Source organism: Mycobacterium sp. 852002-51961_SCH5331710 (assembly GCF_001665535.1).
GTDB lineage: Bacteria > Actinomycetota > Actinomycetes > Mycobacteriales > Mycobacteriaceae > Mycobacterium.
In genome coordinates this window covers 1-56,843 of the sequence record NZ_LZSQ01000106.1, presented here as the reverse complement: position 1 = coordinate 56,843, position 56,843 = coordinate 1, and the positions used below count along the sequence as shown (strand labels likewise).

General features: G+C 68.2%; 54 protein-coding genes (1 of these 54 running past the window's edge). 19 read left to right on the top strand and 35 right to left on the bottom strand.

The features are described from left to right. On the bottom strand, positions 1-1,153 hold the 5' portion of the coding sequence (gene hisD / locus A5752_RS18200) for a histidinol dehydrogenase (protein ID WP_067088311.1). It extends 191 nt beyond the left edge of the window; the window shows 1,153 of its 1,344 coding nt (coding positions 1-1,153); its start codon is at positions 1,151-1,153; its stop codon lies off the left edge, out of view. Positions 1,154-1,189: 36 nt separating this feature from the next. Between hisD and A5752_RS18195 the strand changes: the two genes are divergently transcribed. After that, the gene (locus tag A5752_RS18195) at positions 1,190-1,600 is read left to right on the top strand and encodes a nitroreductase family deazaflavin-dependent oxidoreductase (RefSeq protein WP_067088309.1); all 411 of its coding nucleotides are present in this window, start codon (positions 1,190-1,192) and stop codon (positions 1,598-1,600) included. A 1-nt stretch (position 1,601) separates the two neighbouring features. Here A5752_RS18195 and A5752_RS18190 read toward each other — a convergent pair whose 3' ends face one another. Further along, entirely contained in the window at positions 1,602-2,627 is a 1,026-nt protein-coding gene (locus A5752_RS18190; RefSeq protein WP_067088307.1) for a zinc-dependent alcohol dehydrogenase, read from the bottom strand. A gap of 64 nt (positions 2,628-2,691) precedes the next feature. Between A5752_RS18190 and A5752_RS18185 the strand changes: the two genes are divergently transcribed. Then, on the top strand, positions 2,692-3,258 hold the full coding sequence (locus A5752_RS18185; RefSeq protein WP_067088305.1) for a TetR/AcrR family transcriptional regulator: 567 nt from the start codon (positions 2,692-2,694) through the stop codon (positions 3,256-3,258). A 1-nt stretch (position 3,259) separates the two neighbouring features. Here A5752_RS18185 and A5752_RS18180 read toward each other — a convergent pair whose 3' ends face one another. Genes A5752_RS18180 through nadA form a run of 4 tightly spaced genes read right to left on the bottom strand, consistent with a single transcriptional unit; the run spans position 3,260 to position 7,227 of the window. Next, positions 3,260-3,742, bottom strand: a complete 483-nt coding sequence (locus tag A5752_RS18180; RefSeq protein WP_067088303.1) for a hypothetical protein — start codon at positions 3,740-3,742, stop codon at positions 3,260-3,262. Positions 3,743-3,764: 22 nt separating this feature from the next. Beyond that, positions 3,765-4,622 carry a carboxylating nicotinate-nucleotide diphosphorylase gene (gene nadC, locus A5752_RS18175; RefSeq protein WP_067088423.1) on the bottom strand — a complete coding sequence of 286 codons (858 nt, stop codon included), beginning with the start codon at positions 4,620-4,622 and terminating at the stop codon, positions 3,765-3,767. Then, positions 4,622-6,187 (bottom strand): L-aspartate oxidase, encoded by a 1,566-nt coding sequence (locus A5752_RS18170; protein WP_067088301.1) that lies wholly within the window; start codon positions 6,185-6,187, stop codon positions 4,622-4,624. The genes nadC and A5752_RS18170 overlap by 1 nt, the downstream gene beginning before the upstream one ends. After that, the gene (nadA, locus tag A5752_RS18165; protein WP_067088299.1) at positions 6,184-7,227 is read right to left on the bottom strand and encodes a quinolinate synthase NadA; all 1,044 of its coding nucleotides are present in this window, start codon (positions 7,225-7,227) and stop codon (positions 6,184-6,186) included. Before nadA ends, A5752_RS18170 begins: the two co-directional genes overlap by 4 nt. A gap of 47 nt (positions 7,228-7,274) precedes the next feature. On the opposite strand from nadA, the gene A5752_RS18160 reads away from it, so the two are divergent. Both A5752_RS18160 and A5752_RS18155 read left to right on the top strand, forming a co-directional pair. Continuing rightward, entirely contained in the window at positions 7,275-7,988 is a 714-nt protein-coding gene (locus A5752_RS18160) for an NUDIX hydrolase (protein WP_067088297.1), read from the top strand. Positions 7,989-8,030: 42 nt separating this feature from the next. Further along, a complete protein-coding gene (locus A5752_RS18155) occupies positions 8,031-9,368 on the top strand; it encodes a lipase family protein (protein WP_067088295.1) in 1,338 nt (445 codons plus the stop codon). On the opposite strand, the gene A5752_RS18150 is transcribed toward A5752_RS18155, so the two are convergent. Genes A5752_RS18150 through bioB form a run of 3 tightly spaced genes read right to left on the bottom strand, consistent with a single transcriptional unit; the run spans position 9,325 to position 11,185 of the window. Further along, positions 9,325-9,978 carry a DUF2567 domain-containing protein gene (locus tag A5752_RS18150; RefSeq protein ID WP_067088294.1) on the bottom strand — a complete coding sequence of 218 codons (654 nt, stop codon included), beginning with the start codon at positions 9,976-9,978 and terminating at the stop codon, positions 9,325-9,327. The genes A5752_RS18155 and A5752_RS18150 overlap by 44 nt on opposite strands. Beyond that, positions 9,975-10,166, bottom strand: coding sequence for a biotin synthase auxiliary protein BsaP (gene bsaP / locus A5752_RS18145; RefSeq protein WP_064395549.1), 192 nt, complete (start codon positions 10,164-10,166; stop codon positions 9,975-9,977). Before bsaP ends, A5752_RS18150 begins: the two co-directional genes overlap by 4 nt. 23 nt (positions 10,167-10,189) lie before the next feature. Beyond that, positions 10,190-11,185: a biotin synthase BioB gene (gene bioB, locus A5752_RS18140; protein ID WP_067088291.1), complete on the bottom strand. Its 996-nt coding sequence runs from the start codon at positions 11,183-11,185 to the stop codon at positions 10,190-10,192. 46 nt (positions 11,186-11,231) lie between these two features. Here bioB and A5752_RS18135 point away from each other — a divergent pair, with 46 nt between their 5' ends. Both A5752_RS18135 and A5752_RS18130 read left to right on the top strand, forming a co-directional pair. Next, a complete protein-coding gene (locus A5752_RS18135; RefSeq protein ID WP_067088289.1) occupies positions 11,232-11,837 on the top strand; it encodes a TetR/AcrR family transcriptional regulator in 606 nt (201 codons plus the stop codon). Then, positions 11,834-12,199, top strand: coding sequence for an MmcQ/YjbR family DNA-binding protein (locus A5752_RS18130; RefSeq protein ID WP_197500666.1), 366 nt, complete (start codon positions 11,834-11,836; stop codon positions 12,197-12,199). Before A5752_RS18135 ends, A5752_RS18130 begins: the two co-directional genes overlap by 4 nt. Here A5752_RS18130 and A5752_RS18125 read toward each other — a convergent pair. From A5752_RS18125 to A5752_RS18110, 4 genes are read right to left on the bottom strand one after another with little or no spacing between them, the layout of a single operon-like run. Beyond that, positions 12,192-12,713, bottom strand: a complete 522-nt coding sequence (locus A5752_RS18125; RefSeq protein ID WP_067088288.1) for a 2'-5' RNA ligase family protein — start codon at positions 12,711-12,713, stop codon at positions 12,192-12,194. The two genes, A5752_RS18130 and A5752_RS18125, sit on opposite strands and share 8 nt — an antisense overlap. A gap of 2 nt (positions 12,714-12,715) precedes the next feature. Then, the gene (gene bioD / locus A5752_RS18120) at positions 12,716-13,381 is read right to left on the bottom strand and encodes a dethiobiotin synthase (RefSeq protein ID WP_067088287.1); all 666 of its coding nucleotides are present in this window, start codon (positions 13,379-13,381) and stop codon (positions 12,716-12,718) included. Next, positions 13,378-14,541, bottom strand: a complete 1,164-nt coding sequence (locus A5752_RS18115) for an 8-amino-7-oxononanoate synthase (protein ID WP_197500665.1) — start codon at positions 14,539-14,541, stop codon at positions 13,378-13,380. Before A5752_RS18115 ends, bioD begins: the two co-directional genes overlap by 4 nt. A 55-nt stretch (positions 14,542-14,596) precedes the next feature. After that, on the bottom strand, positions 14,597-15,880 hold the full coding sequence (locus A5752_RS18110; RefSeq protein ID WP_067088285.1) for an adenosylmethionine--8-amino-7-oxononanoate transaminase: 1,284 nt from the start codon (positions 15,878-15,880) through the stop codon (positions 14,597-14,599). Positions 15,881-15,912: 32 nt separating this feature from the next. Between A5752_RS18110 and sucT the strand changes: the two genes are divergently transcribed. Genes sucT through treZ form a run of 4 tightly spaced genes read left to right on the top strand, consistent with a single transcriptional unit; the run spans position 15,913 to position 24,260 of the window. Further along, a complete protein-coding gene (gene sucT, locus A5752_RS18105; RefSeq protein WP_067088284.1) occupies positions 15,913-18,090 on the top strand; it encodes an acetyltransferase SucT in 2,178 nt (725 codons plus the stop codon). After that, positions 18,090-20,240 carry a glycogen debranching protein GlgX gene (glgX, locus tag A5752_RS18100; RefSeq protein ID WP_067088419.1) on the top strand — a complete coding sequence of 717 codons (2,151 nt, stop codon included), beginning with the start codon at positions 18,090-18,092 and terminating at the stop codon, positions 20,238-20,240. Before sucT ends, glgX begins: the two co-directional genes overlap by 1 nt. 11 nt (positions 20,241-20,251) lie before the next feature. After that, the gene (treY, locus tag A5752_RS18095) at positions 20,252-22,543 is read left to right on the top strand and encodes a malto-oligosyltrehalose synthase (RefSeq protein ID WP_067088282.1); all 2,292 of its coding nucleotides are present in this window, start codon (positions 20,252-20,254) and stop codon (positions 22,541-22,543) included. After that, positions 22,536-24,260, top strand: a complete 1,725-nt coding sequence (treZ, locus tag A5752_RS18090) for a malto-oligosyltrehalose trehalohydrolase (protein ID WP_067088280.1) — start codon at positions 22,536-22,538, stop codon at positions 24,258-24,260. Before treY ends, treZ begins: the two co-directional genes overlap by 8 nt. Before the next feature lie 147 nt (positions 24,261-24,407). On the opposite strand, the gene ilvA is transcribed toward treZ, so the two are convergent. Both ilvA and A5752_RS18080 read right to left on the bottom strand, forming a co-directional pair. Further along, positions 24,408-25,688, bottom strand: a complete 1,281-nt coding sequence (gene ilvA, locus A5752_RS18085; RefSeq protein WP_067088278.1) for a threonine ammonia-lyase IlvA — start codon at positions 25,686-25,688, stop codon at positions 24,408-24,410. Between the two features lie 29 nt (positions 25,689-25,717). After that, on the bottom strand, positions 25,718-26,155 hold the full coding sequence (locus A5752_RS18080; RefSeq protein WP_067088276.1) for a nitroreductase family deazaflavin-dependent oxidoreductase: 438 nt from the start codon (positions 26,153-26,155) through the stop codon (positions 25,718-25,720). Positions 26,156-26,242: 87 nt separating this feature from the next. Between A5752_RS18080 and A5752_RS18075 the strand changes: the two genes are divergently transcribed. After that, a complete protein-coding gene (locus A5752_RS18075) occupies positions 26,243-26,473 on the top strand; it encodes a hypothetical protein (RefSeq protein ID WP_067088274.1) in 231 nt (76 codons plus the stop codon). Here A5752_RS18075 and A5752_RS18070 read toward each other — a convergent pair. Next, the gene (locus A5752_RS18070; protein WP_067088272.1) at positions 26,470-26,883 is read right to left on the bottom strand and encodes an SRPBCC family protein; all 414 of its coding nucleotides are present in this window, start codon (positions 26,881-26,883) and stop codon (positions 26,470-26,472) included. The genes A5752_RS18075 and A5752_RS18070 overlap by 4 nt on opposite strands. 30 nt (positions 26,884-26,913) lie before the next feature. Between A5752_RS18070 and A5752_RS18065 the strand changes: the two genes are divergently transcribed. Next, positions 26,914-27,597: a hypothetical protein gene (locus tag A5752_RS18065; RefSeq protein WP_156613976.1), complete on the top strand. Its 684-nt coding sequence runs from the start codon at positions 26,914-26,916 to the stop codon at positions 27,595-27,597. Positions 27,598-27,600: 3 nt separating this feature from the next. On the opposite strand, the gene dnaE is transcribed toward A5752_RS18065, so the two are convergent. The 5 genes from dnaE to lspA form a co-directional block, all read right to left on the bottom strand. Next, positions 27,601-31,146, bottom strand: a complete 3,546-nt coding sequence (gene dnaE, locus A5752_RS18060) for a DNA polymerase III subunit alpha (RefSeq protein ID WP_067088268.1) — start codon at positions 31,144-31,146, stop codon at positions 27,601-27,603. An 89-nt stretch (positions 31,147-31,235) separates the two neighbouring features. Further along, complete coding sequence (locus tag A5752_RS18055) at positions 31,236-31,895, bottom strand: TetR/AcrR family transcriptional regulator (RefSeq protein WP_067088266.1); 660 nt, start codon at positions 31,893-31,895, stop codon at positions 31,236-31,238. 31 nt (positions 31,896-31,926) lie between these two features. Beyond that, on the bottom strand, positions 31,927-32,826 hold the full coding sequence (gene rarD, locus A5752_RS18050) for an EamA family transporter RarD (protein WP_067088263.1): 900 nt from the start codon (positions 32,824-32,826) through the stop codon (positions 31,927-31,929). Further along, positions 32,823-33,752, bottom strand: coding sequence for an RluA family pseudouridine synthase (locus A5752_RS18045; RefSeq protein WP_067088261.1), 930 nt, complete (start codon positions 33,750-33,752; stop codon positions 32,823-32,825). Before A5752_RS18045 ends, rarD begins: the two co-directional genes overlap by 4 nt. Further along, positions 33,753-34,304: a signal peptidase II gene (gene lspA, locus A5752_RS18040; protein WP_156613972.1), complete on the bottom strand. Its 552-nt coding sequence runs from the start codon at positions 34,302-34,304 to the stop codon at positions 33,753-33,755. A gap of 169 nt (positions 34,305-34,473) precedes the next feature. Here lspA and A5752_RS18035 point away from each other — a divergent pair, with 169 nt between their 5' ends. Continuing rightward, a complete protein-coding gene (locus A5752_RS18035; RefSeq protein WP_067088415.1) occupies positions 34,474-34,941 on the top strand; it encodes a hypothetical protein in 468 nt (155 codons plus the stop codon). On the opposite strand, the gene A5752_RS18030 is transcribed toward A5752_RS18035, so the two are convergent. Then, positions 34,923-36,290 carry a DNA polymerase IV gene (locus A5752_RS18030; protein ID WP_082963953.1) on the bottom strand — a complete coding sequence of 456 codons (1,368 nt, stop codon included), beginning with the start codon at positions 36,288-36,290 and terminating at the stop codon, positions 34,923-34,925. The genes A5752_RS18035 and A5752_RS18030 overlap by 19 nt on opposite strands. A 33-nt stretch (positions 36,291-36,323) precedes the next feature. Between A5752_RS18030 and A5752_RS18025 the strand changes: the two genes are divergently transcribed. Together A5752_RS18025 and A5752_RS18020 are read left to right on the top strand one after the other, a co-directional pair. Further along, the gene (locus A5752_RS18025; RefSeq protein WP_067088259.1) at positions 36,324-36,557 is read left to right on the top strand and encodes an RNA-binding S4 domain-containing protein; all 234 of its coding nucleotides are present in this window, start codon (positions 36,324-36,326) and stop codon (positions 36,555-36,557) included. After that, complete coding sequence (locus A5752_RS18020; RefSeq protein WP_067088257.1) at positions 36,550-37,263, top strand: ferritin family protein; 714 nt, start codon at positions 36,550-36,552, stop codon at positions 37,261-37,263. Before A5752_RS18025 ends, A5752_RS18020 begins: the two co-directional genes overlap by 8 nt. 25 nt (positions 37,264-37,288) lie before the next feature. Here A5752_RS18020 and ileS read toward each other — a convergent pair whose 3' ends face one another. Further along, positions 37,289-40,420, bottom strand: a complete 3,132-nt coding sequence (gene ileS, locus A5752_RS18015) for an isoleucine--tRNA ligase (RefSeq protein WP_067088255.1) — start codon at positions 40,418-40,420, stop codon at positions 37,289-37,291. 284 nt (positions 40,421-40,704) lie between these two features. Continuing rightward, on the bottom strand, positions 40,705-41,349 hold the full coding sequence (locus tag A5752_RS18010; protein WP_067088253.1) for a hypothetical protein: 645 nt from the start codon (positions 41,347-41,349) through the stop codon (positions 40,705-40,707). 136 nt (positions 41,350-41,485) lie between these two features. Between A5752_RS18010 and A5752_RS18005 the strand changes: the two genes are divergently transcribed. Then, complete coding sequence (locus tag A5752_RS18005) at positions 41,486-41,857, top strand: DNA-binding protein (protein WP_067088251.1); 372 nt, start codon at positions 41,486-41,488, stop codon at positions 41,855-41,857. A gap of 44 nt (positions 41,858-41,901) precedes the next feature. After that, complete coding sequence (locus A5752_RS18000) at positions 41,902-42,639, top strand: hypothetical protein (RefSeq protein ID WP_067088249.1); 738 nt, start codon at positions 41,902-41,904, stop codon at positions 42,637-42,639. Between the two features lie 16 nt (positions 42,640-42,655). Here the strand turns inward: A5752_RS18000 and lipL are convergent, their stop codons facing one another. The 4 genes from lipL to mutA are packed head-to-tail and all read right to left on the bottom strand — an operon-like array spanning position 42,656 to position 49,057. After that, positions 42,656-43,930, bottom strand: coding sequence for an esterase/beta-lactamase LipL (gene lipL, locus A5752_RS17995; protein ID WP_067088247.1), 1,275 nt, complete (start codon positions 43,928-43,930; stop codon positions 42,656-42,658). Positions 43,931-43,977: 47 nt separating this feature from the next. Then, positions 43,978-44,970: a methylmalonyl Co-A mutase-associated GTPase MeaB gene (gene meaB, locus A5752_RS17990; protein ID WP_067088245.1), complete on the bottom strand. Its 993-nt coding sequence runs from the start codon at positions 44,968-44,970 to the stop codon at positions 43,978-43,980. Beyond that, positions 44,971-47,220, bottom strand: a complete 2,250-nt coding sequence (scpA, locus tag A5752_RS17985) for a methylmalonyl-CoA mutase (RefSeq protein ID WP_156613983.1) — start codon at positions 47,218-47,220, stop codon at positions 44,971-44,973. It lies immediately after the preceding gene. A gap of 19 nt (positions 47,221-47,239) precedes the next feature. Next, a complete protein-coding gene (mutA, locus tag A5752_RS17980) occupies positions 47,240-49,057 on the bottom strand; it encodes a methylmalonyl-CoA mutase small subunit (RefSeq protein ID WP_067088242.1) in 1,818 nt (605 codons plus the stop codon). Positions 49,058-49,156: 99 nt separating this feature from the next. On the opposite strand from mutA, the gene A5752_RS17975 reads away from it, so the two are divergent. Beyond that, a complete protein-coding gene (locus A5752_RS17975; RefSeq protein WP_067088240.1) occupies positions 49,157-49,903 on the top strand; it encodes a TVP38/TMEM64 family protein in 747 nt (248 codons plus the stop codon). Between the two features lie 17 nt (positions 49,904-49,920). Here A5752_RS17975 and A5752_RS17970 read toward each other — a convergent pair whose 3' ends face one another. Together A5752_RS17970 and A5752_RS17965 are read right to left on the bottom strand one after the other, a co-directional pair. Then, on the bottom strand, positions 49,921-51,129 hold the full coding sequence (locus tag A5752_RS17970) for an SPFH domain-containing protein (protein WP_067088237.1): 1,209 nt from the start codon (positions 51,127-51,129) through the stop codon (positions 49,921-49,923). Positions 51,130-51,159: 30 nt separating this feature from the next. After that, positions 51,160-51,591 (bottom strand): NfeD family protein, encoded by a 432-nt coding sequence (locus A5752_RS17965; protein WP_067088236.1) that lies wholly within the window; start codon positions 51,589-51,591, stop codon positions 51,160-51,162. A 60-nt stretch (positions 51,592-51,651) separates the two neighbouring features. Here A5752_RS17965 and A5752_RS17960 point away from each other — a divergent pair, with 60 nt between their 5' ends. Further along, entirely contained in the window at positions 51,652-52,503 is an 852-nt protein-coding gene (locus tag A5752_RS17960; RefSeq protein WP_067088234.1) for an Rv1486c family protein, read from the top strand. Here A5752_RS17960 and A5752_RS17955 read toward each other — a convergent pair. From A5752_RS17955 to A5752_RS17935, 5 genes are all read right to left on the bottom strand, one after another. Beyond that, positions 52,500-53,486, bottom strand: coding sequence for a ferrochelatase (locus tag A5752_RS17955; protein WP_067088232.1), 987 nt, complete (start codon positions 53,484-53,486; stop codon positions 52,500-52,502). The two genes, A5752_RS17960 and A5752_RS17955, sit on opposite strands and share 4 nt — an antisense overlap. A gap of 3 nt (positions 53,487-53,489) precedes the next feature. Then, a complete protein-coding gene (inhA, locus tag A5752_RS17950; protein ID WP_067088230.1) occupies positions 53,490-54,299 on the bottom strand; it encodes an NADH-dependent enoyl-ACP reductase InhA in 810 nt (269 codons plus the stop codon). 37 nt (positions 54,300-54,336) lie between these two features. After that, the gene (fabG1, locus tag A5752_RS17945) at positions 54,337-55,113 is read right to left on the bottom strand and encodes a 3-oxoacyl-ACP reductase FabG1 (RefSeq protein ID WP_067088228.1); all 777 of its coding nucleotides are present in this window, start codon (positions 55,111-55,113) and stop codon (positions 54,337-54,339) included. Positions 55,114-55,173: 60 nt separating this feature from the next. Continuing rightward, the gene (locus A5752_RS17940; RefSeq protein WP_067088226.1) at positions 55,174-56,184 is read right to left on the bottom strand and encodes a VWA domain-containing protein; all 1,011 of its coding nucleotides are present in this window, start codon (positions 56,182-56,184) and stop codon (positions 55,174-55,176) included. 23 nt (positions 56,185-56,207) lie between these two features. Beyond that, positions 56,208-56,843, bottom strand: a 636-nt coding sequence (locus A5752_RS17935; protein WP_231983452.1) for a vWA domain-containing protein, incomplete at its 5' end; no start/stop codon positions are given.

Genomic DNA, 56,843 nt, shown 5'->3' with positions numbered 1-56,843 from the left:
GGTTGGAGCCGGCGCAGTAGTCGCCGAGGCTCACGGGTGCATAGGGTCCGACGAAGATCGCTCCGGCGGAACGGATTCGACCGGCCACCTCGCGCGCGTCGAGGGTCTGGATCTCCAAGTGCTCGGCGGCGTAGGCGTTGACGGTCCGGATGCCGGCATCGAGGTCGTCGACGAGAACGGTCGCCGACTGCTTACCGCCGAGCGCGGCGGTCACCCGCTCGCGGTGCACCGTGGTCTGCAGTTGGTTGGCCAGTTCGCGGTCGGTCGCGTCGGCCAATTCGATGCTGGGGGTGACCAGCACGCTGGCGGCCATCTCGTCGTGTTCGGCCTGGCTGATCAGGTCGGCGGCGACGTGGACGGGGTCGGCGGTGTGGTCGGCCAGGATGGCGATCTCGGTGGGGCCGGCCTCGGCGTCGATGCCCACCTGCGATCGGCAGATGCGTTTGGCTGCGGTGACGTAGATGTTGCCGGGGCCGGTGATCATGTCGACGGGGGCCAGCTCTGCGCCATCGGTGTCGGTGCCGCCGTAGGCCAGTAGGGCGATCGACTGGGCTCCGCCGACGGCCCACACCTCGTCGACGCCCAGCAGTGCGGCGGCAGCCAGGATCGTCGGGTGCGGTAAGCCGCCGAACTGGGCCTGCGGCGGGCTGGCGATCACGAGCGAGTCGACCCCCGCGGTCTGTGCGGGCACGACGTTCATCACGACGCTGGACGGGTAGACGGCGTTGCCGCCGGGCACGTACAGGCCGACGCGCTCGACCGGCACCCAGCGCTCCGTGACGGTGGCGCCCGGGGCGAGCGTCGTCGTCGTGTCGGTACGACGCTGATCGGCGTGGACGGCCCGGGCGCGTTCGATGGCGACCTCGAGCGCGGTACGGACGTCGGACGGCAGCTCAGTGAGCGCCTTATTCAGCTCAGCTGCGGGGACGCGAACCTGTGCGGGTCGCACCCCGTCGAACGATTCGCCATACTCCAGCGCCGCCTCGGCGCCCCGCTCAGCGACCGCGTCGACGATCGGGCGGACCTTCGGAACCACGGCGTCCACGTCCACTCCGCCGCGCGGCAGGGCGGACCGCAGGCGCGCTGCGGACAGCCGCGCACCCCGCAAGTCGATGCGTGCGATCGGGGACGACGATAGATTCACGCTGTCCATTCTCCCAGAGCAGACCAAATCGGTTATGGAGGCGCCATGCGAGCCAGCGAGCACCCGAACAATGCACCCGGCGTGCCGATGGTGTTCCCGCCGTGGTTCGAAAATCTGCAGGTCAGATACCTGAACAAGTTGATCAAGCCGATTTCCCGGCTGATGCCCGGTATGACAAAGATCAAACACCGCGGCCGAAAGTCCGGAAAGCCGTACGAGACGATTGTCACTGTCTACCGCAAGGGCGATACCGCAGCGATCGCACTCGGCCACGGCAAGACCGACTGGGTGAAGAATGTGCTCGCCGCCGGCGAGGCCGACCTGCTCTACGGCTCGCGCACGGTCCACATCGTCAATCCGCGGATCGTGCCGGCGGGTGGCAACGCGGAAGGCCTGCCTTTCATGGCCCGCGTTCAGGCCAAGAAGATGGGCATTTTCGTCGCCGACATCGCCTGAGCTACACCCGGCTGAACACCGTCTTGCCTCGCATCGCCGCCCACGCTTCTGGCGCTTCCTCCCACGGCACGACACGCTCGACGACCGGCGAAAGGTCTTGTCCGGCAAACAGTTCCAGCACTTTCGGCATCACCGCCCGCGCGTTCACCCGCCCGGTGACGAACCGGACCCCGCGCGTGTACATCGGCAGCAGTGGCATCTCCACCGAGCCCTGGGCGTAGATGCCGGTGTCGGTGCACACCCCATCCGGCCACGTCGCCCGTAAAGCCGCCGCCAGCAGCCCCGGATCCGCTGACGTGTGCACCGTCACCGGATACGGATCGGCGCTCTTGTCGGGCCTCTCTCGGTCATGCACGACCGCACCCAACTTCTCAGCCACCGCGAGCCGCTGCGGGTCGGTGTCCACATAGTCGACGTGCATACCCGCCACGGCCGCCGTCGCCGCCGCGTACAGGCCGATCGACAGCCGACCAACGACCAGCACCCGTCGGTCGGCCGGCGCAAGCGCCACCAATTCGTCGACGTAAGGGCCGACGCCGCGCCAACCATCCGGAATGTTGTCCGACATCGAAGCAACGCCAACCGGATCCGCCCCCTCGGGCAACCGCGCCAGCATCGCGTCGGCGTATGGCACCAGCACGACATCGGCCATGAACCCGCCGCCGTCGAGTCCCGCGAGCGGCGCCATCCCATACATCGCCATCAACGGCAGCGCCGAGCAGGATCCGGTCGCACCCCGCAGGCAAGCGCTGCACTCTCCGCAGCTGATCTGGAACGGCACGATGACCCGGTCGCCGACCTTCACCCCACGCACGTCCTCACCGACCGCCACCACCTCGGCGACGCCCTCGTGCCCCACCGCGTGACCCGGCGGCATCGGCAACCTACCGGCCACCACGGCGACGTCGAGGTCGCAGCACGCCACGGCCAACGGTCGAACAAGAGCCTGGCCCGGACCCGTCAGCTGAATCTCGGGCGCCTCCCGCCACACGTATTTACCAGCCTCTTCGAACATCAGTTGCCGCATGCCGAATCCCTTCTGGAATGATCGCTCAACTATTCTTGAGCGATCTTTCTAGTAAAGTCAAGGGATGCCTCGTCCGGACCGCAGCCGCACCGCACTGATCGACACCGCGGCACAACTGTTCCGCAGGCAGGGCTACGCCGCCACCGGGGTCAACCAGATCCTCGAGACGGCCGACGTCAAGGCGGGCTCGCTCTACCACCACTTCCCCGAGGGCAAGCAGCAGTTGGCGGCCGCGGTTGTCCAGCGCGTCGGCGCCGATATCGAGCAGCGGCTTCGCGCACTGCTCGCCACACAATCGCCGGTGCCCGACCTGATCGACGGCTGGATCGACCTGATGGCCTCGGGGCTCACCGCCGATCCGCGCGACGGCTGCCCCATCGAACCGATCGCCACCGAATCGGTCGACGCCAGCGCGCTGGTCCGGCAAGCGTCGCGAGCCGCATTCACCGGTTGGCGGGACGCCGTCGCCGACCGGTTGCGTGCCGACGGCTGGACACAGGGCGAGGCCGAGCAGACCGCGCTGGCCTTGATCGCGCTCGTCGAGGGCGCGCTGCTGCTCTCCCGGATCGCCGGCGACACGACAGCGCTCGAGGCCTCGAAGGTCGCCGCAAGGACTCTGCTGGGTCGCTGAGCTACTTGCAGAGCTCGGTGATGCTCTTGTTCTCGGCGTCGGCGTCGGCGAGCCGCTTCGCCTGTGCCGGATCGTCGTTGGGCACCCCCGCCGTGGCGTTGGCGCCGATGTCCATCAGGTGGTCGGCGAATTGGCGGACCTTCTCGGTGAGCACCACCGGCGTAGCCGGATCGAGCCGGTCGAGCAGGTACTGACCGCCGTCGTACAACGAGATCCGCGCGTTGGCGGCCACCGCCTGCGCGCCGGTGACGTCCTGGGCGCCGCCTTCGGGCTGCATATTCGTGTTGAGCGTGACGCCTTTTCGGACGACGTCGGCCGCGCTGCAGATCTTGGCTTTCGCGTCGGCAACCTGGGTTGAGTCGTATTCGGGCTCGGATTCGCTCGTCTTGTACAACGTCCACCCCGCGAGTGCGAGCGCGGCGACGGCTATGACCAGGCTGATGCCGACCAACAACGTGAGCCGGCGCGACGCATCCTCATCCACGCGCTCGATGCTATCGGCCGATCTAGACATCGAGTCCGATATCGAGCACCCGCACCGAGTGCGTCAGCGCCCCGACCGCCAGATAGTCGACGCCGGTGCCCGCATACTCCGCGGCACTCTCCAGCGAGAGCCCGCCGGACGACTCCAGTTTCGTTGCAGGCGAGCGAGAGTCGCGGCGCTGCACGGCGATCTGTGTCTGCCACACCGGGAAGTTGTCGAGCAGCACGAGTTCGACATTCTCGGCCAACACCTCGTCGAGCTGCTCGAGCGAGTCGACCTCGACTTCGCATTCGAGTTCGGGCGCGGCCGCGCGCACGGCCCGCAGCGCCGCCACCACCGACCCGGCGGCCGCGACATGGTTGTCCTTGATCAGCGCCGCGTCGCCGAGGCCCATCCGGTGGTTGACGCCGCCACCGACGCGCACGGCGTACTTCTGCAGTGCACGCAAGCCCGGCAACGTCTTTCGCGTGTCGCGGATCTTGGCCCCCGTTCCGGAGACCGCATCGACCCATGCCGCCGTCGCGGTGGCGATCCCCGACAGGTGGCAGACCAGGTTCAGCGTGGTGCGTTCGGCGGTGAGCAGTCCTTGGGTCGGAGCCTCCACGGTGAGCACGACACCGCCCGATTCGAGCCGGGCACCGTCCTCGACGCGGTGCCTGACCAGGTAATTGTCGGTGCCGATTACCTCGTCAAAGGCCAGCAGCGCGATGTCCACACCCGCGATCACACCGGGCGCGCGGACCACCATCGACGCCGTCGTCCGGCCATCCGCGGGCACCGTTGCCAGCGTGGTGACGTCCGGGCCGTAACGCAGGTCCTCTTCGAGGGCGCGGGCGATCACCCTGCGAGCCTCGGTGAGCTCGTCGGCGCTCAGCTCCATCAGCAGCACACCCCCGCCGGGAGCTGGGAGCGTGCCTGTGCCGGGTCGGTGTCCGGGTAATCGCGGCGATGGTGGCACCCTCGAGACTCGGTACGGGTCAACGCTGCCGCAGCGACGGCCGCCGCGGCGGTGGTCAGCGCCGCGTCCTCGAAATCGGCGCGCGACGCGATGATCCGTGTCGGCGCGGTATCGAGTTCCTTGGCCAGGACGCACAAACCGTCGGCATCGCGGACCACGCCGGCGTTCTTCGTCATCGCCCGCTGCAGGTCGGCCCGCGGCAGCGCCCGCCGTACGACGGGCTCGGGCGGCCGCGCCGTCACGGGCCCGCTGACCAAAGCGTGTGCGGCGGCGACGTTTCCGGCCCGGCTTCCGATCACAAGGCCCTCGAGCAGGCTGTTCGACGCCAATCGGTTGGCGCCGTGCATGCCCGTGCGTGCAACCTCGCCCGCGGCGAACAGCCCCTCGAGTTCGGTGCGTCCGTAGACATCGGTGACCACGCCGCCACAGCTGTAATGGGCGCCGGGCAGCACGGGGATAGCCTCGAGCGTCGGGTCGATGCCGGCCGCACGACACGCCGCGGTCACCGTCGGAAATCGCTTCTCGAAATTGTCGATTCGCCGGGCGTCGAGGAACACGCACGGCGCTCCCGTCTGCTCCATGCGGGCGTTGATCGCACCGGCCACGACATCGCGCGGTGCCAGGTCACCCATCGGGTGCACACCTTCGGTGACGGACCGGCCCTCGGAGTCAACGAGTTTCGCCCCCTCGCCGCGGACGGCCTCGGTGATCAGCGGACGCCTGCCCGCAGTGTGCCCATCGAAGAGCATGGTGGGGTGAAACTGGACGAACTCGATGTCGCTGATCGGGACTCCGGCCCAACTGGCCAGCGCGACACCGTCACCCGTCGATCCTTCGGGGTTCGTCGTCGCCGAGTAGAGATGGCCCAATCCGCCGGTCGCGAGGATCACCGACGGCGCGTGCACCACCCCCGGACCGTCGTCGTTGAGCACCAGCACGCCGGTGACCGCACCCGCATCCTGCAAGATCTCGACCGCGACGTGGTTGTGGCGGATGTCGAGTGTGGCGGCCGCGCCGTTGAGGGCTCGCTGCACCTCCGCGCCCGTCGCATCACCGCCGGCATGGATGATCCGGCGCCACGAATGGCCACCCTCGCGGGTCAGCGACCACGATCCCCGTGTCGACTCGTCGAACCGCGCGCCGTGGTCGACCAGTTCCGCCACGGCGCGGTATCCGTCGGTCACGATCGAGCGCACGGCGTCGGGGTCGCAGAGTCCCGCGCCCGCGGTGAGCGTGTCGGCGATGTGCGACTCGATCGAGTCGCCGTCCTCACGCAGCGCGTCGGGCAGCACGACCGCGATACCACCCTGGGCGTAGAACGTCGCGGTGTCACCGGTCTTGCTGAGCACCATGACTTTTCGGCCAAGGCGGTGTGCGGCCAGCGCCGCCACCAGCCCGGCCACGCCGGTGCCGATGACGACGACGTCAGCGCGCTGCTGCCAGTGACCGGCCCACCTGCCGGCACCGCAGGCCGCCGGGCGGGTCATTCTCCGCCGCCGGGCTGGCCGATTTCGATCATGCGTTGCACGCTGGCCCGCGCCAACCGGGCGGTTTCGGGATCCACGTGCACCTCGTCCTTGCCCTCCACCAGACAGCGCAGCAGCGCGGCGGGGGTGATCATCTTCATGAACCTGCAGGAGGCGCGGTCGTTGACCGCCATGAAGTCGACTCCCGGTGCGGCGCGGCGCAACTGGTGCAGCATCCCGACCTCGGTCGCGACCAGCACCTGGCGGGCGCCGGTCTCGCGCGCGGCATCGAGCATCCCGCCGGTGGACAGGATCTTGACCCGCTCCTCCGGGAATGCGCCCTCCCCCGCGAGGTACAAAGCTGATGTCGCGCAACCACATTCGGGGTGCACGAACAGTTCGGCATCGGGGTGTGTGCGGGCCTGATCGGCGAGCTCGTCGCCGTTGATCCCGGCGTGCACGTGGCATTCACCCGCCCACACGTGCAGGTTTTCGCGACCGGTCACACGCCGGACGTGTGCGCCCAGAAACTGATCCGGGCAGAACAGCACCTCACGGTCCTCGGGAATCGATGCCACCACCTCGACCGCGTTCGACGACGTGCAGCAGATGTCGGTCTCGGCCTTCACCGCTGCGGTGGTGTTGACGTAGGACACCACGACCGCGCCGGGATGTTCGGCCTTCCACGCGCGCAGTTCGTCGGCGTTGATGGAGTCGGCGAGCGAACAACCCGCCCGCTGGTCCGGGATGAGCACCGTCTTGTCCGGCGACAGAATCTTGGCGGTCTCGGCCATGAAGTGCACGCCGCAGAACACGATGGTGTTCTCACTGACATCGGCGGCGATCCGCGACAGCGCCAAGGAATCACCGACGTGATCGGCGACGTCCTGGATCGCGGGCAGCTGATAGTTGTGCGCCAGCAGCGTCGCGCCCCGTAGATCGGCAAGGCGACGAACCTCGGCGGCCCATTCCTGGTCGCCCTCGACCCCGGAGAAGCCGGTGGGGCCGTCGACGATGCGGCTCGAGAGGTCGTCTGCGGGCATACGGTCCAAAACCGTCATGGCCGCCTCCTTCGTCCAAATCGGGTTTTCGACTTACAATCGAAAACATGGCACATATTAGCACCGCGCACGAGGTGCTCGCCGCCGTGTTCCAGGTTCGGGAGGTCCGAGAAGACACCGAGAAGCCAACCGACCGGAAACCAGCACTTCACGTGCTGTTGTGGCAGCGCGCACTCGATCCGCAGCGCGGCAGATGGTCGCTTCCCGGCGGGCGACTCGGCGACGACGAGGACATGACCAGCTCCGTCCGCCGCCAACTCGCCGAGAAGGTCGACCTGCGTGAGCTTGCCCACCTCGAGCAACTCGCCGTTTTCTCCGACCCACACCGGGTCCCCGGCGACCGGACCATCGCGTCGACGTTCCTCGGGCTGGTGCCCTCCCCTGCGACGCCGGAACTGCCCCCGGACACCCGGTGGCATCCGGTGAGCGAGCTACCGCCGATGGCGTTCGACCACGGCACGATGGTGGAACACGCCCGCACCCGCCTGGTCGCCAAACTGTCCTATACGAACATTGGATTTGCCTTGGCGCCAACCGAATTCGCGCTGTCTGCGCTGCGGGACATCTACAGCGCCGCACTCGGTCACCACGTCGACGCCACCAATCTGCAACGTGTGCTCGAACGTCGCAACGTCATCACCCGCACGGGCACCACGGCGCGGTCGGGCCGCAGCGGCGGCAGGCCGGCGGCGTTGTATCGCTTCACCGAAGCGCGTTACCGGGTGACCGACGAATTCGCCGCCCTGCGCCCGCCCGGGTGAGTCGACTGGATTCTTAAGGCTTCCTTAAGTAACAATGGCGAAATGTCTCTGGGCAACGCCGCGCCAGCCTCAGGTGCCGAGTGGATCGGGCACGTACCCCACGAAGACCTGTCGCGCGGCGCCCGTCCGCTGCTTCCGGCCGACGATCCGTTCTACGAACCGCCGAGCGGTTTCCAGCACGCCGAACCCGGCACCGTGCTGCGCAGTCGGGACGTTGAACTGGCCTTTTTCGGTCTGATCCCGCAGAAATTCACCGCAACGCAGCTGCTGTACCGCACCACCGACATGAACGGTGAACCGGAGGCCACCGTGACCACGGTGATCGTGCCGGCCGAACGGGCGAACCGCAGCGTCGTGCCCGTGATCTCCTACCAGTGCGCGATCGACGCCGTGTCCTCGCGCTGCTTCCCGTCGTACGCGCTGCGCCGCAAGGCGGTGGCCACCGGCGCCCTGGCCCAGCTGGAGTTCCTGCTGATCGCCGCGGCCCTCGCCGAGGGGTGGGCGGTCTCGGTGCCCGACCACGAGGGCGCCCACGGCATCTGGGGCACGCCGTACGAGCCCGGATACCGCATCCTCGACGGCCTGCGCGCCGCGGTGAACAGCGAGCGCCTCGGGCTGAGCGAATCGGCCCCCATCGGCCTCTGGGGCTACTCGGGCGGCGGGCTGGCGTCGGCGTGGGCGGCCGAGGTGCACGGCCAGTACGCGCCTGAGCTCAACATTGTCGGCGCGGTGCTCGGCTCCCCCGTCGGGGACCTCGGCCACGCCTACCGGCGGCTGAACGGCAGCCTGTACTCCGGGCTGCCGGCGATGGTGGTCGCGGCGCTGAGCCACGTCTATCCGGACCTCGACCGGGTCATCCAGGAACACGCCACCGAAACCGGCAAGGCGATGTTGTTGCGTATCCAGGACATGACCACCGCGCAGGCCGTGTTGCGGTTCGCGGGCATGGACATGGGCAAGCTGGTCGACCGGCCGCTCAACGAGATCCTGGACCTGCCCGAGGTCAAGCACGTCTTCGACAGCATCAAACTGGGCACCGCGGTGCCGACGCCGCCGGTGCTGATCGTGCAGGCCGTGCACGACCGGATCGTCGCGGTCGACGACATCGACGAGCTCACGGAGATCTACCGCAGCGGCGGCGCCTCGGTGACCTATCACCGGGACCTGTTCAGCGAGCACATGTTGCTGCACCCGATGTCGGCGCCGATGGCGCTCCGCTGGCTGATCGACCGGTTCGATGGCAAGCCGCTCTCGGAGCACCTGGTGCGCACGACCTGGCCGACGCTGCTGAACCCGATGACCTACGTCGGCATGACGCGGCTGGTCCGTATCGCGGTCAAGGTGATGACGGGCCGGCGGGTGGAGCGCTCTCCGCTGTAACCGCCGGGGCGGCCGGCGGAACGAATGCCGGCACCTCGACCGGCGGCCATGCGCCGAGATCGTCGCGCGCGGTCGACACGGCGGCCAGCGAGTACACGAGCGCCGCGACGGCTGCCGGAAACAGGACCGTCAGCACCGCCTGTATCGGCGAGTGCCCGAAGAACACCGGCGGCGCCTCGGTGACGTAGTGCACGCGATGTTCGGGCGTCACCGGCGCGGCGGCGACGTCGATGGTCCCGTACCGCAGATGCACGAGCAGCGCTCCCACACCGGCGGCCACGCCCGCCGCCAGCATGCATCCGGTCACCAGCGCGGCCGTCATCGCCGGGCCGCGGTGCACCCGCCACTGCCATACCGCCGTCGCCGCGACGACCGCCACCACGCAGAGCATGCCGACGAGCAGGAACGCCGCGACGAAGAAGTGGTCACCCTCGTTGCCCAGATGGGCGCGGACACGGTCGCCGTCACGCGCCAGCGCGACCACGCCGTGGATCGGCGGCGCCAGCCACGCCCACAGTGCGCCGGTCAGTGCGCCGACCGCCGCCAGCGACACCACCACCGTCAGCGTCGCGCGGATACGCGAGATCTTCGGCGCGGCAGTGTCATTCATCGCTGTTCCAGATCTTTCGAATCGGTCAGCCCGTGTCGCGAGCATTTCGCCGACCAGCCGTCGGGGCGCACCTGGACGATCATCCGCCGGCCGCACTCGGCGCAGAATCGGGGCGGCTCCAGACCGAGCTGGGCCGCGGTCGGCACCGCGGTGCCGTCGGGCTCACCCGTGTAGACGTTGAACGCCATACCCGTACGTTCTACCGGCCGCCTCAGAGGCTGGCATTGAGCGCCTTGATCGGCATCTGCAGATCCTCGAGCAGTTCGAGGTCCGACTCGGCCGGCCGGCCCAGCGTGGTCAGGTAGTTGCCGACGATGACGGCGTTGATGCCGCCGAGGATGCCCTTCTTGGCGCCCAGGTCGCCGAGGGTGATCTCGCGGCCACCCGCGAAACGCAGCATCGTGCGCGGCAGCGCCAGCCGGAAGGCCGCGACCGCGCGGAGCGCATCGGCGGCGGGCAGCACCTCGAGGTCCCCGAACGGGGTGCCCGGTCGGGGGTTGAGGAAGTTCAGCGGCACCTCGTGCGGATCGAGCTCGGCCAGGTTGGCGGCGAACTCCGCACGCTGCTCGAGGGATTCGCCCATACCGAGGATTCCGCCGCAGCACACCTCCATGCCCGCCTCGCGGACCATCTGCAGGGTGTCCCAGCGCTCCTCCCACGAGTGCGTGGTGACGACGTTGGTGAAGAACGACCGCGCGGTCTCCAGATTGTGGTTGTAGCGGTGCACGCCCATCTCGGACAGCTGGTCGACCTGGTCCTTGGTCAACATGCCCAGCGAGCACGCGATCTGGATGTCGACCTCGTTGCGGATCGCCTCGATGCCGGCGGCGACCTGCGCCAGGAGCCGCTCGTCGGGTCCGCGGACGGCGGCGACGATGCAGAACTCCGTCGCACCGGTTTTCGCGGTCTGCTTGGCCGCCTCTACCAGGCTCGGGACATCGAGCCACGCGCTGCGTACGGGCGACGCGAAAAGCCCTGACTGCGAACAGAAGTGGCAATCCTCGGGGCAGCCGCCGGTCTTGAGGCTGATGATGCCCTCGACCTCGACGTCGGGACCGCACCAGGCCATCCGCACCTCGTGCGCCAACGCGAGCAGGTCGTCGAGGCGATCATCCGGCAGCTGCAGGACCTGCAGCGTCTGGTCCTGGTTCAGGCCTTCGCCGCGCTCGAGCACCTGTTCACGGGCCACTGCCAGAATGTCGCTCACGGATCACCTCTCGTCACTTGAACGGTGTTCAGGTTAGGGTACGGCCGTGCAGCTTCACAAACGCGACGTGGTGCAGGCGGCGACCACGCTGCTGGACACGTACGGCCTGGCCGACCTGACCATGCGGCGGCTGGCGCGCGAGCTCGAGGTCTCCCCCGGCGCGCTGTACTGGCACTTCACCAGTAAGCAGCAGCTGCTGGGCGCGGTGGCCGACCGGATCCTCGAGCCCGTCGGGGACGCCGCAGGAAGCTGGCGCGAGCGGGTTTCGGCCCTCTGCGCGGCCCTGCGCGACGCCCTGTTGTCGCACACCGACGGCGCCGAGCTGGTGTCGGCCAGCTTCGCCGCCGGGCAGTCGTCGGCAATGAAGCGCATCCTCGAGCGGCTCACCGCGGCGGCGGTTGATGCCGGTGTGCCCGCGGCCCACGCCGAACTGGCCGCCCGCACGGTCGTGTACTACGTGCTCGGTTTCACCGTTGACGAGCAGTCACGCCTGCAGTGGGATGCGGCTGGCGCCGAACTCCCCGTCGACCAGTCGGTGCTGACCGAGGACGCGTCCGCGCGGTTCCGTTTCGGGGTCGGCCTGCTGCTGAACGGCGTCGGCGTAGCCGAACGTGAGCTTGTGTTCGAAGAATCGCCGATTTCTCGCGCATGAGCTCACGCTCGACGAGGATCGGCTACGTGATCACCGTCGACGACGTCCGGCGCATCACCGCGACGCTGCCGCGTTCATACGAGGCGATCGTCCGGGACCGGATCAGGTTCCGCGTCGGGCAGATCGTCTACGTCGCGTTCTCGCGTGACGAGACCGTGATGGGCGTCGCATTCCCCAAGGAGGAGCGGGCGGCGATGGTCGCCGCCGAACCCGACAAGTTCGCCCTGCCGCGCGAGTCGGAGATGCGGTTCAACTGGATGCTGGTCAAGCTCGACGCGATCGAGTACGAGGAACTGCGCGAGCTGGTGATCGACGGCTGGCGGATGTGCGTGCCGAAAAGCGTCAGCGCAACGGTCAACTGATCGGATATTCGATCCGGTTGTCGCCGTCCCAGTGACGCAGCCCGGTCAGCGTGCCCCGCACGTCGCGGCCGACCGATTTGACCGTCAGCGCGGCGGGCAGCTTGTCGGGAGCGACGCGGCGCGCCAGCGTCACGTGTGGCGTCCACTGCCCCGGATCGGCGTGCCCCAATACGCCTTTCGGCATGTGCGGCAGGCACAGTTCGTGCACCTGGCGATGCAAACCCAGCAGTCCGTCGGACGGCACCACCAGGCGAACCAGCGTGAACACCTTGCCGCCGAACAGCATCGGCGCCCCGACCGTGCAGGGCATCGGCAACCGCGCCAGCACCGGGCGCAGCGCGGTGTTGACCGCCTCGTCGATGTCCTCCGCGACGGTCACGGTGATGTGCGGGCGGTTGCTCGGCGACGTATTGCTCGCCTGACTACGGATCCCTGCCCGCGTCAGGTCGTCCCAGACGCGGCGGAGCTTCGCGTCCGTGTCCGGGTCGAACGTCAACTCGACCGAATGCACCATGTTCAGACCAGGCTCGTGAACCAGTCGGGATCGAACGCCGCCGCGCTCATCGCCTCGAACTCCTGGGCGGTCAACGCGCCGGCACCCGCGGGCAGGATCGCCCGGACTGGGGCAAGCTCGGCGAGGGCTGAACGGTTGCCCTGTTCGGCGATGTCAGGGTCGGGCGGCCACGCGCCGATCACCAACCCGGCACACGAAACACTTTCACGGGCAAGGGCTTCCAGCGTCAGCGCGGTGTGGTTGAGCGTACCGAGACCCGCAGCGACGACCACCAGCACCGGAGCGCCGAGGTCCACCGCGAGGTCACGCAGCGTCACTCCGGCGCCGATCTCGACGAGCAACCCGCCCGCCCCCTCGACGAGGGTCAGCGGCGCGTCGACGGCCCGCACCGACTCGACGAGCTCCGCGCGCATGGGCAGCGCCATGCCCGCACGGCCGGCGGCAGCGGCCGGCGCCAACGGCTCGGGATACCGCCACCCGCCGTGCAGCCGGGCGACGCCGGAAAGCCGCCCGACGTCGGCGAGGTCGTCGTCGCGGGGGCTGCCGGTCTGCACGGGTTTGCACACCGCGACGTCGATGCCGGACAGGCGGGCGTGGCATGCCAGCGCGGCGGTGGCGACGGTCTTGCCGACGCCGGTGTCGGTGCCCGTGATGAGGAGGGTGGTCACCGGCGCACGGTGGCCAGCACGTCGGCGAGAACCTCGCTCGCCGAACGCATCTCGTCGTCGGTCAGCGATGCGCGTGCGGTGAGCCGCAGCCTCGACGTGCCGGCGGGCACGGTCGGTGGCCGAAAACACCCCACCCGCACACCGCGATCCAGGCACGCCACCGCGGCGCCGAACGCCACGTCGGGGTCACCGAGTATCACCGACACCACGGCCGACTCCGGTCGCTCCGGCACCGAACAGATCGATGCGAGCGCCGCGGCGCGGTCGATGACGGCCTGCGCGCGCCACGGCTCGGCGTTCAGGATGTCGAGCGCCGCCCAGGCCGCACCCACCGCGGCCGGCGCGAGCCCGGTGTCGAAGATGAACGGTCGCGCGGCGTCGATCAGGTGGTCACGTACGGCCGTCGGACCCAGCACGATGCCGCCCTGGCTGCCGAGCGCCTTGGACAGCGTCGTCGTCATCACGATGTCGGGCGCACCGGCCAGGCCGACCTCGTGCAGCAACCCGCGTCCGCCCGCGCCGCGCACCCCGAGACCGTGGGCCTCGTCGACGAGCAGCAGCGCGCCGTGGCGGCGGCACACGTCGTGCAGTGCGCGCAGCGGGGCGAGGTCGCCGTCGGCGGAGAACACGGAGTCGGTCAGCACGACCGCGCGTTCCTCGTCGCGCGCCGCGAGCGCGACCTCCACCGCGGCGACGTCGCGGTGGGGCGTGACGACGACCCGCGCCCGCGACAGGCGGCACGCGTCGACCAGCGAGGCGTGGGTCAGGGCGTCGGAGATCAGCAGCGATCCGGCACCCGACAGCGCGACGACCGCGCCGAGGTTGGCCGTGTAGCCCGACGAGAACACCAGCGCCGACTCCGCACCCACGAAGTCGGCCAGCGCCCGCTCGAAGCCCTCGTGCAGCTCGGTATTGCCCGTGACGAGGCGCGATCCGGTGGAACCCGCACCCCAGGTCCGCAACGCGGCGACGCCGCCATCCATGACCGCGGGATGCTGCGACAGGCCCAGGTAGTCGTTGGATGCGAGGTCGAGTTCGGTACCGATCGGCGGTCTGGCCCTCAACGAACGCCGCAGACCCGCGGCACGCCGCTGTCTTTCGACATCGTCGAGCCACGCCAGCGGGGAGAGACCTGCGCGCGTCACCGTGCTCCTCAGCATCGGACTTGAACAGCGTTCAGGTTAGGCCACCCGCGCGCGGGCGCACAAACGCGTGTCAGCCCAGCGCGCGGGCGACCGCGACCATCCCCGAGGTGATCCGGTCGATCTCCTCGGCGGTACAGATATAGGGCGGCATCGCGTAGACCAGGTTGCGGAACGGGCGCAGCCAGAGCCCGTTCTCCAGCGCGGCGGGCGTGGCGACCTTCAGGTCGACGGGTCGGTCCATCTCGATCACGCCGATCGCGCCGAGCACCCGCACGTCGGCCACGCCGGGCAGCCCCGACGCCGCGGCCAGCCCCGAACGCAGTCCCGCTTCGATCTCGCGCACCCGCGACCGCCAGTCCTGACCGAGCAGCACCTCGACCGCGGCCACTGCGACCCGGCACGCCAGCGCGTTCGCCATGAACGTGGGTCCGTGCATCAGCGCGCCCGGCTCGTTCGAACTGATCGTGTGCGCGATACCTTTCGTGCACAGCGTCGCCGCGAGCGTGATGTAGCCCCCGGTCAGCGCCTTGCCGACGCACATGATGTCGGGACTCACGCCGGCGTGGTCGGCCGCGAAGAGTTCGCCGGTGCGGCCGAAGCCGGTCGCGATCTCGTCGAAGATCAGCAGCACCTCGTGCCGGGAACAGATCTCGCGCAGCGCGGCGAGGTAGCGCGGGTCGTGGAACCGCATGCCGCCGGCGCCCTGCACGACGGGCTCGACGATCACCGCGGCCAACTCGGCGGCGTGTTCGGCCAGTTGTTTCTCGAACGCCTCGACATATCCCGCGTCGTAGGCCTGCGGCACCGGCGGCGCGAACTCCTGCGCCATCAGCACGTCCGTCCACAGCGAGTGCATGCCGCCGTCCGGGTCGCACACGCTCATCGGGGTGAAAGTGTCGCCGTGGTATCCCCCGCGCCACGTCATCAGGCGGTGTTTGGCGCCGCGGCCGAGGCTGCGCCAGTACTGCAGCGCCATCTTCACGGCCACCTCGACCGACACCGAGCCCGAGTCGCTGAAGAAGACGGTGTCCAGGCCGTCGGGGGTGATCTCGACGAGTAACTGCGCGAGCCGGGCGGCCGGTTCGTGCGTGAGCCCGCCGAACATGACGTGGTTCATAGTGGCGAGCTGCTCGGTGATCGCGGCGTCGAGGACTGGGTGAGCGTGGCCGTGGATCGCGGTCCACCAGGACGCCATCGCGTCGAGAACCTGCAGCTCACGCCCGTTGTAGTGGAGGGTGAGCCAAGCCCCGCGAGCCCCCACCGCGACGACGGGGGCCAGCGCTTCCGCGCCGATCGTGCTGTAGGGATGCCAGACGTGGGCGGCGTCGACCGCACCGATCTCGGCAGGCGTCATGGCTGGCACCTTCGGTAGATTATCCGTCGACCATGATGACCCTCGCCCCTCCCCGGTCGGCGCCCATCACCGTTTCGGGACGACCGTCGCGCGCCGCGAAAGCCTCGAGCGCTACCCGTGACTCCGCGGCCTACCGGCTCGATCTCGACGGACTGCGGGGCATCGCGATCGCGCTCGTGGCCGTCTTCCACGTGTGGTTCGGCCGGGTCTCGGGCGGTGTCGACGTGTTCCTCGCGCTGTCCGGCTTCTTCTTCGGCGGACGGCTGCTGCGCGCGGCGATGACGCCGGGTGCGTCGTTGCGGCCGGGCCCAGAGGTGACGCGGCTGATCCGGCGGCTGCTGCCGGCGCTGATCGTCGTGCTCGCCGCGTCGGCAGTGCTGACCGTCGCGATCCAGCCGCAGACGCGCTGGGAGACGTTCGCCGACCAGAGTTTGGCCAGCCTCGGTTACTTCCAGAACTGGGAGCTGGCCAACTCCGCCTCGAACTACCTGCGCGCGGGTGAGGCGGTCAGCCCGCTGCAGCACATCTGGTCGATGTCGGTGCAGGGCCAGTTCTACATCGCGTTCCTGGCCCTGATCTTGTTGTCGGCCTCGCTGTTTCGGCGCATCTTCAAACGGCACATGCGTGCGGCGTTCGTCGTGCTGCTCACCGTGCTGACCATCGCCTCATTTGTCTACGCGATCTATGCCCACAACACCGATCAGGCCACCGCCTATTACAACAGCTTCGCCCGGGCGTGGGAACTACTGCTCGGCGCGCTCGTCGGCGCGGTCGTCACTCATCTGCGCATGCCGATGTGGTTGCGCACGATCGCGGCGGTCGTGGCGCTGGCGGCGATCCTGGCGTGCGGCGCGGTGATCGACGGGGTCAAGGAGTTCCCCGGCCCGTGGGCGCTGGTCCCGGTCGCCGCCACCATGCTGTTCATCCTCTCCGCGGCGAACCGGGTGGCCGACCCGCACACCGCGGGCCGGATGCCGCTGCCCAACCGCCTGCTGGCGACGGCGCCGTTCGTATCGCTCGGCGCGATGGCTTACTCGCTGTACCTGTGGCACTGGCCGCTGCTGATCTTCTGGCTGGCCTACAGCGGGCACCGACGCGCCTCGGTGATCGAGGGTGCGGTGGTGCTGCTGGTTTCCGGGGTGCTGGCGTGGCTGACCACCAAGTACGTCGAGAACCCGCTCCGGTATCGCACCGCCCCCTCCTCGCGCGCGGTCGCCCCGAAGAAGTCGCGGCGGCGCAGGCCGCCGGTGGTGTTGGGCTCGGTGGTCGTGCTTCTGGGGGTTGCGCTGACCGTCACGTCGTTCACCTGGCGTGAGCATGTGCTCGTTCAGCGTACGAACGGCGCGGAGCTGGTCGCGCTGTCGACGCACGACTATCCCGGCGCCGCGGCGTTGATGAGCAAGATCAGGGTGCCCAAGCTGCCGATGCGCCCGACCGTGCTCGAGGCCAAGAACGATCTGCCCGAGACCACCGAGGACGGCTGCATCAGCGACTTCGACAACGTCGACGTGATCAACTGCACCTACGGCGACAAGAACGCCAAGCGCACGATCGCGCTGGCCGGCGGCTCGCACGCCGAACACTGGATCACCGCGCTGGACCTGCTCGGCAAGCGGCACCACTTCAAGATCGTGACCTATCTGAAGATGGGCTGCCCCCTGACGACCGAACAAGTGCCGCTGGTGATGGGCGACAACCGCCCGTACCCGAAGTGCCACGAGTGGAACGAGCGGGCGATGGACAAGCTCATCGCCGATCGCCCCGACTACGTCTTCACCACCTCCACGCGGCCCTGGAACATCAGGCCGGGCGATGTGATGCCCGGGACCTACATCGGCATCTGGCAGGAACTGTCCGACAACAACATCCCGATACTGGCCATGCGTGACACGCCGTGGCTGGTGCGCAACGGGGAGCCCTTCTTCGCCGCCGACTGCCTCGCCGACGGCGGCGACGCTATCTCCTGTGGAACTCGCCGATCCGACGTACTCTCGGAACACAACCCGACACTCGACTTCGTCAAGCGGTTTCCAATGCTCAAACCGCTCGACATGAGTGATGCGGTGTGCCGCAAGGATATTTGCCGAGCCGTGGAGGGGAACGTCTTGCTCTACCACGACGCGCATCACATCTCGAAGACCTATATGCGCACCATGGCACCGGAACTCGGCCGCCAGATCGCCGCCGCCACCGGTTGGTGGGTTGGGTGATGCCCGGCGGTGAACCGGCGGCGGTGCCCACCGTCTGGCCGGGGGCGGCCTATCCCCTGGGCGCCACGTACGACGGCGCGGGGACGAACTTCTCGGTCTTCTCCGAGGTGGCCGATCGGGTCGAACTTTGCCTCATCGGCAAGGACGGCTGTGAGGAGCGGGTCAACCTCGACGAGGTGGACGGCTACGTCTGGCACTGCTATCTGCCGACGGTCACGCCGGGTCAGCGCTACGGCTTTCGCGTGCACGGCCCGTGGGACCCGTCGGCCGGGCACCGATGCGATTCGAGCAAGCTGCTGCTCGACCCGTACGGCAAGTCGTTCCACGGCGACTTCACGTTCTCGCAGGCGCTGTTCTCCTACGACCTGAACGCCGACGACCTCGCATCGGGTGGAACGCCGCCCCGCGTCGACTCCCTCGGTCACACGATGACCAGCGTCGTGATCAACCCGTATTTCGACTGGGCATCCGACCGCGCACCCCGCACCCCGTACCACGAGACGGTGATCTACGAGGCGCACGTCAAGGGCATGACGCAGCGGCACCCCGGTATCCCCGAGGAACTCCGCGGCACCTACGCCGGGCTGTGCCACCCGGTCATCATCGACCACCTCAAGTCGCTGAACGTGACGGCGATCGAGTTGATGCCGGTCCACCAGTTCCTGCACGACCATCGGCTGGTCGACCTCGGTCTGCGAAACTACTGGGGCTACAACACTTTCGGTTTCTTCGCACCGCACTACGAGTACGCGGCCAACAAACACGCCGGCGGCGCGGTTGCCGAGTTCAAGGGCATGGTGCGGTCCTTCCACGAGGCGGGGATCGAGGTCATCCTCGACGTGGTCTACAACCACACCGCCGAGGGCAACCACCTCGGCCCGACGCTGAACTTCCGGGGCATCGACAACGCCGCCTACTACCGCCTGCTGGACGGCGACCTACGGCTGTACAAGGACTTCACCGGTACCGGCAACAGCCTCAACGCCCGCCATCCGCACACGCTGCAGCTGATCATGGACTCGCTGCGCTACTGGGTGCTGGAGATGCACGTCGACGGATTCCGCTTCGACCTGGCCGCCACCCTGGCTCGCGAGTTCTACGACGTCGATCGACTGAGCGCGTTTTTCGACCTGGTGCAACAGGATCCGGTGGTGAGCCAGGTCAAGCTGATCGCCGAGCCGTGGGACGTCGGCGAAGGCGGCTATCAGGTCGGCAATTTTCCAGGTTTGTGGACCGAGTGGAACGGGAAGTATCGCGACACTGTGCGTGATTACTGGCGGGGAGAGCCCGCAACCCTCGGCGAGTTCGCATCGCGGCTGACCGGTTCGTCCGACCTCTACGAGGCGACCGGCCGGCGACCTGGCGCGAGCATCAACTTCGTCACCTGCCACGACGGCTTCACGTTGAACGACCTGGTGTCCTACAACGAGAAGCACAACGAGGCCAATGGCGAGGACAACCGCGACGGCGAAAGCCACAACCGGTCCTGGAACTGCGGCGTGGAGGGTCCGACCGACGACCCGGAGATCCTGGCGCTGCGCGGTAAGCAGATGCGCAACATCATGGGCACGCTGATGCTCTCGCAGGGCACGCCGATGATCTCGCACGGCGACGAGATCGGCCGCACCCAGAGCGGCAACAACAACGTCTACTGCCAGGACTCCGAGATCTCCTGGATGGACTGGTCATTGTGCGAGAAGAACGCCGACCTGCTCGCCTTCACACGCAAGGTCACCCGGCTGCGCAAGGAGCATCCGGTATTCCGCCGGCGGCGGTTCTTCGAGGGCAAGCCGATCCGCAGCGGCGAACAGGTCCGCGACATCGCGTGGCTGACGCCCGCCGGTGAGGAGATGACGCTCGAGGACTGGGGCGCCGGGCTCGGTAAATGCGTCGCGGTGTTCCTCAACGGCGATGCTATCTCTGCGCCGAACGAACGCGGAGAGCGAGTCGTCGACGACTCTTTCCTGTTGTGCTTCAACGCACATGACCATTCCCAGGACTTCGTCACCCCGACGGGCAGCTACGCCAAAGAGTGGACCGCGGCGCTGGACACCGCCGACGCCACCGGGTCCACCGAGTTGGTGGCCAAGGCCGGCGAGAAGATCTCGCTGCCTGCGCGCTCCCTTCTGGTGATGCGTAAGACGGCGTGATGGCGCCTGCAATGCCGGTCTCTTCGACCTACCGTCTCCAAATGCGCGGTGACGCCTTCACTTTCGCCGATGCCGAGAAACTTCTCGACTACTTCTCGACCCTCGGCGTGTCCCACCTGTACCTGTCGCCGATCCTCACCGCCGCCGAAGGCTCCACACACGGCTACGACGTCACCGACCCGACCACGGTGTCGGCCGAACTCGGCGGACCCGAGGGATTCGCTCGGCTGTCGCGCGCGGCGCGCGAGAAGGGCATCGGGCTGGTCGTCGACATCGTGCCCAACCACGTCGGCGTCGAGAAGCCACAGCAGAACGCATGGTGGTGGGACGTGCTCAAGCACGGGCGCTCATCGCAATACGCATCGTTCTTTGACATCGACTGGGATCTCGACGGCGGGCGCGTCGTGCTGCCGGTGCTCGGATCCGACGACGACGCAAACGATCTCGAGGTCGACACCAGCGGTGACGAACCCGTGCTGCGCCTCGGCGACCTCGTCTACCCGGTCGCTCCCGGCACCGAAAGCGGCACGGGCCCACAGGTGCACGACCGCCAGCACTATCACCTGATCGGCTGGAAGAACGGGATCTGCGGCTACCGGCGGTTCTTCTCGATCACCTCGCTGGCCGGGCTGCGCCAGGAGGACCGCGCCGTCTTCGACGCCACCCACGCCGAGGTCAAGCGCTGGTTCGACGAGGGCCTGGTCGACGGCATCCGCATCGACCACCCGGACGGCCTGTCCGATCCGGCGGGCTACCTGACCTGGCTGCGCGAACTGACCGGACCGGACGCGTGGATCGTCATCGAGAAGATTCTGGCCGCCGACGAGCCGCTGGAACCGACGTTGTCCGTCGCGGGCACCACCGGATACGACGCGATGCGCGAGATCGGCGGGGTGTTTATCGATCCGTCGGGCGCAGACGCACTGACCAACCTGTTCGACTCCACCGGGCTGGCCTACGGCGAGATGTCCGAGCTCGCCCGCACGCTCAAGGCGAACGCGGTGACCGAGACCCTGGGCAGCGAACTGGCCCGCTTGCGTCGCACCATCGTCGGCGCCACCGGTGCCGACGACGACGAGCTGTCGGCGGCGATCGCCGCTCTGCTCAGCCGCATCGACGTGTACCGCTCCGACTACCGCTCCCTGTCGGGCATCCTGCCGAGCGCACTCGCCGAGACAGCCTCCGCGGACCCGCATTTGGCGGCACCCCTGGCGCTGATCGCGAGGGCGCTGGCGGTCAATGAGGAGACCGAAGTCCGGTTGCAGCAGCTGTGCGGGGCGGCGACCGCGAAGTCGATGGAGGACTGCCTGTTCTATCGCGACGCCCGGTTGGTCTCGCTCAACGAGGTGGGTTCCGAACCGCATCACTTCGGGGTGAGCGTCGCCGAGTTCCACCAGCGGGCCGCGGTGCGCGCGCGGATGTGGCCGAGCGCGATGGTCGGCTTGACCACTCACGACACCAAGCGCGGCGAGGACGTGCGGGCGCGTATCGGGTTGCTGTCTCAGGTGCCGTCGTTGTGGGCGGAGCTGATCGGCAAGTGGACGTTGAGCACCCCTCCGCCGGATGCCCGCACGGGATTGTTCCTGTGGCAGAACGTGTTCGGAGTCTGGCCCGTCGACGGTGTGATCACCGACGAGCTGCGCCAGCGCGTGCACGCCTATGCCGACAAGGCGATCCGAGAGGCCGCCGAGCACACCACCTGGAACGATCCGGACACCGAATTCGAGGCCGCCGTGCACACCTGGCTGGATGCCGTGTTCGACGGTCCCGTGGCCACCGAGATGACCTCGTTGGTGGAGCGCCTCGACCTGCATGCCCGCAGCGACGCCCTGGGGCAGAAACTGCTGGCGCTCACCGTGCCCGGCGTCCCCGACATCTATCAGGGCACCGAGCTGTGGGAGGACAGCCTGGTCGATCCGGACAATCGCAGGCCGGTGGACTATCAGGCCCGTCGCGACGCGTTGGACGCGATGCGCCATCCGAAGCTGCGGGTGGTGAGCTCCGCGCTGGCGGTGCGGCGGGACCGGCCCACGACGTTCTCGGCGGGCGGCTACACACCGCTGCTGGCAGACGGACCGGCGGCACAACACCTAGTGGCGTTCGTGCGCGGTGAGGACGTGCTGACCGCCGTCACGCGGCATTCGGTGCGGCTGTCCGAAACCGGTTGGGGCGACACCTCACTGGAATTGCCGCCCGGTACGTGGTCCGACCGCATCGGCGGACGCCGACACAGCGGACGGGTGCTGGCCGCCGAGCTGTTCACCGAACTACCGGTCGTGCTGTTGGAGCGGGTCGATGGCTGAATTCCGCGTGTGGGCACCCCGACCGCAGCGGGTCCGCCTCGACGTCGACGGTGAACTGCACGAGATGAGCCGGGCCGGCGACGGTTGGTGGAGCGCCCATGTCGAAGCCGCACCCGACGCCCGCTACGGCTTTGTGCTCGACGACGACCCGAAGGTGCTCCCCGATCCCCGCTCCCCCCGCCAGCCCGACGGCGTGCACGAGAGATCGCAACTGTGGCAACCCGATCCGTCGGATTGGACGGATGGGGACTGGTCCGGCCGCTCGATCGAAGGTGCGGTGATCTACGAGCTGCACGTCGGCACCTTCACCCCTGAAGGCACCTTCGACGCCGTGATCGACAAGCTGGACTACCTCGTCGACCTCGGGATCGACTTCGTCGAACTGATGCCCGTCAACGCGTTCGGCGGTACCCACGGGTGGGGCTACGACGGTGTGCTCTGGTACGCGGTGCACGAACCGTACGGCGGACCCGACGCGCTGGTGCGCCTGATCAATGCCTGCCATGAACGCGGGCTCGGGGTGTTGATCGACGCCGTCTTCAATCACCTCGGTCCGTCGGGTAACTACCTGCCCATGTTCGGTCCGTACCTGTCCACCGGCAGCAACCCGTGGGGCGAGTCGATCAACATCGCCGACGCCGACGCCGACGAGGTCCGGCGATACATCATCGACTGTGCGCTGCGCTGGATGCGCGACTTCCACGCCGACGGCCTGCGCCTGGACGCGGTGCATGCGCTCGTCGACACCACGGCGATCCACATCCTCGAGGAGCTGTCGGCCGAAACCGATGCGCTCGCAGCGGAGTTGGGACGGCCGCTGTCGCTGATCGCCGAGAGCGACCTCAACGATCCGCGGCTGATCACCCCCCGCGACGGCGGCGGACTCGGGATGACCGCGCAGTGGGACGACGACATCCACCACGCGATCCACTCCGCGGTGTCCGGCGAACAGCAGGGCTACTACAACGACTTCGGAACGCTGGAGGTGCTGGCCACCACGCTGAAGAACGGCTACTACCACGCGGGTACGTATTCGTCGTTCCGACACCGCAGGCACGGGCGCCCGCTGGACACCGCCACGATTCCGGCCACCCGGCTACTGGCGTACACGCTGACCCACGACCAGGTGGGCAACCGGGCCGTCGGCGACCGTCCGTCGCAGAACCTGAGCTTCGGTCAACTCGCGGTCAAGGCCGCCCTGGCGCTCGGAAGTCCCTACACGGCAATGCTTTTCATGGGCGAGGAATGGGGCTCGTCGTCGCCGTTTCAGTTCTTCAGCTCGCACCCGGAGCCCGAACTGGCCCGCGCCACCGCGGAAGGCCGCAAGCGGGAGTTCGCCGAGCACGGCTGGGACGCCGACGCGATTCCCGATCCGCAAGATCCCGAGACGTTCCAGCGGTCGAAGCTGAAATGGGACGAGATCGACGACGGCGACCACGGCCGGCTACGGCGGGTGTACCGCGAGCTGATCGCGTTGCGGCACAACGAGCCCGACCTCGCCGACCCGTGGCTGGACAATCTCGAGGTCGACTACGACGAGGACCGGCGCTGGATCGTGATGCGCCGCGGGTCGCTGTCCATCGCCTGCAACCTCGGCGCCGACGCGGTCGAGGTCCCGGTCACCGGCGAGGTGGTGCTGGCGTGGGGCAAGCCCGAGGCCGGTCCGGAAAAGACCCGCCTCGACGGGCAGTCGTTCGCCGTCCTCCGCCGAAACTGAAGATCCGCACGGAATTCGGGCGAAAAGTCCGACACAACCTCAGTTTCGCGAAGCGATCTCCAGCAGGACTTCCGCGAGAGCACCAGGACGAAAGTCGTCACGCGAAAATGGTAGGAGGGACCGACCCGCCGCGGGCCGAAACGACCCTCAGAGCAGGTAGCGGTAGGCCGGTGAACCCGGCTCGAGCGCCTCGACATGGACGTCGGAGTCGCGCATCCGCTCGAGCAGGCCCTCGAAGTCGGTCGCCGAGCCCAGTTCGATTCCGACCAGTGCTTCGCCGGTTTCGCGGTTGTTGCGCTTGATGTACTCGAACAGGGTGATGTCGTCGTTTGGGCCGAGGACCTGATCGAGGAAGCGGCGCAGCGCGCCCGGCTCCTGCGGGAAGTCAACGAGAAAGTAGTGCTTGATGCCGAGGTGAACCAGCGAACGCTCCAGCACCTCGCCATATCGCGACACGTCGTTGTTGCCGCCCGAGATCACGCACACCACAGTCGATCCCGGTTCGATGTCGGTCTCCAGCAACGCCGCCACCGACAGCGCTCCCGCCGGCTCGGCGATGATGCCCTCGTTCTGGTAGAGGTCGAGCATCGCGGTGCACACGGCGCCCTCGTCCACGGTCGTCATCGACACCATGTCCCCCGCGGCGGCCAGCACCTCGTAGGGCAGTGTTCCTGCACGGTTCACCGCCGCGCCGTCGACGAACTGGTCGACGTCATCGATCGTCACGGGCTCACCCGCGGCCAGCGCCGCGATCATCGACGGCGCGCCCGCCGGTTCGACCCCCAGCACGGACGTTCCGCTCGTGCGTTCTGCCAGATAGGTCGTGATGCCGGCGACACAGCCACCGCCGCCGACCGGGACGATGACGAGGTTCGGTTCCCCGCCGAGTTGGTCGAGGACCTCGACGGCGATCGTGCCCTGCCCGGCCATCGTGCGCAGATCGTCGTAGGGCGGCACCAACGTCGCACCCGTGCGCGCGGTGTCCGCCAACGCGGCGGCCGCGGCGTCGTCGTAAGTTCGGCCGCCGACGATCAGCTCGATGAACTCGCGGCCGTGGTACCGGATGCGATCGCGCTTCTGCTTCGGCGTCTTGCCCGGCACGTACACGCGGCCGCGGACACCCATCGACCGGCATGCCATCGCGAAGCCCTGCGCGTGGTTTCCCGCCGACGAACACACCACGCCCGCGGCCAGCTCGTCGGCCGACAACTGCATCAGCAGGTTGTGTGCGCCCCGAAGCTTGTAGGACCGCACGGGTTGCAGATCCTCGCGCTTGAGGTACACCGTCGCGCCGGTCGCGTCCGACAGCCGCTCGCTGAGCTGGAGCGGGCTGCGCACCACGACCTCCGCAATTCGCTGAGCGGCCTCGTCGATATCGGCCGCGCGAAGCGGCGACGTCCTCGGGCTCTGGCTCAGTTCAGCGGACACTTGTCAATGGTGCCACCAACCAGCGGTTTTCAAGAAATCGGGGTCAGCACGAAAACCGGGATCTGGCGGTCGGTCTTCTTCTGGTACTCGGCGTAGTCCGGCCAGGCCGCGACGGCACGCTCCCACCACAGCGCCTTCTCCTCGCCGGTGACCTCGCGCGCCTCATACTCCCTGGTCACCGGGCCGTCCTGCAGTTCCACCCGCGGGTGGGCCTTGACGTTGTGGTACCACACCGGGTGCTTCGGCGCGCCGCCCAACGACGCCACGATCGCGTACTGACCGTCGTGCTCTACCCGCATCAGCGGGGTCTTACGGATCTTGCCCGTCTTGGCGCCGACCGTCGTCAGCAGGATGAGGGGCTTGCCCTTCAGGTCCACGCCCTCGGTGGTGCCGGATTCGGTGATCTGGTCGGCGTGTTCTCTCACCCAGTCCCACGGGCTGGGTGCATACTCTCCGGAAAGTGCCATCTCACCAGCTTAGACGCGCTAGACATCCGGTGACCTTATTTGGTGTTTCGGCTGGCCGAAAACTCAGTTACGAGCTATCGTGTTCCTATGACCACCGCAGGCAACTTCCGCACCGCAGCCGCACGGGTGACGTGTGATGTGCCGGTCGCCGGTGTGCCGTGGCCCGCGTACAAATTGATCGCCCTCGTGTTGGGCGTCGTGGTCGCGTTGGCGGTGGGGGTCGCGACCGCGACGGCCGCCACGGCGGTGCTCGCCGGCGCCGCGGTGGGAACCGTCACCTGGGTGGCGTTCAGCGCGCTCTGCTCGTCGCGCCTCTAGCCCTCGATCAGCCGTTTCAGCGTCGCCAGATCGGCGGCCACCGCCTCCGCGTCGGCATCGAACTCCTCGTCGGTCATTCCCTCTCGTCGGCGGACGCTGAAGACCACCTCGCAGCGCGGCGCGTCACCGTCGGTCGGCACGCTCCACGGCTGCACCCGCATCGGGTTGTAGACCGCTTCCCCGGTCGACAGGCGTACCACGTGGTCGAGCACGCCGAAGTCGTTGCGCGGCGAGAACTCGACAATCACCTCGCCCATCGGCGAGTCGGCCACCCACCCGCTCGTCGTCTGGCGCAGGCCGCCCTCCGCGAGCCCGGCGGCCCACCGCGGCCATGTCTGCGGGTCCGCGGCGAACTCGTAGACGGCCTCGGGCGGGGCCGCGATCTGAGCGCTGACGTGTCGTGACTCCATACGGCCATCCTGGCGCATCACACTGACGTAATGGAGTCACCGCCGGAACAGCATCACGTACCGCTCTGGCTGCGGCGCGGCGATCCCGAGAGCACCATCCCCGTGCTGATCGCCGTGCTGGCGGTCATGGCGTTGCAGCTGGCGATCCCGAAGGATTACACACTGGTTCCGCGGTGGCCGCTGCTGGTGTCGGAGGGGCTCCTGCTGCTGGCACTGTTGGCGATCAACCCTCGGGTGATGACGCGGCGAACGCGGTTCGGCCGGTACGCCACTTGGGTTTTGCTTGCGGTGATCACGCTCGACAACACGCTGTCGGCGGTCGTGCTGGCCGTTGGCATCGTGAGCGGCGGCGAGAGCAACGACGCGGCGGTGCTGCTCGGCAGCGGCGCGTCGATCATCGTCACCAACGTGATCGTGTTCGGCATCTGGTACTGGGAGCTGGACCGGGGCGGGCCGTTCGCCCGTCGCGCCGGAGAGCGGCCCTATCCCGACTTCCTGTTCCCACAGATGACGACTCCCCATGTGGCCAAACCGGATTGGCGCCCGACCTTCGTCGACTACCTCTACGTCAGTGTGACGAACGTGATGGCGTTCTCCCCCACCGACACCATGCCGCTCGCACGCTGGGCCAAGATGTTGATGACGGTTCAGGCGATCGTCGCGTTGGGCACCGCCGGGCTCGTCGTCGCACGGGCGGTCAATGTCCTGAACTGACCGTCAGCCGCCCAGGCAGCCGGGACCCAGCAGCGCCTTCAAATCGCCCATCAACGCCGACGACGGTGTCACCCGCAGCGACGTGTCGAGTTCGAGCGTGGTGATCCGCTCCCCGCTGATCAACCGCAGATGTACCTGCGATGTGCCGGGATGACGCGCCAGAACCTGCTTCAGCGCGGTCACCTTGTCCACCGTGCACTGCCGCGTCGGCAGGCTGACAGCGAGCGGGCGATCCAGTTGCGCGTTCGAGAAGTCCGGCACGACAAGGTCGTTGGCGATCAGCGAGATGCGGTCGTCGCGGATCGCCACCTTCGCGCCGACCAGCACGACGGCGTCGTCGGCGATCTCGGCGCCGAACGTCGAGTAGGTCTGCGGAAAGAACAGGACTTCGATGCCGCCGGTGAGGTCCTCGAGTTGCGCTGACGCCCAGGGCAACCCGTTTTTGTTGACCCGTCGGTTCACCGACGCGAGGATGCCGCCGACCCGGACCTGGGTGTCGTTGGTGACGTCGCCGTCGAGGATGGCCGGGATCGCGGTGTCGACCTGGGCGGCCAGCAGGTGGGCGATGCCGTTGAGTGGGTGACCGGAGACGTAGAGGCCGAGCATCTCGCGTTCGAGCGCGAGCTTGTGCTTGTCCTCCCACTCCTCGTCGGGCACCTTGATGGTGAACACCGCGTCGGTGGCCGTATCGGCGCCGCCGAACAAGTCGAACTGCCCCATCGCTTCGGCCTTCTTGGTGCCGAGCACGGAATCGACGGCATCGGTGTGGATCAGGAACAGTCCCTTGCGCGGGTGCCCCAGCGAGTCGAATGCGCCGGCCTTGATCAGCGACTCGGTGACCTTCTTGTTGCAGGGTCCGATCTCGATCTTGTTCAGGTAGTCGGAGAAGTCGATGAACTTCCCCTTCTCGGTGCGCGTATTGATCACCGAGGCAACGACATTGGCGCCGACGTTGCGCACCGCGCCCAGTCCGTAGCGGATGTCCTCGCCTACCGAGGCGAAGTTCAGGTGCGACTCGTTGACGTCGGGCGGAAGCACCGTGATGCCGAGCCTGCGGCAGTCGGCCAGGTACACCGCGGCCTTGTCCTTGTCGTCGCCCACCGAGGTGAGCAGCCCCGCCATGTATTCGGCCGGGTAGTTGGCCTTGAGGTAGGCCGTCCAGTACGAGACCAGGCCGTAGCCGGCGGCGTGCGACTTGTTGAAGGCGTAGTCGGCGAACGGCAGCACCGTGTCCCACAGCGCTTTGATGGCGGCGCCGGAGAAGCCGTTGGCCTTCATACCCTCGGAGAAGCCCTCGAACTCCTTCTCGAGGACTTCGCGCTTCTTCTTGCCCATGGCCTTGCGCAGAATGTCTGCTCGGGCCAGCGAGTAACCGGCCACCTTCTGCGCGATGCGCATGATCTGCTCTTGGTAGACGATCAGGCCGTAGGTCTCGGCGAGGATCTCGCGCAGGGGTTCCTCGAGTTCCGGGTGGATCGGCTTGATGGCCTGCCGGCCGTTCTTGCGGTCGGCGTAGTCGTTGTGGGCGTTCATGCCCATCGGGCCGGGCCGGTACAGCGCGATCACCGCGACGACGTCCTCGAAGCCGGTGGGCTGCATGCGCCGCAGCAGGTCGCGCATCGGCCCGCCGTCGAGCTGGAACACGCCGAGCGTGTCGCCGCGGCCCAGCAGCTCGTAGGTCGGTTTGTCGTCGAGCGGAACGGATTCCAGGTCGAGCTCGATACCGCGGTTGGCCCGGATGTTCTCCAGCGCGTCACCGATGATCGTCAGGTTGCGCAGCCCGAGGAAGTCCATCTTCAACAGGCCGATGGCCTCGCACGACGGGTAGTCCCAGCCGGTGATCACCGCGCCGTCCTGAGGACGTTTCCACAGCGGAATCGCGTCGATCAGCGGCTCGGAGCTCATGATCACCGCACAGGCGTGCACGCCGGCGTTGCGCACCAGCCCCTCGAGCCCGCGCGCGGTCTCGTAGATGGTGCGCACATCGGGATCGGTGTCGATCAAGCCGCGGACCTCGGCGGCCTCCTTGTACCGCTCATGGTTGGGATCGGTGATCCCCGACAGCGGGATGTCCTTCGCCATGATCGGCGGAGGCAGCGCCTTGGTGATCCGGTCGGCGATGGCAAAGCCCGGCTGGCCGTAGTGCACACGCGCCGAATCCTTCAGCGCCGCCTTGGTTTTGATGGTACCGAAGGTGATCACCTGGGCCACCCGGTCACTGCCCCACTTGTTGGCGGCGTAGCGGAGCATCTCACCGCGGCGACGATCGTCGAAGTCAATGTCGATATCGGGCATCGACACACGCTCGGGGTTGAGAAACCGCTCGAACAGCAGCCCGTACGGGATGGGGTCGATGTTCGTGATACCCAGCGCGTAGGCGACCAGCGAGCCGGCGGCCGACCCGCGGCCGGGCCCGACCCGGATGTCGACCGACCGCGCGTAGTTGATGAGGTCGGCGACGATCAGGAAGTACGACGGGTAGCCCTTGTCGCAGATGACCTTGATCTCGTAGTCGGCGCGGTCGAGGTACTCCTGCGGCACCTCGCTCGACGGGAAGCGCCGGTTGAGCCCCTCGTGAACCTCATGACGCAGCCAGGTTTCCGGGGTGTGGCCCTCGGGGACCGGGAACACCGGCATCCGGTCGCGCACCGTCCACACGTCCTCGTAGGAGGTCACCCGCTCGGCGATCAGCAGCGTCGAGTCGCATGCGCCGGGCACCTGGCCGTCCCACAGCGCGCGCATCTCCGCGGCGGTCTTGAGGTAGTAACCGTCACCGTCGAACTTGAAGCGGTTCGGATCCGACAGCGTCTTGCCGGTCTGGATGCACAGCAGTGCTTCGTGGTTCTGGGAGGCGTCGCGGGTGACGTAGTGGCAGTCGTTGGTGGCCAGCGGCGGGATGTTGAGCTTGCGCCCGATGTCGAGCAGGCCCTCGCGCACGCGGCGTTCGATGTCGAGGCCGTGATCCATCAGCTCGAGGAAGAAGTTGTCCGGCCCAAAGATCTCCCGCCACTTGGCGGCTGCAGCAACGGCTTCGTCATAGTGACCGAGCCGCAGCCGGGTCTGCACCTCGCCCGAGGGGCAGCCGGTGGTGGCGATGATGCCCTCGGCGTGTTCGGCGATCAGCTCGGCGTCCATGCGCGACCACTTGCCGAGCTGGCCCTCGAACGATGCCAACGACGACAGCTTGAACAGGTTGCGCAGCCCGGTCGCGTTCTCGGCGACCATCGTCATGTGGGTGTAGGACCCGCTGCCGGATACGTCGTCACCCTTCTGGCTCGGATCGCCCCATAGCACGCGCTTGGTCTCAAAGCGCGACGCCGGCGCGATGTAGGCCTCGACACCGATGATCGGCTTGATCCCGGCATCGGTGGCGGCGTTGTAGAACTCGCTGGCGCCGAACATGTTTCCGTGGTCGGTCATCCCGATCGCGGGCATCTCGAGCCGCTGAGCCTCGGCGAGCATCGGCTTGACCTTCGCGGCGCCGTCCAGCATCGAGTACTCGGTGTGGTTGTGCAGGTGCACGAACGAACGCGAATCCGAAAGGCTCATAGGGAGGCCAGTCTATGACCGCACTCCGACACTTCCCGGCGTGTCGCAGAAGCGTGTCTCCGAGCCGCGCGGGGAAATTCGCAGGCGCCCTAGACGGGCAGCCCCTGCGGTGATCCGAGCAAGCCCCGCCGCAACAGCCGGTTGAGTTGCTTGGCAACCGCGATCGCCGGTTCCGATCCGTGTACGAACCGCCCGAAGAACCCCATTCCCCAGAACATCGCCGAGAGCATGTTGACCACCGCGGCGGCATCCGCGTCGGCGGGGATCTCGCCGCGGCGGATCGCCCCGTCGACCATCCACACATAGAAGTCGGCCACCGCCTCGGCGACCGGCGTGACGCTGCCCCGCAGCCCGGGATGCCGGTGCAGTTCGAGACGCGAGGCGATGACGAACCGCATCATCGAGCCGTCCGAAGGGTCCAGCTCTCCCGCCGCCGCGAAAAAGGCCGTCAGCTGCTCCATCAAGGTGTCTCGGTGCTTCCCGGCCGCGATCGAGGCCGAGACCATCGCGAACGCCTCGCGCTGAAGGCTCTCGTAGAGGTCTTCCTTGGTGGCGAAGTAGTAGTGCATGGTCGGCCTGCTGATCCCGGCGCGCACCGCGATGGCCTTGAACGTCGCCGCTTCGTACCCGCGCTCGTTGATCACCGCGCGGGCCGCACGCAGAATGCCCGCCCGCGTCTCGGCCGAGTCCGATCCGGCGGGGCGCCCCCGCCCTCGGGCGACTGGAGCCAACCCGGGTTCGTCAGCCACGAGCAAACGCTATGACATTGCTAGACCAAGGTCAACCAGAAGGCTCGCAAAGTTCTCGCTCGGCACGGGACCGGCGAATGGCGTCGGCGCTGAAGACGAGCAGCGCCACCCAGATCAGTGCGAAACCCAGCCAGCGGGCCGGGGGCATCGGCTCTTTGCCGATGAGCACGCCCCAGCTCATCTGCATCACCGGGGTCATGTAGAAAAGCAAGCCCATCGTCACCAGCGGCAATCGCTGTGCGGCCGCGGCGAACAGCAGGAGCGGCACGGCCGTCACCAGCCCGGACAGCACCATCAGCGCGACGTGGTCGCCGCCGTAACCGGTGAAGGTGCCGTAACCGGTGCTCTGCAGGACAGCGATGTAGGCGAGCGCGAACGGCGTGGCGATGCCCGCCTCCACCCCGACGCTGACCCGCGGATCGGTCGAGACCGCCTTCTTCACCGCGCCGTAGAGACCGAAGGACAGCGCCAGGCCGAGGCCGATGTACGGCGGCGCGCCCACTTCTACGGTCAGCACCACCACGCCGATGAGCGCGACGGCCAACGCGGCGAACTGCGCCCGGTTGAGTCTCTCCCGGTACACGATCAACCCCAGCGCGACGACCACCAGCGGGTTGATGAAGTAGCCGAGGGCCGCATCGACCACATGCCCGTTGTTGACGGCATAGACATAGATTCCCCAATTGATGGAGATCAGCGCCGACGCGGCGGCGAGTAACAGCCAGGTGCGCGCGGTCATCTTCTTGAGGTCGCCGAGCCTGCGCACGGCGGCGACCACGACGACCATCAGCAGGAAGTTCCACACGATGCGGTGTGCCAGCACCTCGACGGCCGATGCCGGCTTCAGCAGCGGGAAGAAGGCGGGGAACGTCCCCCAACACGCATAGGCTCCGACGCCGAACAGCAGGCCGGGTCTGCGTGTGTCGCTCACAGTTCGTGATTGCGCAGTGCGTCGAGGGCGTGTTGCAGGTCAGCCGGGTAGGGGCTGGTGATCTCGATGCGACGCCCGTCGGCGGGATGGGCGAACGCCAGCGAGCGCGCGTGCAACCACTGCCGTTCCAGCTCGAGCCGCTTGGCCAGCGTCGGATCGGCTCCGTAGGTGAGGTCGCCGACGCACGGGTGGTGCAGCGCGGCGAAATGCACCCGAATCTGGTGTGTACGACCGGTTTCCAGCTCGATGTCGAGCAGGCTCGCCGCGCGGTGCGCCTCGAGGGTGTCGTAGTGGGTCACGCTGTGCCTGCCGTTCTCGGTGACCGCGAACTTCCAGTCGTGTCCGCGGTGACGCCCGATGGGTGCGTCGATCGTTCCGCTCGACGGATCGGGATGGCCCTGCACCAGCGCGTGGTAGCGCTTCTCGACGGTGCGTTGTTTGAAGGCCCGCTTGAGGACCGTGTACGCGCGCTCCGACAGCGCGACGACCATCACGCCCGAGGTGCCCACGTCGAGGCGGTGCACGATGCCCTGGCGTTCGTGGATGCCCGAGGTGCTGATCCGGAAGCCCGCCGCGGCCAGGCCGCCGAGCACCGTCGGACCCGACCAGCCGACCGTGGCGTGGGCGGCGACCCCCGGCGGCTTGTCCACCGCGACGATGTCTTCGTCGGAGTACAGGATCGCCATACCGTCTATGTCGACGGGTGTGTTCTCAACCGGCGCAGGCGCTTCGGGCAACCGCACGTCCAACCAGGCGCCCGCGACCAGCTTGTCCGACTTGCCGGCCCGGATGCCGTCGATCTCGACACCGCCCTCCTCGGCCAACGACGCGGCGGCCGTGCGCGACAAGCCGAGCAGACGTGCGAGACCCGCGTCGACACGCATTCCCGCCAGGCCCTCGGGGATGGGAAGGGACCGATCGGCCATCTATTCGTCCTCGGCGGCCTTCCGCCGCCCGACGGTGTCGTAGTCGAACCCGAACAACGACAACGCCACCAGCAGGATCGCCCCGCCGACCACGCACGGGTCGGCGACGTTGAACACCGGCCACCACCCGATCGACAGGAAGTCGACGACGTGGCCCTGAAGCGGTCCGGGCGAACGGAAGAAGCGGTCGATGAGGTTGCCGAGCGCGCCCCCGAGGATCATGCCCAACCCCACGGCCCACCACGGCGACACCAGCCGACGACCCATCCACACGATGCCGATGACGACGCCGGTGGCGATCAGCGTGAGCACCCAGGTGTAGCCGGTGGCCATCGAGAACGCGGCACCCGAGTTGCGCACCAGGGTCCAGGTCACCGTGTCGCCGATGATCGACACCGGCTGGCCCGGGGTGAGCAGCTTGACCGCGAGAACCTTGGTGACGACGTCGGTGACCAGCACCGCGGCGGCGATGCCGAGCAGCAGCGGCAGCCGTCGCCTGGGCGGCGCCACCTTTTCGGTCGTCTCGTCGGCCACGTCCGGGTCGTCAGTCACTGCACCATCATCCCAAAACACCGATGCGGAAGAATTCCGCACCATGGGTCGCCTCGTCGTCGTCACCACCGGCGGCACGATCACCAGCGCTGCCGGCCCCGATTGCGTCAAGCGTCCCGCCCGCTGGGGTTGACGCGCGTGGCAACGTGGACGCGTGCACTTCGAGAACATGATTCGCCGAGGCGCCACGATGACCGCGGTCCTGGCCCTGGCCCTGTCCGCCGAGGCGGTGGCGGCTGCCGAGCCGCCGCCGGGAGCCGACGAGATCGACGGCTACCCCGTCGCGCAAGGCTTCTACCGGCCCGGACCGCCGCCCAACTACCACGTGTTCTTCCGAACACCGGACGGCGTGTTCTGCGGCATCGGGCCCAACGGCGGACCGATCGGATGTGACTGGGTTCCGATGGACGCCCCGCCCGGAACCAACCAGACCTTTTTGACCAGCGGCGGCCCGGCCGAGTACCGACACTCCCCCACGCCGACGTTCACCCGCGAGGGCGTCGACGTGCTACCCGCCGGCTATCGGCTCGAAAATTGGGGCGCCAGTTGCGGTGTCGGACACCAGGGCACCGTGACCTGTAAGACGTACGGCGATCACGGGTTCACGATCTCGGCCGTTTACGGAGAGCTCTGGTAGCGCGCCAGCTCGGCGACGTAGTCCGGCCAGTCGAGCGAATCGACCGGATTGGCCCGCTCGATACCAGGCGTGTCGACCGGGAAGGTGCGCGCCTGCCCCGGCCCGCTGGTGCGTGTCTCGAACCGCACCGTCATCACGCCGTGGCCTGCCCCCTGGATCCAGCCGTGTCCGAAGTCCGGATGGGTGACGTCGTCGCCGATGCGCCACGCGGGCGCAGTGGCGGCGAGATCCGAGACGGTCGGCGGCAGCCCCGCATGCGTCACGTCGTCATCCGACGCGAGCTCCAGGTCCGGGAACAACGACTCCTGCCGGACATCCGATAGTCCTGAGAATCCAACGCCGAGAAGGCGAATCGGGCCGACCTCGACGGGGTCGAGCAGGAGTCGGCGTGCGGTCGCGATCAACGTGGCGGCGTCGGTGGTGGCATACGGCAGCGTCGCCGAGCGCGTGAGCGTGCTCATGTCGGACTTCTTCAGCTTCACGGTGACGGTACGCGCGCCGCGGCCGTCCTTCTCCAGACGGCGGTGGGCGTGTTCGCCGATGGGGCCCATCGCCTCGCGCAGCTGCTCGAGGGTGGTCAGATCCTCGGGGAACGTGGACTCGGCGCTGATCTGTTTTGCGGGCGCGTTCTCGGCCACCGGCCGGTCGTCGATGCCGCGGGCGAGCCGGTGCAGCGCCGGGCCCACGGTGCCGCCGAGGATGTCGGCCGCCTCAGCCTCGCTCAACGCGGCGAAGGCGCCGATTGTCTCGATGCCGAGCCGGTGCAGCTTCTCCCCGGCGACGGGTCCGATCCCCCACAGCCGGCGCACCGGCAGGCCGTCGAGCAGCGCGCGTTCCTCATCGCGGCTGACCACTCGCATCCCGTCGGGTTTCGCCAGATTGGAGGCGATCTTGGCGGTCTGCTTGCCCGAGCCCGCACCGATCGACGCGACGAGCCCCGTCACCTCCAGCACCCGCGCCCGCAGCGTCCGGCAGAATTCCTCGACCTCACCTGCCGATGCGCCCGCGAGCTCGGCCGGCTCGCCGAAAGCCTCGTCGTAGGAAAGCTGCTCGAGCACGGGCACCATCGACCGCACGGTCTCGAACACCCGCCTGCTGGCCACGCCGTACACGACGCCGCGCGGCGGCAGGACCACCGCGGCGGCGCCCACCAACCGGCGGGCCTGATGCATCGGCATCGCCGACTTCGCGCCGTACACCCGCGACTCGTAGCTCGCCCCCGCCACCACACCGCGGCCGCCCAGCCCGCCGACCAGCACCGGGCGCCCCCGCAACGTGGGACGGGTCAGCTGCTCGACCGACGCGAAGAAGGCGTCCATGTCGAGGTGCAGAACCCAGCGAGCGTCCACAGCTGCCGATGCTAAGGCGCTAGCCTGACCTGCATGACGGAGCCGGGCACCGAACCCCTCGATGTCCCGATCCGGGATGCCTCGATCCGGCTGGGCCAGTTCCTCAAGCTGGCCGGGCTGATCGACTCGGGGGCCGACGCCAAAACGGTGATCGCCGACGGGCTGGTCACCGTCAACGGCGAGGTCGAACACCGGCGTGGCAGGCAGCTGCATTCCGCCGATGTGGTGGTGTTCGCCGGCCGGGGCGCCCGGGTCGCCGATGGGTGAATTCGCGCCGTGGATCAACCATTTCGAACGAAACGGCACGGTTCACGCCCGCGCGGACGCCGCCATCGACTTCGGCGCGCGGTGCGAGCTGCCCGACGCCGTGCGCGTCCCGCTGATCGAATCGGTGCGCCGATTCCAACTCGGTGAGAGCGGCGACGGGGGTCAGCTCCTGCGCAAAGCCGAGGATGCCGGCGATCACGACTACACCCGCGCCGCACGGCTTTTCGTCGCCGAGGAACAGCAACACGCCGCATTGCTGCTGCGCCTCCTCGGCTATCTCGACGGCGAGCCCATGCAACGGCACTGGTCGGACGCCGTGTTCGTGCGGCTGCGCAGGCTGATGGGGTTGCGCACCGAACTGATGGTGCTGACCGTGGCCGAGGTCGTCGCGCTGTCCTACTACGGCGGGCTGGCCAGGGCCTGCCCCGATCCCGTCACCCGGGCGGTTGCCGCGCGCATCGTCGCCGACGAACACGAGCACGTGCGGTTCCAGGAACACCGCCTGCGGGCGGGTTTCGCCGGGGCGGGCGTCGCACTGCGCGTGCTCGCGCGCGGGCTGTGGTGGCTCACCGCGATCGGGGCGACGCTCGTCGTCTCCTCCGATCACGGGCCCTTGTTGGACGCGATCGGATACCGGCGGCACCGCTTCGTCGCCGATGTGTTCGCCGACTTCACCCAGACCGTGCGCGCGGTGTTCAGGCCGTGACTGTTCGCTAGGCCGTGACTGTCGGCTAGGCCTTGGCGATCGCGACCTTCACACCGTCGCCGATCTCGTTGCCGTCGGCCGGATCGCCGAAATCGAAACTGGTCGCCAGGATTTCGCGTGCGATCAGATCGCGGTGGGTCCGGGCCCACGCCTGCCGTTCCTGCGGCACCGAGATCACCACGCTGATCCGATCGGACACGTCGAGACCCGTCGACTTGCGCAGGTCCTGCAGTTCGCGGATGCGGTCCTTGGCCCAGCCCTCGGCCTCCAACTCCTCGGTCACCGTGCCGTCGAGCACCACCAGACCGGCTCCGTCGGACAGCGCGGCGGTGTATTCGGGATCGGCCGCGACCAGCCGCGAGCTGTACTCCTCGGGCTGCAACACTGCCGGTCCCGCCGTAAGCGTTCCGTCGGCGTTGACGACGGCCTGCCCCGCCTTCACGGCCTTGATGGCCGCCTGCACGTCCTTGCCCAGCCGGGGACCCGCGACGCGGGCGTTGACCGTCAGCTCGAACCGTCCGTAGGTGTCGATGTCGTCGGTGAGCTCGACGGCCTTGACGTTGAGCTCGTCGGCGATGAGGTCGGTGAACGGCTCCAGTCGTTGCGGGTTGTCCACGGCCACCGTCAGTTTCGGCAGCGGCAGCCGCACCCGCAGCTTCTTGGCCTTGCGCAGCGACGAGCCTGTCGACGCCACCTCGCGCACCAGGTCCATCGTCTCGACCAGCTCGGCATCGGCCGGCAGCAGCCCCGCCTCCGGCCAGTCGGTCAGGTGCACCGAACGTTCACCGGTCAGGTCGCGCCAGATCCGCTCGGTCACGAGCGGCAACAGCGGGGCGGCCAGCCGGGCGGTCACCTCGAGCACGGTGTGCAGGGTGTCGATCGCGTCGGGTTCCTCCTCCCAGAACCGCGAACGGGACCGTCGCACATACCAGTTCGTCAATGCCTCGGTGAACTGCCGCAGCTGGTCACAGGCGCCCGAAATGTCGCAGACGTCGAGCGAGGCGGTGAGTTCGTCGCGCAGCACGGCGAGCTTGGCCAAGATGTAGCGGTCCAGCACATGCTCGGAGTCGGTGCGCCAGGTGCCCTTCTTCGGCGCGTACAGCGCGAGGAAGGTGTAGGCGTTCCACAGCGGCAGCAGCACGTGACGGACGCCTTCGCGGATGCCCTGTTCGGTGACGATCAGGTTGCCGCCGCGCAGGATCGGCGAGGCCATCAGGAACCAGCGCATGGCGTCGGAGCCGTCGCGGTCGAAGACCTCGGTCACATCCGGATAGTTGCGCAGCGACTTGCTCATCTTCTGGCCGTCGTTGCCGAGCACGATCCCGTGTGCCACACAGGTTTTGAACGCGGGCTTGTCGAACAGCGCGGTGGCCAGGATGTGCAGGGTGTAGAACCAGCCGCGGGTCTGGCCGATGTACTCGACGATGAAGTCGCCGGGGAAGTGTGCCTCGTCGGCGTCCGCCCCGCCCGTGAACCACTCGGCGTTCTCGAACGGGTAGTGCACCTGCGCGTAGGGCATCGAGCCAGAGTCAAACCAGACGTCGAACACGTCCTCGATGCGCCGCATCGTCGACTTGCCCGTCGGATCGTCGGGATTGGGCCGGGTGAGCTCGTCGATATAGGGCCGGTGCAGATCGGTCGGGCGCACGCCGAAGTCGCGCTCGAGCTCGTCGAGGCTGCCGTAGACGTCGATGCGCGGATAGGCCGGATCGTCGGACTTCCACACCGGAATGGGCGTGCCCCAGTAGCGATTTCGCGAGATCGACCAGTCGCGGGCGCCGGCCAGCCACTTGCCGAACTGGCCGTCCTTCACGTGCTCGGGATACCAGGTGATCTGCTGGTTGAGCTCCACCATGCGGTCGCGGAACTCAGTGACCTTGATGAACCACGACGACACGGCGCGATAGATCAGCGGGTTGCGGCACCGCCAGCAGTGTGGATAGGAGTGCTCGTAGGTCTCGTGCCGCACGAGCACCGCGCCGTGGGCCGCCGCCGGTCCGGACTGGTTCTTCAAGTCGCGGATGATCTGCGGGTTGGCGTCGAAGACGTGCTGGCCGGCGTAGTCGGGCACGGTGGCGTCGAAGCGGCCGCGCGGATCGACCGGCGTCACCGCCTCGATGCCCGCGGCCTGCGCGGTGAGCATGTCGTCTTCGCCGTAGGCCGGCGACATGTGCACGATGCCGGTGCCGTCCTCGGTGCTGACGAAGTCGGCGGGCAGCACCCGGAACGATCGGGGTGCGTCGGCGAAGTACGGGAACGGCGGCAGGTAGCGGGTCTCGAGAAGGTCGCGACCGGTGTAGGTGGCCAGCACCTCCGGCTCCTCACCCAGCTCGCGCGCGTACGCCGAAACCCGGGCCTCGGCCAGCACATAACGCCTGCCGTCGGCCGCCTGCACCTGGACGTACGTGACGTCGGGGTGCACCGCGACCGCCTGGTTGGACGGCAGGGTCCACGGGGTCGTGGTCCAGATCAACAGATAAGCGCCGTCGAGCTGACCGCCGTCGACCCGAAAGCCGACGGTGATCGCCGGATCCTGCCGGCTCTGGTAGACGTCGTCGTCCATTCGTAGCTCGTGGCTGGACAACGGGGTCTCGTCGTTCCAGCAGTACGGCAGCACGCGGTTGCCCTCGTAGGCAAGGCCCTTGTCCCACAACTGTTTGAAGGCCCAGATCACCGATTCCATGAACTCGGGCTCGAGGGTCTTGTAGTCGTTGTCGAAGTCCACCCAGCGGGCCTGCCGGGTCACGTAGGCACGCCACTCGTTGGTGTACTTGAGCACCGAGGCGCGGCACGCATCGTTGAACTTCTCGATGCCCATCTCCTCGATCTGCGCCTTGTCGGTGATGCCGAGTTGACGCTGCACCTCGAGTTCGGCGGGCAGCCCGTGGGTGTCCCAGCCGAACCGGCGCTCCACCTTGTAACCCCGCATGGTGCGATACCGCGGAACGATGTCCTTGACGTATCCGGTCAGCAGGTGCCCGTAGTGCGGCAGGCCGTTCGCGAACGGCGGGCCGTCGTAAAAGACGTACTCGGGGGCGTCGGCGCGGCGGGCGATGCTGGCGCGGAAGGTGTCGTCGCGGTCCCAGTAGTCGAGGACCTCGGCTTCCAGCGCGGGGAACTTGGGCGCCCCGGCGGACGGCTTCGGGTAGGCGGTCATAGCTCCTGTGCCTCATGACGGCCTCCTCGCCGGAGGCCGCGGTGTTCGTTCAAGGCACGGGGACGACGGCCACGCTGGTGCGCGAGCGCCGCGGTACCACCCCGCTTGCGCACGGCTACCCAAGGAGACGCGCGCCGCTCAGTTAGGGCGCTGACGGGCCCACCCGTTCGGTTCTACTGAGCCCGCACCGACCGAAATCAGACGGTGGCGGGCTGTTCTTCCGAAGGCTCCCCGGTGATGGCCGGATCCAAGCCGTTGCGGTCAATCTTACCGCTTGCAGAACGTCAGGCCGGAGGCAGCGCGTCCGAGGTCATCTCGACGAGCGAGAATGCGAACTGTTCGGCCAGCTCCTCGATCGTGTAGGCCGCGAACCGGCTGGTGTCGTACCACCAGTCGATCCGCACGTCGCCGCCGGCGCGGTAGACCCGCACCTCGAGCGCGTGGCCGAGACCCGGCGGGGTCTCCTGCACCGGCACGGTCTCGGCGGGCAGTTCGCCGATGTAGTTGAAGTAAACCTCCGGCGACGCGGCTTCGTCGCGTTCGGAGGCCGCGGCCAGCGTGTGATGCACGGCGGCCAGCACCTCGGTGGCGCTGGCGCGCTGCGCCGTCACGCACACGAGCGGAACAGCGTCGAGCAGGGCGCCGCGCTCGCTGGCGATGTCGACCGGGACGAGGCCTTCGCCGAGCGTGCGGGCGATCGTCCTGCTGAGGGCGGCCACCAGGATCTCGTCGGCGGCCAGGCCGAGCGATTCGGTGGCGCCGTCGAGTTCTGCGGTCAGCTCATCGTTCGCGGGTGTGGACACTTTCGCCATGCTGGCGGAGGCACCGGCGTCCGCAGCGTCGTAGTCCGTGATGCGGACCGTTGCCATAGCAAACTCGCCGAGCGGGCGCAGAACCTCTGTCGGCGAAGCCACGTAGGGAGCAACCATGGGACCAAAGATAGCCCACGTGTCCCAAAAATGGGAGACACCTCCCAAAACTGTGACGCCAGTGTCAATTTAGGCAAACTCGTCCAGTTTGCGGACCGCACTGCCCAAACCCGGGACGTTGGTTTACAGTGGGTAGGTGCCCCGGACAGACGAGAACGGCAGACAACTCAAGGCGCTGCTCGACTACCTGCTCGACGGGGACATCGAAGCCAAGGACATCTACGACGCGCTGGGCACGTCCAGCAGCACGTATTACCGCCGCATCAAAGAGCCCGACTATCCAGACGCCGAGGAGCTGCGGCGGGTCGCCGACCGGTTCGGTCTGAACTATCCCGACCTGCAGATCAGGTTCGGTTTGATGACCAGGCAAGAAGTCCTGAGCTACGTCGAATACCTCGAACGCACAGGCGGATCCGGGCAGATCGCCGTGCGGGAAACGACCAAGGCGCGCACCCGGATTCCGAGACTCTCCGAACTGCGGCCGCGGAGTGACGCTCCGCCCCTTTAGCCGTACACTTTGCTGAGTACCACGGCGGCTCGAAGGCAATCCTCATGGCTTTGGCGACACTCATCGCGATAACGCTTTGCTGTATCGCGTGGAGCTTGTGGATTCGCCGCGTCACCTGGTCCTCCCGGTGGGAGGTGGCGGCCACCCTCAACATCGCCCTGCAGGGCATGGCGGTCCTGCTGATGTCGCCGTGGGCGTCCGAAACGCTCGGGGTCGCGCTGCACGCGCTGACCGGGAAATGGAACCTCGAGGACTTCATCGGCCACGACTGCTACATCGTCGCCGCGTCGGCCGTCGTCTACAACGCCCTGGGCCGGCTGCAGGACGACCACCTGCTCCAGCGGTCGTTCAAGCAGTACGTGGAGATACCCGCGACGCTGTGTATTCCGCTGCTGCTCGCCACGTTCTCCCTGGGCAACGGTGCACGGATCTTCAAGCCGGACTTCTTCCAGGTGCCGACGGACTTCTGGCTGAACATGTACTGGCTCATCCTGTGCGGCATCCTGATCTATCTGCTCGGCTACGGCTGCCGGGCCCTGCTGGTGCTGCGCAGGGATCCGCGGTCGCGCAAGATCGCCAACGTCTACCTGATCTCGTCGGCCGCGGGCATCGCCGCGTGCGTGGTGCGCCTGCTGACGGCCTACATCCCGGCGCTGCAGCAGCACGACGGCGGCACCACGATGGTCTGGGTCTTCGCCTGCATGTGCGGCGCGGGATTCGCGCTGACCTCGGCCGAGTCCTGGCGCCAGAAGACCAGGTGGTTCAGCAGCGCGTCCCAGTGATTACCTGTATCGACCGCTACCCCGCGACGGGCCTGGACACTCCGCAGAAAGGCGCGCCCAGATCGGGCACCGTCTGATAACCGCGCCTGCGCGCCCGCGCCGCATCGCGCCGGATCAAGACGCCGAGCCCGGCGAACGTCGCCTGGTCCAGCACCATCCGCGTCAACAGCCGGTTGTGAACGAAGCCGAACGCCAGCCCGCTGCTCGGGTCGGCCCATCCGACCGACCCGGCGAGCCCGGCGTGGCCGAAGCCGGGCATCAATCCCGGCGGCACTGGCAGCGAGTGGTATCCGAGGTTGAAGCTCAGCGGCATGACGATGTTACGGTCCGGCCAATAGCTCGGCCGCCCGGTCAGCATCGCGACCCGCTCCTCGGAGAGGAACTGCTTGCCCTCGATGCGGCCGCCGTTGGCGATCGCGCCGTACAGCTTGGCCAGGCTCCTGGCGGTCGCGACGCCGTTGGCCGCCGGGATCTCGGCGTCCAAGAACGGGGTGTCACCCTGGACCACCGACTTCATGCCGGGGAAGTACATCGAGCCGAAGATGCCGGAGACCCCGAGCGCCGCGACGCGCGGGGCGACGAAGTTGAAGACGGGGTTGGCCATCGCGCCCTGCGGCGCGAGGATCTGCGCGGCGCGGGTCGGCGCGTCGACCGGCGGCCGGCCCAGGTGCAGGCCGTCGGTGTCGAGCGGCTCCGCCAACTCCTCGCGGATGAGATCGCGCATGCCCTTACCGGTGACCGCGCGGCCCAGCCCGGACATCAGCCAGCCGTAGGTCAGCGCGTGATAGGCCTGATGGCCGAACAGCAGCTTGTTGACGGACGCGTCCGCCACCCGCTGCTCCATGGCGCGGTGATCGAGCAGTTCGGCCTTGGTGCACCCGTTGAGGTGTGACAGGCCGGCCCGGTGCTGCATCAGCTCGCGCACCGTGATGGCGGCCTTGCCCTTCACGCCGAACTCGGGCCAGTATTCGGCGACCGGGGTGTCGTAGTCGATCAGGCCGCGGTCGGCGAGGCGGTGGATGACGGTCGACGCCAGCCCCTTGGTGACCGAGAAGACCATCGCGCCGGTGTCGGCGTTCCAAAATTGGGTGCCGCGGCGGTCCGAGTAGCCGGTCCACACGTCGACGACCGGCTCACCGTGAAGGTAGATCGACAGCGCGCCGCCGCCGTACCGGCGACCGGGGAACAATCGCGAGAAAGCCCGCAAGCTGCACGCGAAGTTGGAATCCGCCGCGCCCTGGACACCGTGCGGAAGCGCGACGCTGCGCTCCCGGTAGTTGACACCCGTCACAATTTATTTAATTTACTCGTAGCCCCGGCAAATAAACCTGGCGTTACCTATTTGTTAGGTTCACCCACGTCAGAGGCATCGAGCAACTGCTGCGCAGCAAGCGCGGGCGTGAGCTCACCGTCGCGCACCTGACGCTCGATCTCGGCGCGGACCCGCTTCACGTTCGGATTCGACAGCACCCGGTCGAGTACCGCATCGCGCACCATCGACCAGGTCCACTCGACTTGCTGGGCGCGCCTGCGAATCTCGAACTCCCCCGAGTCGGTGAGCACGTCGCGGTGTTTGAGCACCGTCGCCCACAGCTCCTCGAGACCCGTTCCTTCGAGCGCGCTCATCGTGAGAACAGTTGGGCGCCAGAGGGTTTCGCGTGGATAGATGAGGCGGATCGCGCCGGAGAGCTCACGAGCTGCCCGCTTGGCCTCGATCGCGTGCTCACCGTCGGCCTTGTTCACCACGACGACGTCGGCGAGTTCGAGCACACCCTTCTTGATGCCCTGCAGCTGGTCGCCGGTGCGGGCGAGGGTGAGGAACACGAATGTGTCGACCATGTTCGCGACCGTCACCTCGGACTGGCCCACGCCGACCGTCTCGACCAGCACCACGTCGAAACCTGCCGCCTCCAACAACACGATCGTCTCGCGCGTGGCCTTGGCGACCCCGCCCAACGTCCCCGAGGTGGGCGACGGGCGGATGTAGGCGTCGGGGTGAACGGCCAGCTGCGCCATCCGGGTCTTGTCGCCAAGGATCGACCCCCGGGTGCGCGTGGACGACGGGTCGACGGCCAACACCGCGACGCGGTGACCCTGCTCGATCAGGTACATGCCGAGCGCTTCGATCGTCGTCGACTTGCCGACGCCGGGGACCCCGGTGATCCCGACGTGTAGCGAGCTGCCCGCGTGCGGGGTCAGCTTCAGCAGCAGTTCCTGCGCCTGCTCGCGGTGATCGGCGCGCGTCGACTCGACCAGCGTGATGGCCCTCGCCAGGGCGGCACGGTCGCCGTCCACCACGGCGGCCGCGAGGTCGGCGGTCCGGTCGGCCATCTAGTCGAGGCGGTAGCCCAGCCGCTCGGCCAGCTTGTGCAGCAGGCCGACCGCCGCGTCGGCGATGACGGTGCCGGGCGGGAAGATCGCGGTGGCGCCCGCGGCGTAGAGCTCGTCGAAGTCGCCCGGCGGGATGACCCCGCCGACGACGATCATGATGTCGGGCCTGCCGACCTCGGCGAGGGCCTCACGCAGGGCGGGCACCAGGGTGAGGTGCCCGGCGGCCAGCGACGAGACGCCGACGACATGCACGTCGTTGTCGGCCGCCTGCCGCGCGACCTCTTCGGGCGTGGAGAACAGCGAGCCGACGTCGACGTCGAATCCGATGTCGGCGAACGCGGTCGCGATCACTTTCTGCCCGCGATCGTGTCCGTCCTGACCCATCTTCGCGATCAGGATGCGCGGCTGGCGACCGTCGGCCTCGGCGAACTTCTGCACTAGGTCGGTGGCTTTCGTGATGTTGCTGACGCCGTTCCCCCCCAACTCATCGCGGTAGACGCCGGCGATCGTACGGATCTCGGCGACGTGGCGCCCGTAAACCCGCTCGAGCGCATCGGAGATCTCGCCAACGGTGGCCTTGGCGCGCGCGGCGTTGATCGCCAGGGCGAGCAGGTTGTTGCCGAGCCCGTCGCCGCCCGCGGCCTCGCGGGTGCCCGCCGCCCGGCTCAGCTCGGCCAGCGCGGCGTCCACCTCGGCCTGGTCGCGTTCGGAACGCAACCGTTCGAGTTTGGCGATCTGCTCGGCGCGCACCCGGCTGTTCTCGACCTTGAGGACCTCGACCTCGTGGTCCTCGTCGACCTGGTACTTGTTGACGCCGATCACGGTCTGCTGCCCGGAGTCGATCCGCGCCTGCGTGCGCGCGGCGGCCTCCTCGATACGCAGTTTCGGGATGCCGTCGGAGATGGCCTGGGCCATCCCGCCGTGCTCGACGACCTCTCCGATGTGCATCCGCGCGGCGGTCGCGAGTTGATGGGTGAGCCACTCGACGTAGTACGAGCCGCCCCACGGGTCGATCGGGCGCGTGGTGCCCGACTCCTGCTGCAGCAGCAACTGGGTGTTGCGGGCGATGCGGGCCGAGAAGTCGGTGGGCAGCGCCAGGGCCTCGTCGAGCGCGTTGGTGTGCAGCGACTGGGTGTGTCCCTGGGTGGCCGCCATCGCCTCGATGCACGTGCGGGCGACGTTGTTGAACGGATCCTGCGCGGTCAACGACCAGCCCGACGTCTGCGAATGTGTGCGCAGCGAGAGCGATTTCGGGTTCTTCGGGTTGAACTCGGCGACCAGCTCGCTCCACAGCAGCCGGCCGGCCCGCAGTTTGGCGACCTCCATGAAGAAGTTCATGCCGATGCCCCAGAAGAACGACAGCCGCGGTGCGAACTTGTCGACGTCGAGCCCGGCGTCGAGACCCGCCTTGATGTACTCGACACCGTCGGCCAGCGTGTAGGCCAGCTCGAGATCGGCTGTCGCACCGGCCTCCTGGATGTGGTAGCCGGAGATCGAGATCGAGTTGAACTTCGGCATCTTGGCGCTGGTATAGCCGAAGATGTCGGAGATGATCCGCATCGACGCCTGCGGCGGATAGATGTAGGTGTTGCGGACCATGAACTCTTTGAGGATGTCGTTCTGAATGGTCCCGGCGAGCTTCTCCGGCGGCACGCCCTGCTCTTCGGCGGCGACGACGTACAGTGCGAGGATCGGGAGCACGGCGCCGTTCATCGTCATCGACACCGACACCGTGGACAGGTCGATGCCGTCGAAGAGCTGGCGCATGTCGAGGATGGAATCGATTGCCACACCGGCCATTCCGACATCGCCCTGCACCCGCGGGTGGTCGGAGTCGTAACCGCGGTGGGTGGCCAGGTCGAACGCAACCGACAGGCCCTTCTGACCCGCGGCGAGGTTGCGCCGGTAGAACGCGTTGGACTCCGCCGCGGTGGAGAAGCCCGCGTACTGCCGAATCGTCCACGGCTGGTTGACGTACATCGTCGGGTACGGCCCGCGCACGAACGGCGGCTCACCCGGGAAGGTGTCGAGCGGATAGCCGGCGGCGACGGCGACATCGCGGTCGGCGCCGATGTAGACGGGTTTGACGTCGATGCCCTCCGGCGTCACCCAGTCCACCTGATCGGCGCCGTATCCGTGTGCCGCGGCGGCCGCCTCGACGTGCGCGGTGACGGCTTCCTCGGTCGGCGCCTCCGCACGCTTGTCGCCGTGCAGCGGGACGTCGGCGAAGCTACCGATGGTTTTCCCGATCCCAGCCGTGGCAGTCACCTCAGGCCCCCAATCCGGTGAGCAGGTCCGACAACGTGGCGACCGCGTCGATCTTCGCGGTCAGATAGCCGTCCGGTTTCGATTCCGCTTCCGCGACAGCCTTTTCCGGCCCGGCGAGCAGCACCCGCGACACACCGGCCGCACGCGCGGATTTCACCGCGGCGGACGCCTCCTCTGCGTAGCGGGCGTCGGTGCCGCAGATCACGGCGATCGGCGGGGCCGGGTCCGCCTCGGTCACCGCTTCGATGCCGCCCGACGCGAGCAGGTTCGTCGCGAAGGTGGTGCGCACGTTGTGTTCGGCCAGCGGGCCGAGCGGCAGCAGGAGCACCTTCGGCCTGGCGCCGTTCTTCTCGAAGAAGGCGTCGGAGCGGTCCCGCAGCGCCTCGAAGCCGGCTGCGTAGCGCGCCACTCCAGACAGCGAATCACCCTGCGGCAGCACGGGTTCGGCGATGTTGGGGAACTCGTTCACGCCCGTCAGCGCGGTGCGCCGGTGAGCGATGTCGTCGGCGCGCCGCTCGGCGACCTCAGCGATCTGGGCCGCGATGTGGTCGCGGGCCTGTTCGAAGCCGCCGCGGGATTCGATGTCCTGGAAGTGCTTCCACGCCTGTTCGGCGAGTTGTTCGGTGAGGTCCTCGACATGCCAGGAACCCGCCGCCGGGTCCAGCACGCGGCCCAGGTGCGATTCCTCCAGCAGCAGCAGCTGCGTGTTGCGGGCCATGCGGCGGGCGAAGCTCGCGGAGGTCCCCGGGAAGCCGCCTTCGATCGCGACGTCGAACGGATGCACCTCGATGGTGTCCGCTCCCCCGACACCGGCCGAGAACGCGGCCACGGTGGTGCGCAGCATGTTCACCCACGGGTCGCGCTTGGCCATCATCGGCAGCGACGTCACGGCGTGCAGGGTGGCGGCCCCGTGCTCCGGCGCCCCGACCACCTCGGCGACGCGGGCCCACAGCAGCCGCGCCGCCCGCAGCTTCGCGATCGTCATGAACTGATCGTCGTCGGCGGCGATGCGGAAGCTGATCTGGCGCAACGCATCCGAAATATCGAGGCCGCCATCGCCCAGCAGGCGCAGGTAGCTCACCCCCGCGGACACCAAGCCGGCGAGTTCCCACGACGCGTTGGCGCCGAGGTTGTGGAACGCGGGGCCGTCGACGGCGATGGCCCGGACCCCGCCGCGGTATTCGCCGAGCTTCGCAGCGGCGGTCACGACGACCGCGGCCTCCGGGGCTTCGCGTCCGCTCAGCGGCGCGGTGAGCGGATCGGCGCCGAGGTCGACCGACAGCCGGGAGCGTTGATCCTCGTCGAGATCGCCTAGCAATCCGAGCACCGCATCGGCCGCCGAAACGTAGTCCGGGCCCGCGATCTCGAAGATCACCGGGACGAGGTCGAGGAAGACGCCGTCGAACAGGCGATCCAGTTCGGCGGCCGCGACGCCGGTCGACGCGCCGACGCGCACGACGAGGGCGCTGACTCCTTCGGTGAGGGCGAGCAACACCGCGCCGTTGTGTTCGGCCACGGTGCCAGGCCCGTTCGCAGGGAACGCCTCGGCGACCCGCCAACCGGCTTTGACGTCGCGCAGTGCGTCGCTTCCGCGCACGAACGGCCACTGTCCGGGCAGCGGCGGTTCGGGCAGCGCGTCGACGCTGGTGTACAGCGGACGGATCGCGAAGCCGTCGTAGGTGGGTGAATCCAGCAGTCGCTCGGGTTCGGCGGGCAGATCGGCGGGATCGCGCCGGGTGCTCTTTGCCAGCACCCCGGCGACCGCTGAGCGCCAACGCTCGCGACTGGCCTCGACCGCAGTGGGTTTCTGCACGGTCATCAGGCTAAATGATCGCCATCACACCGATGTCCGCCGGGCGGTCGACTCACGGCGTCGCGAGCAGGTGTCAGCCGCCGCGGTTCCGTAGTGTTGGTAAGCGTGAACTCCGTCGTCAGCACCCTTCGCGCGGTCCGCGGTGCGGTGATTGCGACGCTCTCGAGCGTCTCGCGGGCGCGTCTGTTGGGGTCGGCGGCGGCGATTGTGATTCTCGTCGCAATCGCATTGCTGGTCCCGGTGCCGACCGCGGTGCAGTTGCGCGACTGGGCCACCTCGGTCGGGCCGTGGTTCCCGCTGGCGTTTCTGGCCGCCCACATCGTGGTCACCGTGTTCCCGTTCCCGCGCACGGCGTTCACGCTCGCCGCGGGCCTGCTCTTCGGCCCCGTGCTGGGCATCCCCCTCGCGGTCACCGCGGCGACCGTCAGCGCGGTCATCGCGCTGCTGCTCGTGCGGGCGGTCGGCCTGCAACTGAATCGGGTGGCGCGTCATCCGCGGATCCAGGCCGTCGACGCGCGGTTGCGTGCGCGCGGATGGCCGACGGTGCTGTCGATGCGGCTGATCCCGGCCGTGCCGTTCGCCGTGCTCAATTACGCGGCCGGCGTGTCGTCGGTGCGCGTGCTGCCCTACACGCTGGCCTCCCTGGCCGGGCTGGTGCCGGGCACCGCCGCGGTGGTGGTCCTCGGCGATGCACTCACCGGCAACGTCAGCCCGCTGCTCGTGCTGATCTCGTTCTGCACGGCCAGTTTGGGCGTCGCGGGGCTGGTCTACGAGATCCGCATGCACCGGCGTCATCACCGCGAGCAGACCGCCGCGAACGACGTCGATCAGCCGGTGCGGGTGACCGGATAGCGCCCCGACTCATCGGCTCAGCGCGAATGCGCCCCGCCGCCGAGGTCGTTCGGCGCCGGCGGCGAGACATTCGTCTGCTGGCCGATCCCCGGGAACGACGGCGGCGGGGTGACGGCCGCGGGACCGTCCACCGAGGTGCGCGCCTCGGCCTCGGCCTTCGCCACGGCGCGGGCGATCTCGGGATCGGTTTCGGTGTTGAACCAGTCGGCGACCTCGTCGTCGTCATCCTTGACCGGCACGTCGTCGACGGGCGAGGGGGTGTAGCGGAAGACGCCGTCCTCCCCCGGTGCCCCCAGCAGCTTGGTGAAACCCTGTAGCGCCGAACCGAAGTCGCTGGGCACCAGCCACACCTTGTTCGCCTCGCCCTTGGCCATCTGGGGCAGGGTCTGCAGGTACTGATAGGCCAGCATCTCGGGAGTGGGGCGGCCCGCCTTGATGGCCGCGAACGTCTTCTCGATGGCCTTCGCCTGGCCCTGCGCCTGCAGGTAGGCCGCGGCGCGTTCGCCCTGGGCGCGCAGCATGCGCGACTGACGGTCGGCCTCGGCGGCCAGGATCGCGGCCTGCTTCGCGCCTTCGGCGGCCAGGATCTGCGCCTGCTTCTGACCTTCGGCCTGCTTGATGGCCGATTCGCGGTTGCCCTCCGCGGTCAGGATCATCGCGCGCTTCTCGCGGTCGGCGCGCATCTGCTTCTCCATCGAATCCTGGATGGACGGCGGCGGATCGATGCTGCGCAGCTCGACGCGCGCCACCCGCAGGCCCCACCGGTTGGTGGCCTCATCGAGCACGCCGCGCAGTGCGGTGTTGATCTGGTCGCGCGAGGTCAGCGTCTGCTCCAGCGTCATGCCGCCGACGAGGTTGCGCAGCGTGGTCGTGGTCAGCTGCTCGACGCCGACGATGTAGTTGCTGATCTGGTACACCGCTGCCTGCGGGTTGGTGACCTGGAAGTACACGACCGTGTCGATCTGCACGGTCAGGTTGTCCTCGGTGATCACCGGCTGCGGTGGAAAGGACACCACCCGCTCGCGCAGGTCGACGCGGGCGCGGATGCGGTCGATGAAGGGCAACAGCAGCGTCAGCTGACCCGACACGGTCTTGCTGTAACGACCGAGCCGCTCGATCACGGCGGCCTCGGCCTGCGGTATCAGGGCGATCGACTTCGCGACGATGATGGCGGCGAAGACAACCAGCACGCCGACGAGCACCAAGCCGGCGACGGCTCCATCCATGACGATTCCTTCCCTCGTACCCAGTGTGTTCTAGGCGAGCTTCTGGACGACGGCGGTCGCGCCGTCGATGTGCACGACGGTCACCTTGTCCCCGGGTTCGTACACGTCGTTCTCGTTGAGCGGGCGCGCCGTCCAGACTTCGCCGTCCAGCTTCACCTGCCCCTCGTGCTGCGCCACCCGATCCAGCACCAGCGCGCTCTTGCCCTCGAGCGCCTTCGCCGGGTCGGGCAGGCCGCTTCCGGCCTGGAAATGCCTGCGCAGCGCGGGACGCACGAGCACCAGCAACAGGATCGAGACGACGGCGAACACCGCGCCGTGGACCCACAGATCGTCGAAGATCAGGCTCGACCCGGCGGCCGCCAGGGCCCCGCCGCCGAGCATCAGCAGGAACAGGTCACCGGTCAGCGCCTCGGCACCGGCGAGCGCCAGCGCGGCTATCAACCAGATCAGCGCAGCGGGCATGACGCCACCCTATCGTCGCGCCCGACCGTGTGCGGGCGTAACAACTACACTTCGAACATCATGTGGTGTCCCAGTGTTTCGCTGTCGGTGTGGGCCAATGCCTGGTTGGCAGGCGTGGCCGCGCCCGACGACGTGCTCGACGCGCTTTCACATTGGGCGCCAAAGCATTCCGTGACGGCTTATGACTCCGTGGCGGCCGGTGCGACCGGCCTGCCGTGGCCCGATCTGGTGGATGCGGGGGCGGTGTCGATGCTGCAGACGCTGCGCACGGCCGCCGGCCCCGGTGTGACCCGGCCGCCGATCGGACTGGCGCTGCCGGTGCCCGGCGACGTCCGGGGACTACCAGCGGGGACCCAGTTCCAGCGCGACGCGGTGACCGCGGGCGAGGCCATCGTCGTCTCCGGCGTCGGCTCCATCGGGCTGGTACCGGATTTCGAGTACGACGACGATCCCGGGGACGACGACGAGTACGACCGCGACCCCTGTGGCCTGTCGTGGACGGTGTACTCGATACCCGAGGCGTCCACGCCGGCCGAACACATCGACCTCGGCGAGGCGGAGTATGCGCTGCGGTCGGCGGTTCGCTCGGCGGCCGACGCGCTCGGGACGTTGCGCGCTGGAGCGGCCGAGATCGATGTGGAGGATCCGCGCGGGCTGGTCGAGCAGGTGCTCGAATCCACCCGCAGGCACCGCCTTCCCGACCACGCCCCCAACCGGGCGGTGCGCGTGCTGGAGAACGCCGCGCACGTCGACGCGATCATCTCGGTCAGCGCCGGGCTGATTCCTATCGGTCTGCACAGCTCCACCGAGGTCGAGATCGCCAACGACGCGCTGCGACCGCTGTCGTCCGTGGTGCGCTCGGCGCGACTGGCCGCGGTCGACGCGGTCCTGCATTCGGCCTGGCAGGGCTAGCCGCAGGCCGGCGTGCACACCACGCCGTCGACCGAAAACCCCTGCAGAGGCGGCGGATTCGCGCCCGCCACCCGTTCGGGATCGCGGCCGTCACGCAACTCAGCGAGCAGTTCGGCGGCGACGCGCGCGAGTTCGGCGTTCGGCGTCGCGGCCCTGGCGAACGCCACCCCGGCCTCCTCGGCCTGAAGGCGCAGTTCGTGATCGAGGTCCCAGACCACCTCGATGTGATCGGCGACGAAACCGATCGGGCAGACGACCACAGCCTTGGTTCCGGTATCGGCGAGCGACGAAAGACGGTCCCCCACATCGGGTTCCAACCACGGCACCTGCGGGGGTCCGGACCGTGACTGCCACACCTGGTCATATTCGGCGTATCCGGCCGCGGCCGCGACGAGGCTGGAGGCGTAGGCCACCTGCCGCTCGTAAAGCTCAGTGCCGCAGCGTGATCGCGCGGACAGCGGGATCGAGTGCGCGGTGAACACCAGGCGTGCGCCCTCGGGCACCGTCCGCGCGGCGGCGGTGACCGCATCGGCGAACATCTGCACGAACAGCGGGTGGTCGAAGTACTGGCGCAGCTTGACCAGCTGCGGGGCCGAGGCGCCGGCGGCCCGCCGCCCTCTGGCGATGTCCTCGACGTACTGGGTGCAGCTCGAATAGCCGCCCCAGGCCGAGGTGGTGAACACCGCCGCGCGCCGCACCCCGTCGTCGCGCATGGCGGTCACCGCGTCCTCGACGTAGGGCTCCCAGTTGCGGTTGCCGAAGTACACCGGCACGTCGATGTAGGTGCGCAGCCGCTCGATCACGGCGCGGTTGATCCCGTTGATCGGTGAGACACCGTCGAAATGCAGGTAGTGCTCGGCGACCGCCGCCAATCGCTCCCGCGGGATGCCGCGCCCGCGAGTGACGTTCTCCAGGAACGGGATCACGTCCTCGGGGCGCTCCGGCCCGCCGAACGAGAGCAGCAGGACGGCGTCAAAATCCATCTTCTAGAGCAGCTGGGTGCTGGCGCCGCCGTCGGCGTAGATGACGGTGCCGGTGGTGGCGGGCAGCCAGTCCGACAGCAGGGCGCACACGGTCTTGGCGACGGGGGTCGGGTCCTTCATGTCCCAGCCGACCGGGGCGCGTTGATCCCAGCCCTCCTCGAGCAACCGCATCTGCTCGCCGGCCTCGGCGCCGAGGGCGCCGCCGACGATTGCGCTCATCGCGAGCGTGCGGATCGGGCCCGCCGCGACGAGGTTCGAGCGCACACCGTAGGGCCCGGCCTCGCGAGCGACGAAGCGGTTCACCGACTCCAGCGCGCTCTTGGCCACGGTCATCCAGTTGTAGGCCGGCATCGCGCGGGTCGGGTCGAAGTCCATACCGACGATGCTGCCGCCGCGATTCATGATCGGCAGCGTGGCCTTGGCCAGCGAGGCGTACGAATACGCCGAGATATGAATGCCTTTCGAGACGTCCTCATAGGGGGCGTCGAAGAACGGGTTGATGCCCATCCCGGATTGCGGCATGAAGCCGATCGAGTGCACGACGCCGTCGATCTTGTTGCCTTCGCCGATCACCTCGGTGATGCGTTCGGCCAACGAGTCGAGGTGCTTCTCGTTCTGCACGTCGAGTTCCAGCAGCGGCGCCGGGTTCGGCAGCCGGTCGGCGATGCGCTGGATCAGCTTCATCCGGTCGAAGCCTGTGAGCACCAATTCCGCGCCGGCCTCCTGGGCGACCTTGGCGATGTGGAACGCGATCGACGAGTCGGTGATGATTCCCGTGACGAGGATGCGCTTGCCTTCGAGCAAACCGGTCATGTGAAAGTCCCTCTCTCTACGTGAAGATCGTGAAGATCTAGTGGCCCATACCCATGCCGCCGTCGACGGGGATCACCGCGCCGGCGATATAGCTCGCATCCTCGGACGCCAGGAAGCTGACCGCGCCCGCGACCTCCTCGGCGGTGCCCACGCGCTTCGCGGGGATGAAATCGAGCGCCCCGGCCTGGATCCGCTCGTCGAGCGCACGGGTCATCTCGGTGTCGATGTAGCCGGGCGCGACGACGTTGGCGGTCACGTTGACCTTCGACAGCTCCCGCGAGATCGAGCGGGCCATGCCGATCAGCCCGGCCTTGGCCGCGGCGTAGTTGGCCTGGTTGCCGATCCCCCACATGCCCGACACCGAGCCGATGAAGATGATCCGGCCGAACCGCTTGCGCTGCATGGTGCGCGAGGCCCGCTGGGCCACCCGGAACGCCCCGGTCAGGTTGGCGTTGATGACCTCTTCGAACCGGTCCTCGGTCATCCGCATGAGGAACGCGTCCTTGGAGATGCCCGCGTTGGAGACCAGCACCTCGACCGGGCCCTGATGCTCCTCGACCTCCTTGAATGCGCGGTCGACGGCCGCGTTGTCGGTGACGTCGCACACCACCCCGAACAGCCCTTCGGGGGCCCCGGAACCGCGGTGGGTGACGGCGACCTTGTGACCGTCGGCGGCGAGGCGCTGTGCGATCGCCAGACCGATACCGCGGTTGCCGCCGGTCACCAGCACGGAGCGGGAGACGAAAGGCGGACGACCGCCTGCCGATTCGGATTCGGCGGTCGCTCCGGTGTCCTTGCTCGCCTGCGCAGTCATGCCCGCCAACCTATCGCCTGCCCGCCATTCTTAAGAAATCGCCTTAGTGAAGCGTGGCGCTCACAGCGGCAGCCGGCGGTTGATCAGCAGCGCGGCGACGGCCGCCACGGCCGCAAACAGCGCGCCGAGCCGGAGCCAGCCGGTGGTCGCCTCGCCGCGGACCGTCTCATAACCGATCTGGTCCTGCAGGGTCTCGTAGACCTTGTTCAGTTCGTCGAGGTTGGATGCGGTGTAGGACTCGCCCCCGGATAGCGCGGCGACCTTCTTCATGCCCTCGTCGTCGACGGGAACGGGCACCCGCTCGTTGTTCACCTCGACCGAGCCGTTCGGGGTCCCGAACGAGATCGTCGAGATCGGCACGCCCTGGTCCTTGGCGGCCCGCGCGGCGGTGAACGCGCCCTTCGGGTTGTCCGGGTTGTTCGGCACGGTCTCCTTGCCGTCGGAGAACAGCACGATGTGCGCGGGCGGCGGCGTGTCGCCACCGCCGATCACGGCGCCGACGGTGGAGATCGACGAGAGCGCGGTGAAGATGGCCTCGCCGGTGGCGGTGCGATCGGCCACCTGCAGATTCTCGATCGCGCGCCGGCTCGCGTCGCGGTTGGTGGTCGGCGACACCAGGACGTTGGCCGTGCCGGCGTAGGCGATCACGCCGAGGTTGATGCCCGGGGTTAGCTCGTCGACGAATTTCTTCGACGCCTCCTGCGCGGCGGCCAGGCGGCTCGGTTCGACGTCGGTGGCGCGCATCGACTGCGAGACGTCCATCACCAGCATCACCACCGCACGGTTGCGGGGCAGCCGCTGGTCATGGGTGGGTCCGGCCAGCGCGATCGTGCACAGCAGCAGCGAGACCGCCAGCAGCGCCGCGGGAATGTGGCGCAGCGGGCTCGGCCGTCTGGGCGCCACGCTGTCGAGCAGTTCGGTGTTGGCGAAGCGCTGCAACCGTTTTCGCCGGGCGGCCTGCGCGGCGGCGTACAGCCCGGCAAGCGCCAGCAGCAGCACCAAGAACAGCAGGAACCACCAGATGTGCTGAAAGCCGGTGAGCGAGAGCGGACCCAGCAGTGGAAGCGTCATGTCAGATCGTCATCCCTTGCGCATCAGTTCGGTAGACGACGGTTGATGAACAGGGCCGCCAGGGCCGCCATCACGAGCGCGAACGTTCCCAGCCGCAGCCAGCCCACGCTCGCGTCGCCCCGGATCGTCTCGTAGCCGATCTGCTGCTGCAGGTTGGCATAGACCTCGCGCAGCTGCTGGAGGCTCGACGCGGTGAACGCCTCGCCGCCGGACAGATCGGCGATCTTCTTGAGCATCTCGTCGTCGACCGGCACGGGTTGGCGTTGGTCGTTGATCTCGACGTAGCCGTACGGCGTGCCGAACGAGATCGTCGAGATCGGCACGCCCTGGTCCTTCGCGGTGCGCGCCGCGGTGTAGGCGCCCTTCGGGTTGTCCGGGTTCGACGGCACGGTCTCCTTGCCGTCGGAGAACAACACGATGCGCGCCGGCGGGGGTTCGTCGCCGCCGCCGATCACCGCACCCACGGTGGCGATCGCCTGCAGCGCGGTGAAGATGCCCTCGCCGGTCGCCGTGCGGTCGGCGAACTGGAGCTTGTCGATCGCGGCCTTGGTGGCCTCCCGGCCCGTGGTCGGCGAGACGAGAACTCGCCGCCGGACAGATCGGCGATCTTCTTGAGCATCTCGTCGTCGACCGGCACGGGTTGGCGTTGGTCGTTGATC

Bases quoted from the DNA above. Each gene is read 5' to 3' on its own strand.
- A5752_RS18195 (WP_067088309.1), top strand. From the start codon at position 1,190: ATGCGAGCCAGCGAGCACCCGAACAATGCACCCGGCGTGCCGATGGTG.
- A5752_RS18190 (WP_067088307.1), bottom strand. From the start codon at position 2,627: ATGCGGCAACTGATGTTCGAAGAGGCTGGTAAATACGTGTGGCGGGAG.
- A5752_RS18185 (WP_067088305.1), top strand. From the start codon at position 2,692: ATGCCTCGTCCGGACCGCAGCCGCACCGCACTGATCGACACCGCGGCA.
- nadC (WP_067088423.1), bottom strand. From the start codon at position 4,622: ATGGAGCTGAGCGCCGACGAGCTCACCGAGGCTCGCAGGGTGATCGCC.
- A5752_RS18170 (WP_067088301.1), bottom strand. From the start codon at position 6,187: ATGACCCGCCCGGCGGCCTGCGGTGCCGGCAGGTGGGCCGGTCACTGG.
- nadA (WP_067088299.1), bottom strand. From the start codon at position 7,227: ATGACGGTTTTGGACCGTATGCCCGCAGACGACCTCTCGAGCCGCATC.
- A5752_RS18160 (WP_067088297.1), top strand. From the start codon at position 7,275: ATGGCACATATTAGCACCGCGCACGAGGTGCTCGCCGCCGTGTTCCAG.
- A5752_RS18155 (WP_067088295.1), top strand. From the start codon at position 8,031: ATGTCTCTGGGCAACGCCGCGCCAGCCTCAGGTGCCGAGTGGATCGGG.
- A5752_RS18150 (WP_067088294.1), bottom strand. From the start codon at position 9,978: ATGAATGACACTGCCGCGCCGAAGATCTCGCGTATCCGCGCGACGCTG.
- bsaP (WP_064395549.1), bottom strand. From the start codon at position 10,166: ATGGCGTTCAACGTCTACACGGGTGAGCCCGACGGCACCGCGGTGCCG.
- A5752_RS18130 (WP_197500666.1), top strand. From the start codon at position 11,834: ATGAGCTCACGCTCGACGAGGATCGGCTACGTGATCACCGTCGACGAC.
- A5752_RS18125 (WP_067088288.1), bottom strand. From the start codon at position 12,713: ATGGTGCATTCGGTCGAGTTGACGTTCGACCCGGACACGGACGCGAAG.
- A5752_RS18115 (WP_197500665.1), bottom strand. From the start codon at position 14,541: ATGCTGAGGAGCACGGTGACGCGCGCAGGTCTCTCCCCGCTGGCGTGG.
- A5752_RS18110 (WP_067088285.1), bottom strand. From the start codon at position 15,880: ATGACGCCTGCCGAGATCGGTGCGGTCGACGCCGCCCACGTCTGGCAT.
- sucT (WP_067088284.1), top strand. From the start codon at position 15,913: ATGATGACCCTCGCCCCTCCCCGGTCGGCGCCCATCACCGTTTCGGGA.
- glgX (WP_067088419.1), top strand. From the start codon at position 18,090: ATGCCCGGCGGTGAACCGGCGGCGGTGCCCACCGTCTGGCCGGGGGCG.
- treY (WP_067088282.1), top strand. From the start codon at position 20,252: ATGCCGGTCTCTTCGACCTACCGTCTCCAAATGCGCGGTGACGCCTTC.
- treZ (WP_067088280.1), top strand. From the start codon at position 22,536: ATGGCTGAATTCCGCGTGTGGGCACCCCGACCGCAGCGGGTCCGCCTC.
- A5752_RS18080 (WP_067088276.1), bottom strand. From the start codon at position 26,155: ATGGCACTTTCCGGAGAGTATGCACCCAGCCCGTGGGACTGGGTGAGA.
- A5752_RS18075 (WP_067088274.1), top strand. From the start codon at position 26,243: ATGACCACCGCAGGCAACTTCCGCACCGCAGCCGCACGGGTGACGTGT.
- A5752_RS18070 (WP_067088272.1), bottom strand. From the start codon at position 26,883: ATGGAGTCACGACACGTCAGCGCTCAGATCGCGGCCCCGCCCGAGGCC.
- A5752_RS18065 (WP_156613976.1), top strand. From the start codon at position 26,914: ATGGAGTCACCGCCGGAACAGCATCACGTACCGCTCTGGCTGCGGCGC.
- dnaE (WP_067088268.1), bottom strand. From the start codon at position 31,146: ATGAGCCTTTCGGATTCGCGTTCGTTCGTGCACCTGCACAACCACACC.
- A5752_RS18045 (WP_067088261.1), bottom strand. From the start codon at position 33,752: ATGGCCGATCGGTCCCTTCCCATCCCCGAGGGCCTGGCGGGAATGCGT.
- A5752_RS18035 (WP_067088415.1), top strand. From the start codon at position 34,474: ATGATTCGCCGAGGCGCCACGATGACCGCGGTCCTGGCCCTGGCCCTG.
- A5752_RS18025 (WP_067088259.1), top strand. From the start codon at position 36,324: ATGACGGAGCCGGGCACCGAACCCCTCGATGTCCCGATCCGGGATGCC.
- A5752_RS18020 (WP_067088257.1), top strand. From the start codon at position 36,550: ATGGGTGAATTCGCGCCGTGGATCAACCATTTCGAACGAAACGGCACG.
- ileS (WP_067088255.1), bottom strand. From the start codon at position 40,420: ATGACCGCCTACCCGAAGCCGTCCGCCGGGGCGCCCAAGTTCCCCGCG.
- A5752_RS18010 (WP_067088253.1), bottom strand. From the start codon at position 41,349: ATGGTTGCTCCCTACGTGGCTTCGCCGACAGAGGTTCTGCGCCCGCTC.
- A5752_RS18000 (WP_067088249.1), top strand. From the start codon at position 41,902: ATGGCTTTGGCGACACTCATCGCGATAACGCTTTGCTGTATCGCGTGG.
- meaB (WP_067088245.1), bottom strand. From the start codon at position 44,970: ATGGCCGACCGGACCGCCGACCTCGCGGCCGCCGTGGTGGACGGCGAC.
- mutA (WP_067088242.1), bottom strand. From the start codon at position 49,057: ATGACCGTGCAGAAACCCACTGCGGTCGAGGCCAGTCGCGAGCGTTGG.
- A5752_RS17970 (WP_067088237.1), bottom strand. From the start codon at position 51,129: ATGGATGGAGCCGTCGCCGGCTTGGTGCTCGTCGGCGTGCTGGTTGTC.
- A5752_RS17965 (WP_067088236.1), bottom strand. From the start codon at position 51,591: ATGCCCGCTGCGCTGATCTGGTTGATAGCCGCGCTGGCGCTCGCCGGT.
- A5752_RS17960 (WP_067088234.1), top strand. From the start codon at position 51,652: ATGTGGTGTCCCAGTGTTTCGCTGTCGGTGTGGGCCAATGCCTGGTTG.
- A5752_RS17955 (WP_067088232.1), bottom strand. From the start codon at position 53,486: ATGGATTTTGACGCCGTCCTGCTGCTCTCGTTCGGCGGGCCGGAGCGC.
- inhA (WP_067088230.1), bottom strand. From the start codon at position 54,299: ATGACCGGTTTGCTCGAAGGCAAGCGCATCCTCGTCACGGGAATCATC.
- fabG1 (WP_067088228.1), bottom strand. From the start codon at position 55,113: ATGACTGCGCAGGCGAGCAAGGACACCGGAGCGACCGCCGAATCCGAA.
- A5752_RS17940 (WP_067088226.1), bottom strand. From the start codon at position 56,184: ATGACGCTTCCACTGCTGGGTCCGCTCTCGCTCACCGGCTTTCAGCAC.